57 protein-coding genes, 2 pseudogenes and 1 riboswitch (1 of these 60 only partly in view) are annotated in these 54,888 nt (G+C 66.7%); of the genes and pseudogenes, 32 read left to right on the top strand and 27 right to left on the bottom strand.

The window, feature by feature from the left end:
• A protein-coding gene (locus MKK58_RS01410) for an efflux RND transporter periplasmic adaptor subunit (RefSeq protein ID WP_243910419.1) crosses the window boundary here: on the bottom strand, positions 1-307 show its beginning. Its footprint begins 752 nt before the window's first position; only the first 307 of its 1,059 coding nucleotides appear in the window; the start codon lies at positions 305-307; the stop codon falls past the left edge of the window.
• Positions 308-537: 230 nt separating this feature from the next.
• On the opposite strand from MKK58_RS01410, the gene MKK58_RS01405 reads away from it, so the two are divergent.
• Together MKK58_RS01405 and MKK58_RS01400 are read left to right on the top strand one after the other, a co-directional pair.
• Positions 538-1,182, top strand: coding sequence for a TetR/AcrR family transcriptional regulator (locus MKK58_RS01405; protein ID WP_147764909.1), 645 nt, complete (start codon positions 538-540; stop codon positions 1,180-1,182).
• A gap of 20 nt (positions 1,183-1,202) precedes the next feature.
• Positions 1,203-1,646, top strand: coding sequence for a hypothetical protein (locus MKK58_RS01400; RefSeq protein ID WP_238183366.1), 444 nt, complete (start codon positions 1,203-1,205; stop codon positions 1,644-1,646).
• Positions 1,647-1,826: 180 nt separating this feature from the next.
• Here the strand turns inward: MKK58_RS01400 and MKK58_RS01395 are convergent.
• The 3 genes and pseudogenes from MKK58_RS01395 to MKK58_RS01385 all read right to left on the bottom strand — a co-directional run.
• Positions 1,827-2,465, bottom strand: a pseudogene (locus tag MKK58_RS01395) (Na+/H+ antiporter NhaA); the annotation flags it as partial.
• Between the two features lie 136 nt (positions 2,466-2,601).
• Positions 2,602-3,003, bottom strand: coding sequence for a DUF190 domain-containing protein (locus MKK58_RS01390; protein WP_018042929.1), 402 nt, complete (start codon positions 3,001-3,003; stop codon positions 2,602-2,604).
• Positions 3,004-3,013: 10 nt separating this feature from the next.
• On the bottom strand, positions 3,014-4,408 hold the full coding sequence (locus tag MKK58_RS01385) for a voltage-gated chloride channel family protein (protein ID WP_243910418.1): 1,395 nt from the start codon (positions 4,406-4,408) through the stop codon (positions 3,014-3,016).
• Between the two features lie 23 nt (positions 4,409-4,431).
• A riboswitch (Fluoride riboswitch) is annotated at positions 4,432-4,510 on the bottom strand.
• 123 nt (positions 4,511-4,633) lie between these two features.
• On the opposite strand from MKK58_RS01385, the gene MKK58_RS01380 reads away from it, so the two are divergent.
• From MKK58_RS01380 to MKK58_RS01370, 3 genes are all read left to right on the top strand, one after another.
• Positions 4,634-5,239, top strand: coding sequence for a hypothetical protein (locus tag MKK58_RS01380; protein WP_056145489.1), 606 nt, complete (start codon positions 4,634-4,636; stop codon positions 5,237-5,239).
• A gap of 16 nt (positions 5,240-5,255) precedes the next feature.
• Positions 5,256-5,909: a 2,3-bisphosphoglycerate-dependent phosphoglycerate mutase gene (locus MKK58_RS01375; protein WP_243910417.1), complete on the top strand. Its 654-nt coding sequence runs from the start codon at positions 5,256-5,258 to the stop codon at positions 5,907-5,909.
• 270 nt (positions 5,910-6,179) lie between these two features.
• Positions 6,180-7,106: an MBL fold metallo-hydrolase gene (locus tag MKK58_RS01370; protein WP_243910416.1), complete on the top strand. Its 927-nt coding sequence runs from the start codon at positions 6,180-6,182 to the stop codon at positions 7,104-7,106.
• A 234-nt stretch (positions 7,107-7,340) separates the two neighbouring features.
• On the opposite strand, the pseudogene MKK58_RS01365 reads toward MKK58_RS01370, so the two are convergent.
• A pseudogene (locus tag MKK58_RS01365) lies at positions 7,341-8,637 on the bottom strand (ATP-binding protein); the annotation flags it as partial.
• A 1,343-nt stretch (positions 8,638-9,980) separates the two neighbouring features.
• Between MKK58_RS01365 and MKK58_RS01360 the strand changes: the two are divergent.
• Together MKK58_RS01360 and MKK58_RS01355 are read left to right on the top strand one after the other, a co-directional pair.
• Positions 9,981-10,739 carry an SDR family oxidoreductase gene (locus tag MKK58_RS01360; RefSeq protein WP_243910415.1) on the top strand — a complete coding sequence of 253 codons (759 nt, stop codon included), beginning with the start codon at positions 9,981-9,983 and terminating at the stop codon, positions 10,737-10,739.
• Between the two features lie 12 nt (positions 10,740-10,751).
• Positions 10,752-11,192 carry a hypothetical protein gene (locus MKK58_RS01355; RefSeq protein ID WP_056487760.1) on the top strand — a complete coding sequence of 147 codons (441 nt, stop codon included), beginning with the start codon at positions 10,752-10,754 and terminating at the stop codon, positions 11,190-11,192.
• Positions 11,193-11,195: 3 nt separating this feature from the next.
• On the opposite strand, the gene MKK58_RS01350 is transcribed toward MKK58_RS01355, so the two are convergent.
• The 7 genes from MKK58_RS01350 to MKK58_RS01320 all read right to left on the bottom strand — a co-directional run bounded on the left by MKK58_RS01350 (position 11,196) and on the right by MKK58_RS01320 (position 18,502).
• Positions 11,196-12,095, bottom strand: a complete 900-nt coding sequence (locus tag MKK58_RS01350; RefSeq protein WP_243910414.1) for a sigma-70 family RNA polymerase sigma factor — start codon at positions 12,093-12,095, stop codon at positions 11,196-11,198.
• The gene (locus MKK58_RS01345; RefSeq protein ID WP_243910413.1) at positions 12,079-12,477 is read right to left on the bottom strand and encodes a hypothetical protein; all 399 of its coding nucleotides are present in this window, start codon (positions 12,475-12,477) and stop codon (positions 12,079-12,081) included. The genes MKK58_RS01350 and MKK58_RS01345 overlap by 17 nt, the downstream gene beginning before the upstream one ends.
• Before the next feature lie 392 nt (positions 12,478-12,869).
• The gene (locus tag MKK58_RS01340; protein ID WP_243910412.1) at positions 12,870-13,913 is read right to left on the bottom strand and encodes an SLAC1 anion channel family protein; all 1,044 of its coding nucleotides are present in this window, start codon (positions 13,911-13,913) and stop codon (positions 12,870-12,872) included.
• Positions 13,914-13,954: 41 nt separating this feature from the next.
• On the bottom strand, positions 13,955-14,749 hold the full coding sequence (locus tag MKK58_RS01335; RefSeq protein ID WP_243910411.1) for an SDR family NAD(P)-dependent oxidoreductase: 795 nt from the start codon (positions 14,747-14,749) through the stop codon (positions 13,955-13,957).
• A gap of 13 nt (positions 14,750-14,762) precedes the next feature.
• Positions 14,763-16,985 (bottom strand): xanthine dehydrogenase family protein molybdopterin-binding subunit, encoded by a 2,223-nt coding sequence (locus tag MKK58_RS01330; RefSeq protein WP_243910410.1) that lies wholly within the window; start codon positions 16,983-16,985, stop codon positions 14,763-14,765.
• Positions 16,986-16,995: 10 nt separating this feature from the next.
• Positions 16,996-17,442 (bottom strand): (2Fe-2S)-binding protein, encoded by a 447-nt coding sequence (locus MKK58_RS01325; RefSeq protein ID WP_243910409.1) that lies wholly within the window; start codon positions 17,440-17,442, stop codon positions 16,996-16,998.
• A gap of 103 nt (positions 17,443-17,545) precedes the next feature.
• Positions 17,546-18,502: a GlxA family transcriptional regulator gene (locus tag MKK58_RS01320; protein ID WP_243910432.1), complete on the bottom strand. Its 957-nt coding sequence runs from the start codon at positions 18,500-18,502 to the stop codon at positions 17,546-17,548.
• Positions 18,503-18,828: 326 nt separating this feature from the next.
• Here MKK58_RS01320 and MKK58_RS01315 point away from each other — a divergent pair, with 326 nt between their 5' ends.
• Entirely contained in the window at positions 18,829-19,320 is a 492-nt protein-coding gene (locus MKK58_RS01315) for a hypothetical protein (protein WP_243910408.1), read from the top strand.
• Here MKK58_RS01315 and MKK58_RS01310 read toward each other — a convergent pair.
• The 3 genes from MKK58_RS01310 to MKK58_RS01300 form a co-directional block, all read right to left on the bottom strand.
• The gene (locus MKK58_RS01310) at positions 19,292-20,824 is read right to left on the bottom strand and encodes a sensor domain-containing diguanylate cyclase (protein ID WP_243910407.1); all 1,533 of its coding nucleotides are present in this window, start codon (positions 20,822-20,824) and stop codon (positions 19,292-19,294) included. The genes MKK58_RS01315 and MKK58_RS01310 overlap by 29 nt on opposite strands.
• Positions 20,825-20,993: 169 nt before the next feature.
• Positions 20,994-23,582, bottom strand: coding sequence for an EAL domain-containing protein (locus MKK58_RS01305; protein WP_243910406.1), 2,589 nt, complete (start codon positions 23,580-23,582; stop codon positions 20,994-20,996).
• Positions 23,583-23,818: 236 nt separating this feature from the next.
• The gene (locus tag MKK58_RS01300; protein WP_243910405.1) at positions 23,819-24,550 is read right to left on the bottom strand and encodes a PRC-barrel domain-containing protein; all 732 of its coding nucleotides are present in this window, start codon (positions 24,548-24,550) and stop codon (positions 23,819-23,821) included.
• A 544-nt stretch (positions 24,551-25,094) separates the two neighbouring features.
• Here MKK58_RS01300 and MKK58_RS01295 point away from each other — a divergent pair.
• Entirely contained in the window at positions 25,095-25,436 is a 342-nt protein-coding gene (locus MKK58_RS01295; protein ID WP_243910404.1) for a hypothetical protein, read from the top strand.
• Positions 25,433-26,662: a sensor histidine kinase gene (locus MKK58_RS01290; protein ID WP_243910403.1), complete on the top strand. Its 1,230-nt coding sequence runs from the start codon at positions 25,433-25,435 to the stop codon at positions 26,660-26,662. Before MKK58_RS01295 ends, MKK58_RS01290 begins: the two co-directional genes overlap by 4 nt.
• 225 nt (positions 26,663-26,887) lie before the next feature.
• On the opposite strand, the gene MKK58_RS01285 is transcribed toward MKK58_RS01290, so the two are convergent.
• The 3 genes from MKK58_RS01285 to MKK58_RS01275 are packed head-to-tail and all read right to left on the bottom strand — an operon-like array spanning position 26,888 to position 30,373.
• Entirely contained in the window at positions 26,888-28,048 is a 1,161-nt protein-coding gene (locus MKK58_RS01285; RefSeq protein ID WP_243910402.1) for a hybrid sensor histidine kinase/response regulator, read from the bottom strand.
• A gap of 23 nt (positions 28,049-28,071) precedes the next feature.
• The gene (locus MKK58_RS01280; protein WP_243910401.1) at positions 28,072-28,500 is read right to left on the bottom strand and encodes a response regulator; all 429 of its coding nucleotides are present in this window, start codon (positions 28,498-28,500) and stop codon (positions 28,072-28,074) included.
• Positions 28,463-30,373 (bottom strand): CHASE3 domain-containing protein, encoded by a 1,911-nt coding sequence (locus MKK58_RS01275; protein ID WP_243910400.1) that lies wholly within the window; start codon positions 30,371-30,373, stop codon positions 28,463-28,465. The genes MKK58_RS01280 and MKK58_RS01275 overlap by 38 nt, the downstream gene beginning before the upstream one ends.
• 383 nt (positions 30,374-30,756) lie before the next feature.
• Between MKK58_RS01275 and MKK58_RS26950 the strand changes: the two genes are divergently transcribed.
• The 3 genes from MKK58_RS26950 (at position 30,757) to MKK58_RS01260 (ending at position 35,047) form a co-directional block, all read left to right on the top strand.
• Positions 30,757-30,900 (top strand): hypothetical protein, encoded by a 144-nt coding sequence (locus MKK58_RS26950; protein ID WP_313899260.1) that lies wholly within the window; start codon positions 30,757-30,759, stop codon positions 30,898-30,900.
• Between the two features lie 296 nt (positions 30,901-31,196).
• On the top strand, positions 31,197-34,553 hold the full coding sequence (locus tag MKK58_RS01265; protein ID WP_243910399.1) for a PAS domain S-box protein: 3,357 nt from the start codon (positions 31,197-31,199) through the stop codon (positions 34,551-34,553).
• Between the two features lie 260 nt (positions 34,554-34,813).
• A complete protein-coding gene (locus MKK58_RS01260) occupies positions 34,814-35,047 on the top strand; it encodes a hypothetical protein (RefSeq protein ID WP_243910398.1) in 234 nt (77 codons plus the stop codon).
• A 359-nt stretch (positions 35,048-35,406) separates the two neighbouring features.
• On the opposite strand, the gene MKK58_RS01255 is transcribed toward MKK58_RS01260, so the two are convergent.
• Positions 35,407-35,646, bottom strand: a complete 240-nt coding sequence (locus MKK58_RS01255) for a hypothetical protein (protein ID WP_243910397.1) — start codon at positions 35,644-35,646, stop codon at positions 35,407-35,409.
• Here MKK58_RS01255 and MKK58_RS01250 point away from each other — a divergent pair.
• Positions 35,530-38,676, top strand: a complete 3,147-nt coding sequence (locus MKK58_RS01250) for a PAS domain S-box protein (protein WP_409565159.1) — start codon at positions 35,530-35,532, stop codon at positions 38,674-38,676. The genes MKK58_RS01255 and MKK58_RS01250 overlap by 117 nt on opposite strands.
• Before the next feature lie 512 nt (positions 38,677-39,188).
• Here the strand turns inward: MKK58_RS01250 and MKK58_RS27050 are convergent.
• A complete protein-coding gene (locus tag MKK58_RS27050) occupies positions 39,189-39,395 on the bottom strand; it encodes a GCG_CRPN prefix-to-repeats domain-containing protein (RefSeq protein WP_409565160.1) in 207 nt (68 codons plus the stop codon).
• On the opposite strand from MKK58_RS27050, the gene MKK58_RS01245 reads away from it, so the two are divergent.
• Complete coding sequence (locus MKK58_RS01245) at positions 39,318-39,485, top strand: hypothetical protein (protein ID WP_243910396.1); 168 nt, start codon at positions 39,318-39,320, stop codon at positions 39,483-39,485. The two genes, MKK58_RS27050 and MKK58_RS01245, sit on opposite strands and share 78 nt — an antisense overlap.
• A gap of 59 nt (positions 39,486-39,544) precedes the next feature.
• Here MKK58_RS01245 and MKK58_RS01240 read toward each other — a convergent pair whose 3' ends face one another.
• Together MKK58_RS01240 and MKK58_RS01235 are read right to left on the bottom strand one after the other, a co-directional pair.
• A complete protein-coding gene (locus MKK58_RS01240) occupies positions 39,545-39,949 on the bottom strand; it encodes an EF-hand domain-containing protein (RefSeq protein WP_243910395.1) in 405 nt (134 codons plus the stop codon).
• Between the two features lie 80 nt (positions 39,950-40,029).
• On the bottom strand, positions 40,030-40,374 hold the full coding sequence (locus tag MKK58_RS01235; protein ID WP_243910394.1) for a GCG_CRPN prefix-to-repeats domain-containing protein: 345 nt from the start codon (positions 40,372-40,374) through the stop codon (positions 40,030-40,032).
• A 188-nt stretch (positions 40,375-40,562) separates the two neighbouring features.
• Between MKK58_RS01235 and MKK58_RS01230 the strand changes: the two genes are divergently transcribed.
• The 5 genes from MKK58_RS01230 to MKK58_RS01205 all read left to right on the top strand — a co-directional run bounded on the left by MKK58_RS01230 (position 40,563) and on the right by MKK58_RS01205 (position 45,295).
• Positions 40,563-41,282: a response regulator gene (locus MKK58_RS01230; RefSeq protein WP_243910393.1), complete on the top strand. Its 720-nt coding sequence runs from the start codon at positions 40,563-40,565 to the stop codon at positions 41,280-41,282.
• Entirely contained in the window at positions 41,279-42,676 is a 1,398-nt protein-coding gene (locus tag MKK58_RS01225) for an ATP-binding protein (protein ID WP_243910392.1), read from the top strand. The genes MKK58_RS01230 and MKK58_RS01225 overlap by 4 nt, the downstream gene beginning before the upstream one ends.
• A gap of 204 nt (positions 42,677-42,880) precedes the next feature.
• Positions 42,881-43,363 carry an Hsp20 family protein gene (locus MKK58_RS01220; protein ID WP_243910391.1) on the top strand — a complete coding sequence of 161 codons (483 nt, stop codon included), beginning with the start codon at positions 42,881-42,883 and terminating at the stop codon, positions 43,361-43,363.
• Positions 43,364-44,123: 760 nt separating this feature from the next.
• Positions 44,124-44,729, top strand: coding sequence for an SOUL family heme-binding protein (locus tag MKK58_RS01210; RefSeq protein ID WP_243910389.1), 606 nt, complete (start codon positions 44,124-44,126; stop codon positions 44,727-44,729).
• Between the two features lie 191 nt (positions 44,730-44,920).
• Positions 44,921-45,295 carry a response regulator gene (locus MKK58_RS01205; protein WP_243910388.1) on the top strand — a complete coding sequence of 125 codons (375 nt, stop codon included), beginning with the start codon at positions 44,921-44,923 and terminating at the stop codon, positions 45,293-45,295.
• 47 nt (positions 45,296-45,342) lie between these two features.
• Here the strand turns inward: MKK58_RS01205 and MKK58_RS01200 are convergent, their stop codons facing one another.
• Complete coding sequence (locus tag MKK58_RS01200; protein ID WP_147709627.1) at positions 45,343-45,546, bottom strand: CsbD family protein; 204 nt, start codon at positions 45,544-45,546, stop codon at positions 45,343-45,345.
• Positions 45,547-46,054: 508 nt separating this feature from the next.
• On the opposite strand from MKK58_RS01200, the gene MKK58_RS01195 reads away from it, so the two are divergent.
• A complete protein-coding gene (locus MKK58_RS01195; RefSeq protein WP_243910387.1) occupies positions 46,055-46,453 on the top strand; it encodes a hypothetical protein in 399 nt (132 codons plus the stop codon).
• A gap of 203 nt (positions 46,454-46,656) precedes the next feature.
• Positions 46,657-46,965 (top strand): hypothetical protein, encoded by a 309-nt coding sequence (locus MKK58_RS01190; protein ID WP_243910386.1) that lies wholly within the window; start codon positions 46,657-46,659, stop codon positions 46,963-46,965.
• A gap of 199 nt (positions 46,966-47,164) precedes the next feature.
• On the opposite strand, the gene MKK58_RS01185 is transcribed toward MKK58_RS01190, so the two are convergent.
• From MKK58_RS01185 to MKK58_RS01175, 3 genes are all read right to left on the bottom strand, one after another.
• Positions 47,165-47,758, bottom strand: coding sequence for a hypothetical protein (locus tag MKK58_RS01185; RefSeq protein ID WP_243910385.1), 594 nt, complete (start codon positions 47,756-47,758; stop codon positions 47,165-47,167).
• Positions 47,759-47,828: 70 nt separating this feature from the next.
• A protein-coding gene (locus MKK58_RS01180; RefSeq protein ID WP_238508326.1) for an IS5 family transposase occupies positions 47,829-48,598 on the bottom strand; the annotation gives its coding sequence in 2 pieces (ribosomal slippage) (positions 47,829-48,283 and positions 48,283-48,598; 771 coding nt in all).
• A 65-nt stretch (positions 48,599-48,663) separates the two neighbouring features.
• Positions 48,664-49,593: a hypothetical protein gene (locus MKK58_RS01175; protein ID WP_243910384.1), complete on the bottom strand. Its 930-nt coding sequence runs from the start codon at positions 49,591-49,593 to the stop codon at positions 48,664-48,666.
• 266 nt (positions 49,594-49,859) lie between these two features.
• Here MKK58_RS01175 and MKK58_RS01170 point away from each other — a divergent pair, with 266 nt between their 5' ends.
• The 10 genes from MKK58_RS01170 (at position 49,860) to MKK58_RS01125 (ending at position 54,350) form a co-directional block, all read left to right on the top strand.
• Complete coding sequence (locus tag MKK58_RS01170; RefSeq protein ID WP_243910383.1) at positions 49,860-50,096, top strand: hypothetical protein; 237 nt, start codon at positions 49,860-49,862, stop codon at positions 50,094-50,096.
• Positions 50,093-50,494 carry a hypothetical protein gene (locus MKK58_RS01165; protein ID WP_243910382.1) on the top strand — a complete coding sequence of 134 codons (402 nt, stop codon included), beginning with the start codon at positions 50,093-50,095 and terminating at the stop codon, positions 50,492-50,494. Before MKK58_RS01170 ends, MKK58_RS01165 begins: the two co-directional genes overlap by 4 nt.
• The gene (locus MKK58_RS01160) at positions 50,491-50,772 is read left to right on the top strand and encodes a hypothetical protein (RefSeq protein ID WP_243910381.1); all 282 of its coding nucleotides are present in this window, start codon (positions 50,491-50,493) and stop codon (positions 50,770-50,772) included. Before MKK58_RS01165 ends, MKK58_RS01160 begins: the two co-directional genes overlap by 4 nt.
• Before the next feature lie 2 nt (positions 50,773-50,774).
• Positions 50,775-50,999: a hypothetical protein gene (locus tag MKK58_RS01155; RefSeq protein WP_243910380.1), complete on the top strand. Its 225-nt coding sequence runs from the start codon at positions 50,775-50,777 to the stop codon at positions 50,997-50,999.
• 73 nt (positions 51,000-51,072) lie between these two features.
• Positions 51,073-51,834, top strand: a complete 762-nt coding sequence (locus MKK58_RS01150) for a hypothetical protein (protein WP_243910379.1) — start codon at positions 51,073-51,075, stop codon at positions 51,832-51,834.
• 67 nt (positions 51,835-51,901) lie between these two features.
• Complete coding sequence (locus MKK58_RS01145) at positions 51,902-52,336, top strand: hypothetical protein (protein ID WP_243910378.1); 435 nt, start codon at positions 51,902-51,904, stop codon at positions 52,334-52,336.
• Entirely contained in the window at positions 52,336-52,530 is a 195-nt protein-coding gene (locus MKK58_RS01140) for a hypothetical protein (RefSeq protein ID WP_243910377.1), read from the top strand. Before MKK58_RS01145 ends, MKK58_RS01140 begins: the two co-directional genes overlap by 1 nt.
• Positions 52,531-52,774: 244 nt before the next feature.
• Positions 52,775-53,320 carry a hypothetical protein gene (locus MKK58_RS01135; protein ID WP_243910376.1) on the top strand — a complete coding sequence of 182 codons (546 nt, stop codon included), beginning with the start codon at positions 52,775-52,777 and terminating at the stop codon, positions 53,318-53,320.
• A 53-nt stretch (positions 53,321-53,373) separates the two neighbouring features.
• Entirely contained in the window at positions 53,374-53,934 is a 561-nt protein-coding gene (locus MKK58_RS01130; RefSeq protein WP_243910375.1) for a hypothetical protein, read from the top strand.
• Positions 53,935-53,936: 2 nt separating this feature from the next.
• Complete coding sequence (locus MKK58_RS01125) at positions 53,937-54,350, top strand: hypothetical protein (protein ID WP_243910374.1); 414 nt, start codon at positions 53,937-53,939, stop codon at positions 54,348-54,350.
• On the opposite strand, the gene MKK58_RS01120 is transcribed toward MKK58_RS01125, so the two are convergent.
• A partial coding sequence (locus MKK58_RS01120; protein WP_243910373.1) for a metallophosphoesterase family protein occupies positions 54,347-54,888 on the bottom strand: 542 nt, incomplete at its 5' end. The genes MKK58_RS01125 and MKK58_RS01120 overlap by 4 nt on opposite strands.

Below are 54,888 nucleotides of genomic sequence, written 5' to 3'. Positions count from 1 at the left end.
CCTCGGCGGAGTTGAGAGCGGCCTGGGCGGTGTCGACGTTGACCTGTTGCTCCTGCGTCTCCAGCCTCGCGATGACCTGGTCGGCCCGGACATGGTCCCCGACCTCGGCCAGGCGCTCCGAGATCTTGCCGGTCACGCGGAAGGAGACGTTGGACAGATACTTCGCCTGGATGTCCCCGCTCAGCACCACGTCCTCCGAGACCGGGGCGCGGACCGCGGTGACCGTGTTCACAGAGACCGCCTCGGTCGCAACCGCATCACTTGCGACGAGCAGCGCCACCGAAAGAAGGGTCAGGCGGGTCATCATGGGATCGGGCTCCGTATCACCCGCGTGGACGGGGGGGCGAAGGAGCGGCTGCGAGGGGGCGAAGCAGCCGCTCCTTCTCGGCCGTCGCTCCCGGGGGGCGACGGCCATTCCGGTGCCCCTGGATGGGGCGAAGGGGTTGTCCCGTACGGCCACGCGGCCATGAAGGCGACGCGCTTGCCGGGATGCCCATGATCTACTAATAACTAACCAGTCAGTCAACAGGGAATGAGATGAGCAAGGCGGCGGTGGGACCGAGGCAGAGGCGCAAGGAAGCGCGACCGGGCGAGATCCTGGAGGCGGCGTTCGAGGAGTTCGCCCTCAAGGGCTTCGCTGGGACGCGGGTCGACGACGTGGCCCTTCGCGCCGGGATCACGAAGGGCACGGTCTACCTCTACTTCCCGAGCAAGGAGGATCTTTTCGTCGCCACCTTCAAGGAAATGGTGCAGCCCACCCTCGACCTACTCGCCAGCTTGGCGACCAATCCGAAGGGCCCGGCGATGGAGATCCTCCGGGCCTACTTCCGGTTCGTCTACGACGCCCTGGTCCATGACCGACGCGGCCGGGAGTTGCTCCGGCTGCTGCTAGCCGACGGGACGCGCTTTCCGGAACTGGCTGTGCGGTGGCACGACGAGGTCATCGGGCCGGTGAACGCCCGGTTGGCCGCCGTCCTCGCCTACGGTGTGGAACGCGGCGAATTCCGGCCTGTCGCCGCTAGCGAGTTCCCGAACCTGATGATGGCAGCGGCCGTGTCCGCCTCGATCTGGCGCACGCAGTTCGGGGATGCCTACCCCATGGATATGGCCGCCTACTTCGACGCCCACCTCGACATGCTTGAACGGACCCTCGTCGTGGGTCGCGCAGGCGAAGGTCGCTGAGATTCGATCAGGAGGACGTCATGGAAATCGCGGTCCTTACGGCCGCCACCGGCCTGGCCGGCTCCCTCGTGGGCGCGGCCTCGTCGTTGGTGACGACGTGGCTGACCCAGAACGGCGCGCGCAAGGCGCAATGGCAGGCGCAGGAGGCGGGGAAGCGCGAGGCGCTCTACGACGAGTTCATCGCCGAGGCGTCGAAGTGTCTGGCCGACGCGATCACCCACGACCCAGAGGGCCCGGAGGTGGTCGTCGGCATGTTCGCCCTCATCGGCCGCATGCGCCTGAGGTCGACGCGCCCGGTGATCGAGGCGGCCGAGCGGCTGCTTTCACAGGTGGTCGACATCTATGCCTCGCCGAACCTGACCTTCGCCGAGATCCAGGACAGGATCAGACAGGGGAAGGACGCGGACCCCCTCGCCGACTTCGGCGAGACCTGCAGACGGGAACTCGAAGTTCTCCGTATCTAGAACGCCCCCGAAACGCAGTGGCACGCACCACAATAGATCCGATAGGGAACGGTCACAAAAATACACATCCGAGTTTTATAATCGATAGGGCACTTATTTTCCGGTAAATTCGGTATTCAATAATTTATTGGCAGCCATGCTTGATGGTCCGGATGCAGCAGGGGCGGATGCACGATAAGACAGCACGGCGCCGAGGACGAGGTAGGGCGTCAGCCGGCTCACCCCCGCCTTGTTCATGCCGAACAGGCCCGCGAACACGGCCGCCGCCCCGGCGAGCATCGGAAGCGACAGGTCCGCGGTGTAGAAGGCGGCGATGATGAGGATCGCCCCGAGGTCGTCGATGATGGCGAGCGCGGTCAGGAAGATCTTGAGTGACACGGGCACGCGCGACCCGAGCAGGGCCAGCACCCCGAGGGCGAAGGCGATGTCGGTCGCGGTCGGGATCGCCCAACCGCGCAGGGTCTCGGGCGAGTGCCGGTTCACCGCGATCTAGATCAGGGCCGGGGCGACCATGCCGCCAAGCGCCGCGACGCCTGGAAGGACACGGTCGGGCCAGGTCCGCAGGCGTCCGTCGAGGACCTCGCGCTTGATCTCCAGGCCGACGAGCAGGAAGAACGCCGCCATCAGACCATCGTTGACCCAGTGCAGGACGCTGAGGCCGCCGACGTATGTCTTGAGGACTGGGAAGTGGGCGTCCGACCAGCCGGAGTTCGCGATGGCGAGCGCCAGGGCGGCGCTCGCCATCAGGATCAGGCCGTCGGATGCCTCCCCCTGGAGGACGTTACGCAGGGCGGAGATCGGGCGAAGCGGCATGGGCATAGGTCTCCCGCGCTGGCGGCCCGACCAGCGCTGAAGCCTGCCGGTCCGAAGGTCGGACCGCGCACCCATGGCCGGCTATCGCATCCGTTGGCCTATCCGGCGCTCCGATGCCTGGAACGGCCCGGGACGGTCCAGGTCAGGCAGCCCGCCCCGCCGCGCCGACGCCGACATGGCTGACGCTCCAGTGCTCAAGGTGCTTGTAGACGATGACCTTGTTCGCGAGTTGGGCACCGTGCCGGCCGCAGAAGCCTTCGAGCTGCTCGCGGGTACCGATCAGCTCGACGCACATGGTCAGCTCGGGGTTGAGCGACTCGGCCCCATCGTCCTGGATCGGCCCATGGTTGCTGTAGCCGTGGTGGGACTGGTGGGCGACGGCGTTCATGAGGCCCTCCGCCTTGGCCTGGGCGACGAGCTCCCGATAGAGCGGCCTGCCGCCGGAAAACCATCCGGTCCGACCGGTGCCCGCCCGGTCCCGGGGCCTCATGTAGATCCGGATCATGCCGGTCTCGGTCGCGACGACGCGATGCGAAGCGTTCATGTCGGCTCCTTCAGTGGATGGTGGACGAGGGGGCGGGCCGGGGCCCGACGGCCGGCGCGCGCCCCGACCGCGCCTCGCGCAAGGTCGCGCCGCCGGCGAGGCCTGTCGCCGCCTTCGGGACGGCGATGCGCTGCGACAGGTAGATGCCGTTGTGGCCCGAGCAGAGGTACGCGAGGAAGCAGGCCACCGCGAGGTAGACCCCGTGCGTCGCGCCGAAGAGCTCGATGCCCATCAGCGTGCAGGCGAGCGGCGTGTTGGCGGCGCCCGCGAAGACCGCGACGAACCCCAGCGCCGCAAACAGGTCCACCGGCGCGCCGAGCAATCCGGCCAGGGCGTTGCCGAGCGCGGCCCCGATGAAGAACAGGGGGGTGACCTCGCCGCCCTTGAACCCGGCGCTGAGGGTCACGACCGTGAAGAGGACCTTTAGGGCCCAGCTCCAGGGATGGATGTCCGGTCCGAAGAAGGTGTTGATGGTCATCCCGCCGGGGTCGGCCGCCGAGACGCCGAGCCCGAGGTAGTCGCGCGTCCCGAGGGCGTAGACGAGGCCGATCACGGCCAGGCCGCCGATCACCGGGCGAAGCGGTCCGTACGGGACCAAGCGCTTGAGCCACCCGCCGAGGAGGTGGTTGGCCTCCGCGAACAGCAAACCGACGAGGCCGAACGCGACGCCGGCGACGGCGACCTTGGCGAGTAGCAGTGGATCGACGGTCAGGGCCTTCGCGCCGCCGGCGAGGAAGTCGACGTGGTAGAATCCGTGGTGGATGCCCCAGGCTTGGCAGGTCCAGTCGCCGACCACCGCGGCGAGGAGGCAGGGTACCAGGGCGGCATACTCGACGCGACCGACCGCGAGCACCTCCAGCGCGAACACCGCACCGGCGATGGGGGTGCCGAAGACCGCACCGAAGCCGGCGGCGATGCCCGCCATCAGGAGGACCCGGACCCCGGCCGCATCCACCCCGAAGAGCTTGCCAAAGCCGCTGGCGAGGCTTCCGCCCATCTGCACCGCAGTGCCCTCGCGCCCGGCCGACCCACCGAACAGGTGCGTGACGATGGTGCCGAGAAAGATCAGCGGCGCCATCCGGAGCGGCACGCCGCCGTCCGGATCGTGAATCTCCTCGACGATGAGGTTGTTGCCGGCCTCCACGCTCTTCCCGAACAGAAGATAGAGAAGGCCCACGGCGAAACCGCCGACGGGAAGCAGGAACAGCAGCCAGGGATGGTCGAAGCGCGCCTCGGTGGCCGCGTCGAGGCTCCACAGGAAGGCGGCGCAGAGGGTGCCCACGGCAACGGCCATCGGCAGCAGGATGACCGACCAGCGCGCCACCGAGATGGCGTGCGACCGGCGTGTCCGCAGGAAGCCGGCTAGATCGAGGTCGTGGAAAAGGTTCCGGAACGACGCGCGCATAACTCCTCCAGTTCGCAAAAGCGCGAAAAGTAGGAGTCATCAGCCGCATCAGGGATCGGCGGTTCGGCTCAAAGCCCGGCAGACACCATTACCGTGCTGGGCTTATTCGCGATTGCCTCAAGGCGGTCAATCCCGGGGGATCGATGGAGGTCGGGCGCCACGAAATCCGCGAACGGGTCGGCCGGCGGTGATAGGAGCGGGCGAGCCAACCCCGGGGACCCATTCATGACCATCTCGTGGCTCGGTGCCCTGATCACCTTCCAGGTGACCTTCACCGAACTCTTCATCGCCGCCTCGGTGATGCTGACCGGCGCCTACCGGTTCGGATGGCGGAGCATCCTTGCCGGCTCCGTCGTCGGCGCGCTCGCCGTTGCCGCGCTCGCGGTCGCCCTTCGCTCGGCGGCCTACCTTCTGGCGCTGAACGTGATCGATTGGATCTCGGCGGTCCTGCTTCTCGGCTTCGGCCTCTACCTCGCCTACGAGTTCGTCGACGGGTATTCGAAACGGCGCGCGGGAGATGCGGCCGCGTCGGTGGATGGGCACTGGAACCGCCCCCTGAACGCGGCGGGCCTCGGCGTCGCGGCATGGGCCCTCGTCGCCGAGGGGTTGGAGATCCTCGTGGTCTGGCTCGGCGTGGCGCTACGCGAAGGCGCGGGGACCGCAACGCTCGGCGTCGGTCTCGGCCTGGCCGTCGTCGTCGGAGCGGGGCTCGTCCTTGGCGGGACCGGGGTCTACCGGAAGGTGACGCCCTACGTCCTCGACGGTGTCGCCGCCGTCATGGTGCTGGGTTACGGCGCCTACTTCACGTCGCTTGCCATCATGCAATCCTAAGCGGTCGAGCGAGACATTGACGCAAGCCTCCGTGGTCGCCTCGGTCGAACATCCACCGATCCGACAGCTGGTTCTGGTCAGGCACGGCGAGAGCCGGGCGAACGCCGAAGGCCTGTTCACGGGGATGATCGACGCGCCCCTGACCGAGAGGGGGCGACGGGAAGCCGAGGCGGCCGGATCGCGCCTCGGACGGGAGGGCTTCCGGTTCGACGCGGCATTCACCTCGACCCTGTCGAGGGCCATCGACACCGCGCGCCTGGCGCTCGATGCCCTCGGTCAGCCCGCGCTGGTCCCCGACCGCACCGCAGCCCTGGACGAGCGCGATTACGGCGACATGAGCGGGCTCGACAAGGCGACCGCCGCCCTGCGTTTCGGGCTGGAACGGATCGAGGGCTGGAGGCGCTCCTATGCGGGTACTCCGCCCGGGGGCGAGAGCCTCCGCGACACCGTTGCCCGGGTGGTGCCCTTTTACCTGAGGCTCATCCAGCCGGCGGCGATGCGGGGTCCGACGCTGGTCGTCGCCCACGGCAACTCGTTGCGGACCCTGGTGATGGCCCTCGAAGGATTAGGGCCGAACGCGATCGAATCTCTCAAATTCGCGACCGGATCAATTCGGATCTACGGGTTCGGGCTCGACACGGCCATCGTTTCGCGCTGGCTGATCGGCTAGCGGACGACTTCTTCCGGGTCCAGCGCGCGTTACCTTGAGCGGCGAAATTGGGTTGGGACCCGCCCGTCTGCGCCACGGCCAAGAGGTGTGGAAGGAAGACCGTATCCTTGAGGGCGTTTCGACCGAAGCGGTCATCCACCGGCCTCGATCCCTGACAACACATGTCACATTCGCGGACCCGGTCTCGTCCTGTGTGAAGGCGCGCGTTTCCGGATCCTAGTGAGCCGGATGTCCGCGCGTCCCGATCAAGGGGCGACCATGGACACTTCAATGACCGGCCAAACCGATACGAGAGATCCTCACCGAGCGCGTCCAAGTTCGGAGGAATTGGTGCCGTCACGATACGCGGTGCGCATCGGCGAGATCGACGTGCTGGTCGTCAGCGATGGGGTCTTGCCCCTTCCGACGGCAATGCTCGCTCACAATGCGGACCCAGCGCTTCGGGCGGAATGGCTGGACGACATGTTCCTAGCGCCGGACGCATTCGACTGGCCGCTGAATGCCGTTCTGGTGCGGAGCGGCGAGCAGACCATCCTCATCGATGCCGGGCTCGGGTTGGATCCGAACCTGGATCTGCCGCGAGCCGGCCAGCTGGTCAAACGTCTGGAAGCGGGCGGAATCGATCTGGCGTCCGTGACCGACCTGGTGCTGACGCACATGCACATGGACCATATCGGCGGGCTCCTCATCGACGGGGTGAAGGAACAGTTGCGGCCCGACCTGCGGATCCACGTGGCGGCCGCCGAGGTCGCGTTCTGGGAAGCACCCGATTTCTCCCGCACCTCGATGCCGACAGGTTTCCCGGACGCCCTGCGATCCACCGCCAGACGGTTCTCGGAGGCATACAGCAGCTATCTGCGAACCTTCGAGGATGCGCATGAGGTCGCGCCGGGGGTGGTCGTCCATCGCACCGGAGGCCACACCCCCGGGCACAGCGTGGTCCGCCTGACATCCGGCGGAGAGCGGCTTACGTTCGCCGGCGACGCCATCTTTCCGGTAGGCTTCGACCAGCCCAACTGGCACAACGGTTTCGAGCACGACCCCGAGGAGGCAGCCCGCGTTCGGATCCGTCTTCTCCGGGAATTAGCCGGGACCAGGGAACAGTTAGTGGCCACGCACCTGCCGTTCCTGTCCGTCGGCCGGGTCGCCGCCGATGGCGACGCCTTCCGTTGGGTGCCGGTGTTCTGGGATTACTGACCACGCCTCCAGCAGGGACCAAATCAGCGGCAGCGTCGGGGCAGAACCTACGGCGTTGCCGACCGAACCGCCGTCATCCCTGAGCTTGGCTCGGAAAGCGGCGGTTCCACGAACCGCCCCGCAAGGACTTCTCAAACGTGATGCGGGGGGCGCCGCAGCGAACCCCTCGATAATGACCGCCGAACCTGCAGTGGCGGGACCACAACGATGCCGGTCGGTACGTGCCGGCATCGATCACGCGTCTACCTGTCTCGGTCCATGATCAAGTACGCCGCGCACCTTGCTCGCCAGCTGCTGCAGGGTGAAGGGCTTCGGCAGAAAATGCGTGCCGGGATCGAGCACGCCATTATGCACCACGGCATTGCGCGTGAACCCCGTCGTGTAGAGCACCTTGAGTTCCGGACGCCGCCGGATCGCCTCCTCGGCCAGTCGACGCCCGTTCATGTCGGCCATGACGATGTCGGTGAACATCAACGCGATGTCGGGCTGGGAATCTAGGATACGCAATGCGGCGACACCGCTCTCGGCGTGGCGCACGCTGTAGCCGAGTTCGCGCAAGGCCTCGACACTGAGCAGGCGCAGGGCCTCCTCATCCTCGACCACGAGGACGATCTCGCGTCGGCATCCGACGGGCAGGACAGCCGTGAGCCGAACATCCTGAGGGGATCCGGCAGCTTCGCCCTCGCCATAGAAGCGCGGTAGGTAGAGCTTCACGCTCGTGCCTTGCCCAGGCTCCGAATAGATCCGTGCGTGTCCCTTCGATTGCCGCACGAAACCGTAGACCTGTGACAAGCCCAACCCTGTTCCTTTGCCCACGGGCTTCGTGGTGAAGAACGGGTCGAACACCTTTGCCAGGACCTCCGGCGACATGCCGGTTCCCGAGTCGGTCACGGCCACCAGGACGTACTGACCGGGTGAGATCTCCACGGTCCTGGCATACGCCTCGTCGAGGTGGGCGTTGGCCGTCTCGATGGTCAGGCGGCCACTTCCGGTGTCGGTATCCGGCATGGCGTCCCGCGCGTTGACCGCCAGGTTAAGGATGGCATTCTCTAATTGGCTCACATCGGCATGGGTGCGCCATAAGCCGCCGGCAAGCACGGTCTCCAACGCGATGCCCCCGCCGAGCGTGCGGCGCAGGATCTCCGACCCCGGATACAAGCTTGTTGGCATCGATGGGCTCCGGCGCGAGCGGCTGTTGGCGCGAGAAAGCCAGCAGGCGTTGCGTGAGCGAGGCTGCGCGGTTCGCACCATCCGTCGCGACATCAATGAAGCGCTCGATGTCGCTCTCGCCACGTGCCATGCGTTTGCGGATCAGGTTGAGGCTGCCGATCACGATGGCGAGCATGTTGTTGAAGTCGTGCGCGATGCCGCCGGTGAGCTGGCCGACGGCCTCCATCTTCTGCAACTGCCGTAGTTGGGCCTCGGCCGTCTCTCGGCTCTGCATCTCGCCAATAAGCGCGCGGTTCGCGTCGTCGAGTTCCTGCGTGCGCGCGGCGACTCGGTCTTCCAGCGCCAGGTTGAGGTCGCGCAAGGCGAGCTCGGCGACCTCGCGCTCGCGTGTCCGTGCCTGCAATTGAAGCGCCGCCGTCGCAAGCGCCGTCCCGATCCGGTTCACCTCCAGGATGGGGGTCACGATGGCCTCGACTTGGCTCCCCTGGCCTATCGCCTCTGCGCCGTCCCCGAGGCGACGCATCGCACGGTCCACCCGTTGACCGACCCCGAAAGCGATGCCCACGACAGGCAAGCCGAGCACGAGCCCCATCCCGAGGAGGATCATTATCGAACGTTGCAGCGGCGCCTCGGCAAGCTCCCTGTCGACCACGACCGCCGCGGTCCAACCCGTCAGCTTCGACTTGCCGTAGCCAACCAGGACATCCTGTCCGACCCGGTTGCGGCCGTAATACCGTCCAGCGTCGTCGACCGTGTGAGTGCGGAAATCGGACGAGGTCAGCTTGCCGACGAAGTCCTCCTGCCGCTCGGTGCGGACTGCGACGATTCCGTTGCGATCCACCAACGACCCGATCCAACCGGACGGGAGATCCTCTCGGCGCGTCGTTGCCACGAGGTGGTCGAGGTCGAGACTCGCCGCGAGGAGATAGGTCGGCGTTTCGCCGATGCGGATAGGGGCGCCGACGATCTGGAAGACGGGCTGCTTCGAGACCGAGGTCAGGAAGACGTTGCTGACCACCGCGACGCCCGTTCGCAAAACCTCTCCGTCGATCTCCGCAAGGGCCAGGGGCGCAGGTGCGGCGGTTCCGAGCGGCGCTCGGGTCGTCAATGCGGCGGTCCCGTCGATACGCCGGAGGTTGATGTTGATCCCCTGCAGGCGGGTGATCTCCTGCATCTGGGCGTAGAAGGCCGGCAGGTCGTGAGCTGCGAGGCTCGGTGAGGTCGCGAGCGCCTGAAGTGTCGAGAGCACACCATGGATCTCGCGGTCGAACGCCACGGATAAGCCGTGGGCTCGGATCTGCACGTCCTGTTCGACCCGCGTGCGTTCGGACGCGGCGAAGCGCCAGAGCAGGATACCGACGAACAGTAAGGTTGGGACCAGCAGGCCGACGAAGAGGGTCAGGAACTGCCATCGGAGCGGACGGGGAGGCTTCAACCCTTCGTCTTTCGCCTGGCTAGCTGGCGGGTTCGGTCTCGCCTCGGCCTCTCGATGGAGGGCGTCATGATCGTCGTTCCTCGCGATGCTCCCTGCATGACGAGGGTCGGAGAGCGGACGTGACATGGCGGAACGGATTTTCCTGACCGTAGAGGCGTCTGGCCTGCACTCGGACCAATTTCATCGGAGCCGATGTCACACCGGATGGGACCACTCTCGTCTTGTTTTCGAACGTCCCCACCGGGACCGGACACAGGACGGAGCGTCACATGAAAATCGTCGTCATCGGCGGCACGGGGCTGATCGGCTCGCAGGTCGTCGCCACTCTGAAGGCCGCCGGCCATGACGCCCTCGCGGCCTCGCCGAACACCGGCGTCAACGCCGTCACGGGCGAGGGCCTCACGGTAGCGTTGAAGGGGGCCGCCGTGGTGGTCGACGTCGCCAACTCGCCATCGTTCGCCGACGAGGCGGCCATGGACTTCTTCGTCCGCGCCGGACGGAACCTCGCCGCCGCCGAGAAGGATGCCGGCGTCTCCCACCACGTCGCGCTTTCGGTGGTCGGGACTGAACTCCTGCTCGACAGCGGCTACTTCCGCGCCAAGCTCGCCCAGGAGGAACTGATCGCCTCGGCAGGCGTGCCCTGGACCCTTGTCCGCGCCACGCAGTTCTTCGAGTTCGTCGCCGCCATTGCGGGGGCCGCAATCGTCGACGGCGTCGCGCGCGTGACCTCCGCACTGATCCAGCCGATCGCGTCGGCCGATGTCGCGACGAAGGTCGCCGAGGCCGCGTTGGCGCCCCCCCGAAACGGCATTGTCGAGATCGCCGGTACCGAGCGACTGCCGATGGTCGAGCTGGTGACGCGTCATTTTCAGGGCCTCGGTGAGACGCACGAGGTCCGCACGGACGACACCGCACCGTACTTCGGGGTGGTCCTCGGCGGCCCCTGGCTGACGCCCGCCGGTGACGCGTGGCTTTCGGAACGGCGTTACGACGACTGGCTGGCGGCACAGCCGAAGCGCGGGGCCTGAGGCCTCCCGCCGATGGATGCAGCCTATTTTCCGGCGCTGTCTGCGCTGGCCGGGTCGGCCATCGGTGCGATGGCCTCCTTCGCGACCACTTGGCTGACGCAACACAGCCAGGAGCGCGCGACGCTCCTGGTGCAGGACCGTGCGCGACGGGAAGCGCTCTACGGCGAGTTCATCCGGGAGGCGTCGACCTTGTTCGGCGACGCCTTCCGACACGACCTCGACGACCCGGCCAAGCTGGTGAACCTCTATGCCATCGTGAACAAGATCCGGCTCTTCGGAGAGCCGGAAACGCTCCAGGAAGCCGAGCGCGTCATGCAGCGCATCGGCGAGACCTACTTCGCCCCGAACAAGGATCTCGCCGCCTTCGCCGACATCCGCCACGCCAGCGACCTCGACCCGCTCTGCGCGTTCTCGACGGTTTGCCGCAGGGAGCTGGCGATCGCCCGCCGGTGAGGCTCATTGAGGCATCGGCGCTTCCGGTAATCCACCAAACGAAACCGCCATTTTCTGGAGCTTGTCCGGGTTGCGGGTGAAGTAGATGCCGACGATCAGCCCGCCCTGGATATCCAGGGCGACGGTCTGGAGCATCCCGCCCGGCTCCAGGCTGAGGTAGCCCGGCAGGCCATCGATCCAGAGGTCCTGCAGCTTACGGGCATGCTGGATCCACGACTTGCGCACGACCCCCTCGAACATGCGCGTGACCTTGTCGATTCCGATGATGGCCCGCGGGAAGGCGAGTACCTTTCCGCCTCCGTCGGAGTGCACAACGACGGCATCGGCGAGCATGCTGCGAAGCGCTGCGACGTCGCCCGTCGTCGATGCTTCGAAGAAGGCCTTGGCGATACGCGCCCCCTCTTCTCGCTCCACGGGGAAGCGTGGGCGTGCGGATTGCACGTGTTTCCTGGCCCTTGCGGCGAGTTGACGAACAGCCTGAGGCTCTCGCCGGAGCGTGAGAGCGATTTCCGCCAGCGGGACCGCGAAGACGTCGTGCAATAGGAACGCGGCCCGCTCAAGCGGCGAGAGCCTCTCCAAAGCGAGCATCAGCGTGAGCGTCAGGTCGTCGCCAGGGGCTTCGTCCGGCACCAGGGCAACGGGCTCGGGCAACCAGGTTCCGAAATAGGTCTCACGCCGGACCCGGGCGGACTTCATGACGTCCAGGCAGAGCCTCGTGACCGTCCGCGAAAGGAAGGCGCCGGCCGAGGCGACCTCAGCATGGTCGACGTGCCGCCAGCGCAGCCAAGCGTCCTGTACGACATCCTCGGCCTCGCCGAGGGACCCAAGCATGCGGTAGGCGAGCCGGATGAGCCGCGTACGCTCCTGCTCGAAGACGCGGGTCGGATCATCGATGGTCGGCATGACGGAACGACCAGACGCTGAGGGCGACCGCGATAAGCGCAGGAAGTGTCACCGCAGGGAAGTCGCGGGGTAGAACCTCCGGTCCGCAGATGCCCACCGCAACCTCCCAGAAGTGGAACAGCGCGTGGCCCGAGAGCCAGACGGCACCGAGAGTCCAGAGCAGCGAGCGCGGTCCGGGTTGGAACGCGCCGTACGCGAACCCCGACCCGATCAGCACGAAGATCAGGCCGATATCGCGCAGGAAGTGCTGATTGAACGGCCCTGTCGTCGTCACGCCCGGTACCACGAAATACCATGCCTCGGGTGCGGTGAGCATGAAAACGCCGTTCCCGCCCAGTCCTGCGCCAAGGATGCCGGCGAGTACCGGAATGGCTTTGATCATCGAGCTCTCCCCACGTGATTGGTTCACGTGAGTGACGATGCACAGCCGCCTAATGTGACATCGGATGGGAGTTTCCGCAGGTACCTTTCAGAACCTCGGCTTCGCACAGTTCATATCACCGAACACCGGCTGCCTGACCCGATGGTCGAGCGTCGCTACGAAACACTCGATCAAGCCAGGACACAGAACCCACGGACACCCCGACCGTAACGATATTAATCGACGAACGACTGCTTTTGAGATGTCTAGATGTAGGCATCTAAGGCAACGTTGGGTCGGGACCCTCCGGTCCGCTTTACGACTGCGTTGGGTGGATTTCTGCCGGTCCGCTTATGGATAAGAAGTGGTGAGAGCTGACATCGGATGAGCAACGGGAGTTCGGCAATTGGCCGTCACAGCGTCAGTGTCCGTAGCTCTCCACGAGCTAAGCCGATCAGGGTTCGGACGAGCAGCCAGCCGATGACTAGCGTGGCCAGCCCGAGCAGGACCAGGGCGAGGACATCGGTCGCCGGAGCGGGCTCCGCCGCCGCGACGCGCAGAGCCGCGACCGCTGCTGCGGCGAGCGGGAAGCTCACGCCCCACCAGGAGACGCGGAAAGGGCAGGCGCGTCCGAACCGAGCGAGCTTCGGCAGCAGCACGGCGAGCAGGAACAGTGCGATCGCGAAAAGCGACTTAGCGAAGAGATCGATGGCGCCCGTCGCGGCGACATAGGCTGAGAAGCCGACCGCGAAGGGTGCCACGAGGATCAGGAGCGACGGCTGCAAGGCTGCGGGCAGCGGCGCCTCGAACAGAAGGCGGGACAGGATCAGCGTGAACAGAGGCACGGCGAAGAACAGCCCCACCGCCAGCCCGAAGATCATCACTCCCTGCATCGGCGGCAGGCCGAGCCCCGGAAGGGCCAGGGGTACATCGAGCAGGCCGACCACCGGTACGATCCAGGCCGGCGTCGCATGCGCCGCCTGCTGCCGATCGCTCAGCCAGCGCGTCACGATCAGCCACGCGAACAGCGTCATGCCGATGGCGCCGGCGATCCACAGCGCACGCGCCAGCGTGAGGCTGAAGGGCGCCAAGTGGATCGGCAGCAGGAGCAGGCTGATGAGCGGCGTGCCGAACAGGTTGCCGGCGATGGGGTGGCGGAACTCCGCCCGCACGGCCTCACGGGCGATGACGGCCTTGGCCGCATAGCCCGCCGCAATAGCGAGGAAGGCCGTTGAGGCGATCAGCGCGATGGCCTCCCCGACCCAGGACGGCAAGCCATATCGCGCATGGGCGAGCCGCCACGCGACGCTCAGTCCCGTCAGGCCCATCACCGCCGCGAACAGGCCGATCGGCAATGCCTCGATCTGCCGCCAGCCTCCCGGCAGAGGGGGCTGGCCCGGGTCACGATGGGCGGTCAGCGCGGCTTCGCTCGGCTCGCCTTCGACGACCTGCAGCATGGACGAACTCCTACTCAACGAGGCATCGAATCCTTCGCGCGTTAGCCGAGACCATAGCGGGAGGCCGGCATGCTGCGGGAGAGGTTGGGACCAAGTCGGAACCGGGCGGCTTCGAGAGCTTGCCAATCACCGAGATCGGGGAGCGAGGGGATCGTAACGGTCTCGCCCGCATCGAGGCCGGCTAGGGCTGCCGCCACGAGGTCACTCGCCTCCATGATCATCTCGGAAGGAATCTGCCCGATATCCGCGCCCGTCCGGTCAAAGAAGTTGGTTCGGGTGACGCCGGGCAGCACCGCCTGGAACCGCACGCCCTTGCTGGCGAGTTCAGCTCCGAGCCCCTGCGTCAGTGCCAGGACGAAGGCCTTGCTCGCCGCATAGGGGGCGTTGAAGCGCTCAGGGACGATGGCAACCGCGGAGGAGACATTGATCACTGTGCCCGCTCCCCGCTCGCCGAAAGCCTTCGCCGCTGCGAGGGACAGGGTCTGCAGCGCCCTGACGTTGAGGTCGAGCAGCCCGTCATAGAGGCTGGGGGGGCTGTCTAGGGCGGGGCCGAGCGGCCCGAGACCGGCGCAGTTCACCAGGACGCTGAGGGTGGCATCCGTGGCGACGCGGTCCTGGACCGAGGCAAGATCCTCCGGTTGGGTCAGGTCGGCCGACATGACCTCCACAGTCACGCCGGCCTCTCGTCCGAGACGCTCCGCCGCCGCTCGCAGGCGGGCCTTGTCGCGAGCAACGAGGATAAGGTCATGGCCTCGGGCAGCCAACTGGTCGGCGTAAGCCGCGCCGATTCCCGAGGACGCGCCCGTCACGAGCGCCGTCCCAATGTGTTGGGTCATCAAGGTATCCTTATCAGACGCTGGAGAGCTTGGTGTTGGCGACCGGTAGCGCGCGGACCCGCTGGCCGGTAAGCGCCGCGATGGCGTTGAGGACGGCAGGCGGTACGCCCGGCAGACCCGGCTCGCCGACCCCGCCCATCGGCGCGCCGCTCTCGACGATACTGACGTGGACCTTCGGCATGTGCTCGCGGCGCAGGACTGGATAGGTGTCGTAGTTCTGCGATTGCCGCACGCCGTCCCGGTAGACGATCTGCTCGAACAGAACCGAAGACAGGCCGAGCGCCGCCGCGGATTCTACCTGCGCCTTGACGATGGCCGGGTTGACGATGCTGCCGGGATCGAACGCGATCCAGAGGTTGTGGACGCGGGCTTCCCCGCCCTCCACCGAGACTTCCGCGATGGTCGCCGTCTCAGATCCGAAGGGCGAGGCCATGGCGAGGCCGCGAGCGCGCATCCCACCCTCGCCACGATAGGGGCCGCGCTGCCAGCCGCCTGACATCTCGGCCACCGTCGAAAGCAGCGTCCGATGCCGGGCATTACCCTGAAGGAGCGCCATGCGCAGCGCGAACGGATCCTGCCCGCCCGCCTGGGCGACCTCGTCGAGGAAGCTCTCGTAGAACGCGTCGTTCATCGAGTGCCCGACCGAACGCCAGAAGGCGATGTTCACCGGATGCGCGACCTTCGTGAAGGTCATGCGCCGGTTGGGCACGGCGTAGGGCTTCTCGACGATGCCCTCGACCGCTGAAGGATCGACGGGCGTCTGCATCATCATGCTGAAGTAGCGGCCGATCGGACCTTCCCCCACCGTCCGCACTTCAAGCGCCGTCGGCTGCCCCGCCGGATCGAGGGCCGCGCGGAAGCGGCTGAAGCTCAGGGGCCGCACGGCGTCGCGGGCGAACTCCTCCTCCCGCGACCACAGCACCTTCACCGGGCGCCCAGTGGCCTTGGCGAGCAGGATCGCTTGCGGGAACGGATTGCTGGCTTCGTAGAAGAAATGCCGGCCGAAGAAGCCGCCGAGCATCGGCGAGTGGATGCGGACCTGTGCAGGCTGCAGTCCGGCAACCTTCGCTGACACGGTCTGGAATACCTCTGGCATCTGGTTCGGGAGCCAGACGTCGAGGGTCCCGTTGCCGTCAAAGCGTGCAATGGCCGAGGGCGGCTCCAACTGGGCATGTGCGAGATAGGGCGCCTCGTAATCGGCCTCCACCACCTTGGTGGCCTTGGCGAAGGCGGCGGCAACGTCGCCCTTCTCTTCGGCCACTTGGCCCGGATCGGTGGACGCCTTGAGAGCCGCGAGCATGATCTCGGACGAGAAGTCGGCCGCGACGGTATCGAGGCCGCTCGCCTTCGGCGCCGTCCACTCGACCTTCAGCGCCTCGACAGCCTTGCGCGCCCGCCACCAACTGTCGGCGGCAACCGCCACCGCGCCCGGCAGGCGGTGGACTGAGTGCACGCCTGGCATGGCCCTAACCTCCGCCTCGTTGGCGAGGCCCTTTGGTTCCGTGCCAAGGCGCGGCGCGTGCTGCACGGCGGCGTAGAGCATGCCCTCAACCTTCTGATCGATGGCGTAGACGGCGCGGCCCGTGGACTTGTCCCGCACGTCGAGGCGGGGGACCGGCTGGCGGATGTAGCGGAACGTCGCCGGGTCGCGCAGGGGCACGGACTCGTTCGGCTTGAGCTTCAGGGCGTCGGCTGCGAGATCACCGTAGGACAGCGAGCGGTTCGAGTCCGCGTGCATCACCACCCCGTCGCGGGTGGTAAGTTCGCCGTCCTGCACCTTGAGTTTGGCCGCCGCCGCCCGGATCATGAGGTCACGAGCGGTGGCGCCGAGGCGGCGCATAGTCTCGTAGCTTGACCGGGTCGAGAAGCTGCCGCCGGTCATGCGGATGCCGTTCACAACGGCGTAGTCCGGGCCGGGCGGCGCGCATTCCACAACGAAGCGGGAGGGCGGCACGTCGAGTTCCTCGCCAACGATCTGCGCCATGCCCGTCGCGATGCCTTGGCCGCCCTCTACGAAGGGGCTGAGCAGCCTGATGGTACCGTCCGGGTGGATCTCCAGGAAGGCGGCGACCCGCGTCCCTGGCTTAGGCGCCAGGGCACCGGCACCCTCGGCAGGGCCTTGGGCCTCGGCCCGAGCTGAGCGCGCAGGCAGGAGGGCGCTAAGGACGAGGGCACCGCCGGCACCCGCGAGAAAGCGGCGGCGAGACGGGGCTGCAGGGCGAAGAAGCGGTATCATGGCTTGCTCCTCAGGCAGCAGCCTGCCGCACGGCGGCAGCGATGGCGTTGTAGGTTCCGCACCGGCAGAGGTTCGTCATCGCGTCAACGATGTCGCCTTCGGTCGGGTGCGGCGTCTGCTTCAGCAGGGCAGTGGCGGCCATGACCTGACCGGACTGGCAATAGCCGCATTGCGGCACCTGCAATGCGACCCAAGCCTCGACAACCTTCCGGCCGACCTCGTCCTGCTCGATCGCCTCGATAGTGGTAACGGTCTGGTTGCCGACGCTCTCAAGCGGCACTTGGCATGATCGCGTCGCCTGACCGTCGAGATGCACCGTGCAGGCCCCGCACTGAGCAATCCCGCAGCCGTATTTCGTGCCAGTCAGTCCGAGCGTGTCGCGCAGGACGAAGAGCAACGGAGTGTCGGGCTCGGCATCGACTGAATAATGGCGACCGTTGATCGTCAGGTTCACCATGTCCGCGAACTCCCGCCAGTAAGCAGCCCCCAAGGCCATGCTTAAGCAGAGATCTTGGAATGACCTACGTCATAATTGCCACGTTTCCGGCCATGCCTGCGGCTTAGACGATGGCAAGAGGCCCGGCCGCCCGGCGGATCGTCCGCGGGACCTCTCCCTGGACGCGGAGGAATGCCCGACGCATCCGTTCGCGGTTGGCGAAACCGGCGGCAGCGGCGATCTCCTCAATGGGCAGGCGGCTCTGCTCCAGCATGTGCTTGGCGGCCTCGACGCGCATCGCCTCGACCGCCTTGGCGGGCGAGACGCCGGTCTCGGCCCGAAAGGCCCGGGTAAACTGGCGCGGGCTGAGGCAGGCAATCGCCGCTAGATCCTCGGTGGTCAGTGGAAGCCGAAGGTGTTGCCGAGCATAGGCAAGGACGCTCTGGATCCGGTCTGTCGACGCGTCAAAATCGAGCAGGGCCGAGTGCTGGGCTTGGCCCCCGGCGCGGCGGCGTTCCATCACCAACCCGCGCGCCACGGTTTGGGCCAACTCCCGGCCGTGATCGCGCTCAACCATGCCAACGGCGAGATCGATGCCTGCCGACATTCCGGCGGAGGTCCATATGTTGCCATCCGCAACGTAGATCTTGTTGATGTCGAGGTTGCAGTCGGGATAACGCGCGCGGAACTGGGGAGCATAGTGCCAGTGGGTCGTGGCGCGCCGTCCGCTCAGCAGGCCGGCATCCGCCAGGATGAAGGCCCCGAGGCACAGGCCCGCCAGACGGCGCGCGGAACGGGACGCCTCCTGCAGGTGGGCGAGAAGGTCCTGACTTGGCTCCGGTACGCCGATCCCGGCCGCGACCAGGATCGTGTCGAAGGAAGACAGGTCGCCGAGCCGTTCGGTGCCGACAGCGGGTCCTAGGCCAGAGCGAACGAGGCCACCGGTTTCGGACAGGAGGTGCACGTCGTAGGCCGAGCCGCCGGCGTATTTGTTGGCGACGGCGAAGGGTGATGTCACCGCCAACCCCATGAAATCGAAATCCGGGCAGATCACGAGGCCAATGCGACGGACGCCAGCCATCACCGATCACTCCACTTCAACCTGCGCGAGTCCGTGTCCTACATCAAACTTCGGGCGAGCTGGGGCAAGCGGAGCGGCGGAAAACGAGGCATATTCGTCCGTGCGTGACTTCGACGAACATGAACCAACCGTAGGCTGAACGACTGCTTTCGAGCGCGCGGTACGGTGCTAAAAGTGGCTGGTTTGGGTGGATTTCTGCCAGTCCGGTTTCGGGCTTTGGTATTGGAACAGCGGACGTTGGCTCCGGGAGGGGCGCTTGGCATCCCTGCGCCTTCAACGGACTGGACCTGTGGAGGCGCGCCAAGCGCGAGGCCACCCAGAAGCTCGTGCGCGAACTCGACGAGGCTACGGCCCTGCGCAGGGAGGAAGCTCAGGACCGCGAGCACCTGCTCGGCATCATCGAGACGCTTCAGGCCGCGAACGCCGCTCTCAAGGCTAAGGGCGTCACCGCCGACCAAAACGGTGAACACCTCCAGAACCGGCTGGTGAAGGTCGAGAACCAACTCGAACGTTTCCGGGCCGAGGAGTTCTGGGACCGTGTCATGCAGGAGGTCCGCGATATAATCCGGAACGGGAGCGCAATGACCTCGGCAGAGATCCTTCCCGAAATCCGGACCTGGACCGTACGTGGCGCCGCCTTGCACAAGGAGCCGCTGACCCTTGGCGTGCTCAAGAAGAAGATGGACGTGCGCGTCACTCGCTGCAAATACTTCGCGCCACCAGCTTGGCGCCACGTGGTACGTGATGCTTTGGACGGGGCCCTGACGGCTAGCGCCACGGGTAACCGGATCAGGCACGGACCGAACGTAGCTGGATGACCGAACCCGAATTTTCAGGATGACCGGATGCGCATCGGGTCTGGTTGCGCCCCCCTTCTTTGGCTGCGTAGAGGGCTTCGTCCGCCCTTCGGTAGAGGTCGTTCGGCGACGCGGCATCGGCCGGCCCGACGGCAAGGCCGACGCTCACGGTCACGGCTCCCGCTCCGATGCCGGCCGAGGGAACCGACAGTGACGCGACTGCCTCGTGCAGCTTGCCGGCGATGCGCAGGGCACCCTCCGTATCCGTCTCGGGCAAGAGGATCACGAACTCCTCGCCTCCGACGCGGGCGACGAGGTCGTCCGGCCGATTCACGCTGGCGCCTAGGCAGCTTGCGAGGCCCTTGAGAACCTCGTCGCCGACGGCATGCCCGTAGCGGTCGTTGTACCGCTTGAAATGATCGGCATCGACCACGAGGAGGGAGAGGGGCCGGCGGGTCCGGCAGGCGGCCAGCCAGACACGCTCGAACGTCTCCTCGAAATGCCGCCGGTTTGGAAGCCCTGTCAGGGCATCGGTGCGTGACAGCTCGGCGAGTTCGGCCTGCAGTGCCGCGCGGCGCTGCAGGTCCCGGCCATACAGCAGCGATAGGAACACCGTCAGGCCGCACAGCACCAGGACGATGGCGCTGATGACCAGGGCCTTGGCTCCCCAGGCGGCCTCGATCTCGCGGGTGGACAGCGCGACGTTGAGAGAAAGCGGCCACTCACCGACATTCGTGAAGGCGTAGTGGCGCTCGACGCCATCCCGTACGGACGTCCCGACGAAGACACCGCTGCGTTCGCGCAGGAAGCGGTCGAAGTTGGGGGTGCCGGCGAGGTTCACACCGATGTCTTCCTCGACGTACGGGTGGCGCATGAGGCGGGTGCCGTCGGCCAGGTACAGGTTGATCGCCCCGTCCTTGCCGAGGCCGATCTGGTCGAAAAGGCCGGCGAAGTACGAAAGCTTCAGGCTACCGAGGACGATGCCGCCGAACGAGCCGTCCGGCTTGTCGATGCGGCGGCTCAGGACGACGATGCGCGATCCCGTCAGGCGTGAGACCAGCGGCCTGCTGATGTGGAGGCCGAGCTTCGGATTGGCCTTGTGGGCCTGGAAGTAGTCACGGTCGGCGTTGTTGAGCTTACGCGGAGGCACCGCCGACGCATCGATGATGCTGTCGCCATTCTCGTCGAGGACAAGCATCACGCCGAGGTCACGGGCCGTCGAGGCGCGGTCGAACAGGATGAGTTGCCGGAGTTCGGGCGTGGCCTCGGCGACGCCGGGCGCCTTCAGGTTGTCGACGACGGCCTTGAGGGTGAGGTCGATGATCTCGACGTTGCGGGCGATGTCCCTCTCGATGACCTGCAGCAGGTTCTTCGAGGTCTGCTCCGCCATGGACCAAGCGTCCCGACGCAGGTCGAGCAGCATCAGGCCCGACACCACAACCATGCCGATGGGGGCGAGGATGCCAAGTGCGATCCAGGTGCGGGCGGAACGTAGCCGTCGCGCAAGGCGAGATGGCAGGACCATCGACAGCTACTCCCGATCACGTTTCTCGTTGCTTGGTATATGGCAGGCCAAGGCCTAACGGGCCTTTGCGCAAATCGACGGGAAGGTTTCCCAAACAGTTTGTGGCTAACGCTTTCTGTAGGCTTACCTGGCATCCTGCACCTTCAGGCGAACCTGCACAGGTACGGCCTCACGCCGCCTTCCGAGGCGTTTGCTCCCTCATGAAAGCCAGGGCCTGCTCGGGCGTCATCGGTCGACCGAAGAGGTAGCCCTGGACCTCCGTGCAGCCCGTCTGGGTCACGAGGGCGAGCTGATCCTCCGTCTCGACCCCCTCGGCGGTGATCGCGGTCCCCAGACGCTCGCCGATGCTGACCACGGCGCGGACGATGGCCTGTGCGTCGAGGTCGTCGATCTCGCGTACGAACGACCGGTCGATCTTGATCTTGTCGAAGGGGAATCGCCGCAGGTAACTCAGGCTGGAGTACCCCGTCCCGAAATCGTCCAGTGCGATCCGCACGCCGACGGACCTCAGCCTGTGCAGGCAGGCGATGACCGCGTCGCCGTCCTGGATCATCAGGCTTTCCGTGATCTCCAGTTCGAGCCTGTCGGCCGCCAGACCGGAGACAGCGAGGGCGTTCGCGACGGCCGCTTCGAGGCCGGGCTGCTGGAACTGGACCGCCGATACGTTGACGGCGATGCGCGCCTGGATCGGCCACGACGCGGCGAAGCGGCAAGCCTCCTCCAGGGCCCACGCTCCGAGGGGAACCACCAGGCCGGTCTCCTCGGCGATTGGGATGAACTCGGCCGGCGAGACCATCCCGCGGGTCGGATGCGGCCAGCGCATCAGGGCCTCGAAGGCACGGACCTGCCCGTCCGCCAGCGCGACGACGGGCTGGTAATGCAGCCGGAACTCACCCTTCCGATGGGCCAGATGCATGTCGAACTCAAGCTTGTTCCGGTCCTCCAGCGCTTCGTCCATTCCCTGGGTGTAGACTTGGAAGCTGTTCCGTCCGGCGGCCTTGGCCCGATAGAGGGCAAGGTCGGCGTGGCGATGCAGGAGGTCCACCTCCAGTCCATGCTCCGGTGCGTGCGCGATCCCGACGCTCGCGCCGATGGTCACGACCTGGCTGCCGAGATGGATGGGCTGGCCTATGGCGTCGATGACGGTCCGTGCGAGCGCTTGCGCGTCCTCAAGCACGGTCCCCGGCAGGATGATCGCAAACTCGTCCCCACCAAGGCGAGCGATGACGCCGTCATTCCCGACCGAGTCCCTCAAGCGGTCGGCGACGACCCGCAGCAGTCCGTCCCCGGCATGGTGTCCGAGTGTGTCGTTGACTGTCTTGAAGCGGTCGAGATCCAGGCAGAGCAACGCGGCTGGACCGTTTCCGATATCCGCGAGGCATCTTTCGAGGGTGGCGTGGAAGACCATGCGATTGGGCAGGTCGGTGAGGCTGTCGTGGCTCGCGACGTGGGCGATGCGCGCCTCGGAGACCTTTCGATCCGTGATGTCGATCTGAAGGCCGACGCAGCGGGCGGGCTCGCCGGTCTCGTCGTCGAGCATGCGTCCGAAGGACTGCATCCATCGTGGCTCGGCCGGAACGGTAGGGTTGGCGACGCGGAACTCGCAGCTGTACGTGGACCGGTCCGCGATGGCTCGCTTGACCTCGTCCCAGACCCCGGGAAGGTCGTCGGGATGGACCTGCGCCTTCCAATCGGCCAGCGGGATCTCCATCGCGTCCTGGCCGACCGGGATCGGAAGGTTGTGCATGCGGGCGCTCATCGGCGAGAGCCGGACGACGTCGTCGCGCATGTCCCACTCCCAGATGCCCGCCTCGGCCGCCTCCTGGGCGAGACGCAGGAGATCTCCGGTCGCCTTCAGCGCGTTCTGTGCCGCGATGATGTGGTCTATATCGAGCGCCGTACCGAGCCACTCGATCACCTCTCCGTTGCGCTGGAGGGGGATCATGACGATTCGGTGCCAGCGGTAGTCCCCGTCATGCCGCCTGAGGCGACCTTCGAGCTCGAAGGCTTGCTTGCCCGAAACCGCGGACTCCCAGGCGCTAGACATGCGCTCGACGTCGCCCGGATGGTTGCGGCTGTGAGCTCGCTCGCCCGACCTTTCAGTCTCGCCGTAGTAGGTGCGGAAGCTTGCGTTCCTGTAGGCGGTGACGCGTTTTTCGGGCGAGACGGTCCAGACCATCTGCGGCAGGGCATCGGCAAGCGAGGCGTAGCGGGTTTTTGCGTCGCGCAGGGCATCGTCGGTATCCGCGAGCGTCGCCGCCACGCGACGATGCTCGGTCCGATCCTGGTAGACGCGCAGGTTCGCGGTTACGACCTCGGCCAGGTCGCGAAGTTGGTTGGCCTGCTCGGTCGAGAAGCGTCGCGGCTTTGTATCGATGATGCAGAGCGATCCGACCCGGATGCCGGACCTCAGGATCAGCGGCGCGCCGGCATAGAAACGGATTCGTGGCTCCCCCGTGACCAGGGGGTTCGTCCTGAACCGCGCATCCTCCCGCGCATCCTCGACGACGAGGACCTCATCAGCCTGGATGGTATGGTCGCAGAACGCGACGTCCCGAGAGGTCCCATGGTCGCTCAGGCCGCAACGCGCCTTGAACCACTGCCGGTCCTCATCGAGGAGCGAGACCAGCGCGATTGGCGTTCCGAACAGGACCCTGGCCGTTCGGCAGATCGCGTCGAACTGAGCCTCCGGTGCGGTATCGAGGATGTTCAGGTCGCGCAGGGCGGCAAGGCGCTCGGTTTCGTTGGCGGGGCGCAACAAGGCGATGTCCCTCGGCGTAAACTCCAGGATCGGGCGATCCACCATCTTCGAAAAACTAAACGTGATGTCTCGCCGATGGCGAGTTAACCGATCCTTGATACTGCCGGGGTCGCTCTGGAAGATCGTAGGCCTGGAACGGACGTCCCGACCCAGGTCAGACCGATTTGCACCGGCGTCGCGAACGGACGATTCCACGGCGGCGCACGACTTCCCGCTTCCGGCCATTCACGGTGTCATCGTCTTACGAACAGGGCGTCGTTTCGATTGCGCCAGGCCTCGTCGGAGAGCCACTGGTAATCCTTGTCCGGCATGCGGGGGATGCTTTTGATCTCGGAATCCGGAAGGGGGAGAAAGAAGCTATCTCGCTCCTCCGTCACCTTGAGGGAACGGATCGGCACGACGATGCTGTCCTTGCCGGGGGTGAAGAAGCCACCCGAGGCGACGATGGCGTAATCCCGGCGGTCCTTGCTCCCGAAGATGACGTTCCTGACCTCTCCGACGATCCGGTCGTCGGAGCTGCGAACCTCCGCACCGACGATCTGGTCCGCCCTCAACCCAAGGACGAGACCGTCGACATCGACGAGCGGCAAGGCGCCCTTTTGGTCGCGCCGGCCTTCCGTCGCCCCCCGACGGACCTTCGGGTCCCGCGCCGCCATCTGCTCCTCGGCCGCATCCTCGTCATTGTCGCCCAGGCTGGTCATCGCAGGCCCCGCGATCAGTTCTCGGATGTTGGCCATCAGACGCTCGCAATCCGTATGGCGCCCGTAGGACCATAGCGTGAACGCCGCATCCCGCAGGCTCCGAAGATCCTTTACGGTCTGCCGATTGGCGGGCCCGTGAAGGTCGGGCCGTTGCAGGATGGCCTCCTCAAGCTTGGCATCCGCAATCTGACACTCGGCAAGGGCGGCACCGCCCCCAAGCGTGCAAAGGAATGAGGCGGCGACAACGAATTGAAGGGGGTTCATCAAGAGCCTGGTCTATAATATCGCCGGAGCAAATTAGTACTAAATAGTTTTTTATTAGAGAAACTTATTAAATGTAAAAAGGATTTGCGTTGAAGGTCCCGCTTCGACGGCGGGATTGTAGCTGCCTAAGCAGAGCGTTCGATTATCCCTGGCCTCGCCCTTGGGCCTGATTGCCGGCTGTTCCTCGACGCGATGCCTGGGCGCAGCCTGTCGTCCGTTGCGCGGATGCGCCGGCGTCATGCTCTCGACCGAGACGCGTTTTCCGGTAATGGGATCCAATATGGCCACGATTTGCCTCGCTACCGTAAATCGAGCGGAGCTCTGCTACGGTCAAGGTTAAGATCTTAAGCTCCAAGAAGTTCCGATCATAATTCAGAAATACGAACTTTTATTTTAGGAATGGATGTCCATCGGGCTTTAATCCAAGATCGGTTATTGTTCTGCGCAGATTAGGACGTATATCGATTCAATCGCTGGCCACTGTTTCTGGGCGTCGGCGCCTGAGAGTTCGATGTGCTCCCGCCTGATCCACGCGGGGAGCGACATGGCACGCACGACCTTCGATACGCACGACGAGCGGCTCACCATCGTCCAGGGTTCGGTCGAGGGCACCGGCCTCTCCGCCGAGCGTGGGGATGTCCGACGCTCTCACCTGCCGACATGCGGAGAGCCATCCATCGTTGACATCGCGACCGAACCGACCATCGTCGTGCGGGATGCTTCCAAACCCTCAATAAGGGCGACGAGGGGGCTTTCCTTCGTGGGAGGGGGGCCCGAGTTCACGAACGTTGACGCCAACCCATCGTCGCACTTCGATTCGGCTTCGCCGGTATGCATTGTGCAGGATCCATCCCTCCTTCTCGCGTCGACGGGAGCCCCGGCTTGAAGAGGGCCGAGGGTTCGGAGCCTTCACTCCAAGTCTGGAACGCCGCGCTCGAAGCGGAGATCGCTCGTCTGAGGCGTGCCCTCGACGAATCTGTCCGGCGTGGGGTCGCAGAGTCGCCTTCGACCGTCACGGAGCAGGAACGTGAGATTTCCGAGGGCCGGGCTGCCCTGGCGCTTGCGGAGACACGCCTGGCCGAATGCAAGCGATCCCTCGTCGACATGACGGCACGCCTCGTATCGCTCGGACTGAGCGAGGCCCGCTATCGCCTCGCCGTCGAGAGCGCCAGGGACTACGCCATCTTCACCTTGGATCTTTCCGGGCGCATCACCAGATGGAACACCGGAGCGGAGAACCTGCTCGGGTGGGACGAGGGGGAGGCCATCGGCCAGCCGGTGAACGTCATCTTCACGCCCGAGGACAATGACGACGCCATCGCCGAGGAGGAGATGCGGCTGGCCGTCACCGAGGGGCGGGCCGACGACGACCGCTGGCACCTGCGCAAGGACGGCGGACGGTTCTGGGCCAACGGCCTCATGATGCCGATGCGTGACGAGGCAGGCGGTCTGACGGGCTTCCTGAAAATCCTACGGGACCTCACCGAAGCGCAGCTTGCCAGCGAGCACCAGCAGATCCTCATCCATGAGCTCAATCATCGGGTGAAGAACACGCTCGCCACGGTTCAGGCCTTCACGACGCAGACGCTGCGGTCGGCGGTCTCCCTGCAGGAGGCACGGGATGCCATTACGGCGCGCCTCATCGCTCTGGCCAAGGCGCACGACGTGCTCACTGCCGAGAAGTGGGAAAGCGCCGACCTCGGCCGGCTGGTGCAGGACGCGCTGAGCCTCCACAATGCCCTTGCGCAACGCTGCCGCTGGGACGGCGAGCCCGTACGCGTGGTGCCGCGGTGCGCGCTGGCGCTGTCGATGATGCTGCATGAGCTCACGACGAACGCGTCCAAGTACGGGGCCTTGTCGAACGAGACCGGCACCGTGACGATATCTTGGGCAGCGTTCGACGCCGTCGGAGCTTCACCCGAAGCTATGCAACGCCTCAGGCTGCGCTGGCAGGAGGCGGGTGGCCCACCGGTGCTGCCCCCGACCCGGCGAGGCTTCGGCAGCCGGATGATCGAGAGGGGCGTGGCCAACGAGCTTGGGGGAGAGGTGCGCATGCTGTTCGAGTCGGACGGCCTCGTTTGCACCTTGGAGATTCCGCTCGAACCTGCCTGAGGCGCATGCATGGGCGAAGGATGTCTCACGAACTTGGCGAGAGCGGCCCGGGGTGCGCCGCCGGGCACCTCGCCGCACGAGTCCCCCGGCTAGGTTCGGGGAAGCGGACGATGAAGAAGCGGGGGGTTTGGACCGCGGCATGTGCTCCGGTCTCCGCTCGATCAGGGAACCTTGGGCGCCGGACATCCCATTCCCGGAGGGAACCCGACCCAATCGGGTGAGGGGTCAGGCTGCGGTAAGCGGAAGGGACCGGTCCTCGGTCGCGGTTACCGGGAGCCGGAAGCTGAAGGTTGTGCCCTGGTCGGGCACGCTCATGACCGTCAGCGTGCCGCCTTGGCGTTCGACGAGGTCACGACAGAGCAGGAGGCCGAGGCCGCTTCCCCGCTCGCCGGCGGTGCCATTGGTGGTGCTGCGTCGGTCGAGCCGGAACAGGTCGGCGACCTTGTCGGGAGCCATACCGACCCCGGTGTCGGAAACCGATATCTCGACGTCTTCCCCAAGGGCCCGGGCCGTCACCGCGATGGTGCCCTCCGGAAGCGTGAACTTGACCGCGTTGCTTACGAGGTTGCGCAGGACGGCCGCGAGCATGTCTCGGTGAGCCGTCACGCATAGCCCGGCGCAATCCGCCTTGAGGCTGAGCCCCTTGTCGTCCGCATTCTCGGATGCCCCCTTGAGGACCTCCTCGGTCACATCTTCCAAGTCGACGTCGCCGAGCGTCACCGCGATGGTGTCCATCTGCAGGCTCGCCCAGGCGAACAGGCCCTCCATCAGGCCGTAGGCTTGGGCCGCCGCTTCCTGGATGCCCCGGGCACGGCGCTCGATGGTCGGGTGATCGCGTTCCGTCACCGCCTTTCCGAGGACGTCCGATAGACCGAGGAGCGCCTGAAACGGATTGCGCAGGTCATGGGCGATGATCGAGAACAGCAGCGATTTCTGCTGGTTCAGGATGTCGAGCTCCTGCGACTTGGCCTCGGCCTCGCGCCGCGCCGTGCTCAGCTCGGCCAGGAACTCGCGGCGTGCCTTGGCGTAGCGGATCGCCCGCGCCAGGCTCGAAGGCGTCGCCTCGCCCTTGGACAGGTAATCGAGCGCCCCGGCCCGCATCAACCGGAAGGCGATGTCCGGGTCGTCCTCGCCCGTCAGCATCAGCACCGCCTGGTTGCCTCCGGCCGGGGACAGCAGCGTGGCGAGCAGTTCGAAGGTGTCGACGTCGGGCAGGCGGTAATCCAGCAGCACGCAGTCGAAGGCACGCCCCTCGGCAATCCTGAGCCCGGAGGTGCCGTCCGGCGCCTCGGTCAGCTCGTGCGCCAGGCCAGACTTCGCCAGCGCTCGACGCACCGCCGTGCGGTCGACCTGGTCGTCGTCGATGAGAAGGATGCGCGTCGGCATCGTCGTGTCGGCTCCGGGCTGGGCTATTCGGGAAACTCGACGATCTTCCAATAATGCTCCAGCAGCGAGACCGCCTGCATGAAGGTGTTGGCCGGGTCCTGCTTGACGATGTAGCCGGCCACGTGGTGCCCGTAGGCGCGCGCCTTGTCCTCCTCGGCCTTCGAGGTCGTCACCATGAACACGAGCGCGCTCTTCAGGTCCTCGTCGGCCCGCAGAGCCTCCAGGAACTCGATGCCGTTCATGCGCGGCATGTTGAGGTCGAGCAGGATCAGGTGCGGCTTGGGGAGCTTGGTCTTGCCGTTCTCGCCGCGCAGGATCTCCAGCGCCTCGATGCCGTCGCGCGCCACAGTGATAGGGTTGGCGATCTTGCTCTTGTTGAAGGCGCGCTTCAGTCCCTGGACGTCGACCTCGTCGTCATCGACGAGCAGCAGGTTCACGGTCGGTGCCATCATCGGTTTCCTTCGTGGAATTGGGCCAGGTGAAGTGGACCGAGAGGCCGCGCCCGTTCCGGCCCTCGCCGAGCCAGACCTTGCCGCCCTGGCGCTCGACCAGCTTCTTGACGATGGCCAGACCCATGCCGCTGCCCTCGACCTCGTCGCGGGGCTTCAAGGTCTGGAACATGCCGAACACCCGTTCACGGAACTGCTCGGGAATACCAGCGCCATCGTCCGTCACGGTGAACTCTACCATACCGTCTGCAGAGGTCGCATCGACCCAGACTTGTCCGTCCGCCGGATGGTCATGGTGCTTGATCGCGTTGCCGATGAGGTTCTGGAACGCTTGTGTCAGTGGCGCGCGAGCGGCATCCAACGTCGGCATGCCGTCCCCCGCCACGATGCTGAACCCCTCGGGCGGGCTGATCAGGCCGACGAGTTCCTCGACCAACGCCTTCGTGTCCACCTGCTCGGTGGCTACGTCGCCGCGACCGGCCCGGGAGTAAGCCAGCAGGTCGTCGAGCAGGCTTTCCAAACGCCGGACCCGACTCTTCAGAAGGTCCATGTTGGTCCGAGTGTCAGCCGTAAGGACCTCTTCCAGGTCCTCCTCGATCCAGGTCACGAGGTTCTCGATGCCGCGCAGGGGTGCCTTGAGGTCGTGCGAGGCCACGTAGGCGAACTGCTCCAGTTCCTCGTTGGTGCGGCGCAGGTCCCGCGCGTGCAGGGCGAGGCGGCGTTCCAGGGCCTTGCGCTCGGTGATGTCGGTCAAGAGCGTGACCACCCCCAGCACCGCCCCGTCGGGTCCGAGGTGTGGACGGTAGAACGCCTCCAGGTCTCGACGCCCTAGGCCGCGTCGGGCAAGCCGGTGTTCGAAGCGGGTCTCGGTGCCGGCGAAGGCGGTCTCCAGCTCGCGGCCAGTGCCAGGGAACGGTTGGCTCGCGAAGACCTGTGCCAGGGGCCTGCCATCGACCTGGGAGACGTCCTCGACCTGCAGGTCGAACCAGCGCTCGAACTCGCCGTTCAGGAAGCCGACACGCCGTTGGGCATCGACGTAGCCGACCATGGCCGGGAGCGTATCGGCGGTCGCCCGCAGGAGCGAGGTCCGGTTGAGCTCGATCAGCCCCTCCTTGAAGACCTGAACGGCCCGCGCCATCGCCCCGACCTCGTCGCGCTGTCCAGTGCCCGGCACTTCCGTTTCGAGGTCACGTCGGGCGAGGCGGCGCATCGCCTCCGCCAGTCGATGCAGGGGAGCGACGATCCTGCGGCGTACGATGACGCCGATGCCGGCGCAGATCAGGAGCGTGAGCAGGGTGCCGCCCCAGGATACGATGGCGGCGATGCTGCGGGCTTGGGCGAGGCGCTTCCCATTGACCTCGCGCAGGCGCTCCTCCTCGTCCTGGATGGCCTGAAGCTTCGTCCGGAAAGCATCGAAGTAGGCCTTGCCCGTGCCGTCGCCCTCGATCCGGACCGCTTCGGCGCGGGTGGCCGGATCTGACATGCGGCGCATGGCCGGCTCGCCGACCTCCGCCTGCCAGGCCCGGGCCGCCTTCTCGGCCTCGGCGAGCCAGCCCTGGCGCATGTGGTCCTCGCCGATCAGGGCGTGCAGCCGTTCCGTGGCTTCCTCGAAGGCAGGCTTGCCCATGCGGTAGGGTTCGAGGCTGTCCTCCCTGCCGGTGAGGAGATACCCGCGCAGGCCGGTCTCCTGGTTCAGCATGGAGACGCGAAAGGCGTCGAGGGCGCGTATGATGAGGTTCGAGCGGCCGCGGGCGTCGATGGCCGACTGGAGCTGGCCCAGCGTCGCGAGGACCGCGCCGCTGCCGAGCACCGCGACGAGCGCGATGATGGCGATGGCACCGCCGAGCGAGCGGTTCAGGCCTGTGATTTTCATCATGCCGGCGACGGCTCCGCAATCGTCGGATAGGTGCTGGCGGTGCCGATACCACGAAATCACGCTTCCGTGACCTTAAGAGCGAACGGAATCGGGCTCACTCGTCCGCCTGGATATCCTGCTCTCTTCGCCTATCGGCGGATTCCAAGCATGAATTCCGACACGACATCCTTGCAATCGTTCGTCAGGCCAAAAACAGAACCTGGCCCGGCCTGTAGACCAACCCTATCGGAGAAACGTTTCCTCGACGCCTAGGTCATTCTCGTGGGCGAGGCTGACGGCCTCGTACGCTCGTTGGCGGACGAGATGCTGAAGGACGCCGGCTTCTTCGTGGTCGAGGCATGCCACGCCGACGGGGCCTGGTTCATCCTTCACGAACGCTTGGCATGGACGTCCGCTTCAGCGACATCGACATGCCGGGCTCGATCTGCGCTGTGACCCTCGCTGGGCGCGTCCACGATGTTTGGCCGGACATACGGTTGGTTCTGATGCCCGGACGCCAGCGGCTCGCCGACCGGGAGGTGCCCTGACCACGGGTTGTTCGTGCAGAAGCCCTACAGCACCTCCCATGTCGTGGAGGCCATGCACCACGCGGCCTGATCGGAGGCTTCGCACCCGAACGTTGGGTCTCATCGCCTCCCATGTGGTGACCTTGAGCCGCGAGGACCCAGCCAACGCAAAGTCGCTGCCCCACCCCGATGCAAAGCTGTCGCAGATGGGTTTCGAGATCCCTTGGATGGTGGACGACCACCGAATCCGTCCATAAGCCCTTATCGATTGGGGCATGGGTGCCCTCATGGCTGCAGGCGTGAGAAGCATCTCGGCAATGGACAAGGCGATCTCGGCAAGGGCGGAGACGGTCCGCAGCGACACCTACCGCATCCTGTCCGAAATCGCGGGCGGGAACGGGCTCACCGACCCGTTCGCGGCGGCCGTGCGTGCCACGCGCATGCCGATGGTCATCACGGACCCCCGGCAGCACGACAATCCGATCATCTTCGCCAATCCGGCCTTCGCCCGGCTGACGGGTTATGAGCCGGAGGAGATCATCGGGCACAACTGCCGTTTCATGCAGGGGCCCGGCACCGATCCGCGCGATGTGGCGCGCATCCGGGCCGCCATCGCCGAACGGCGTGGCGTCGATCTGGCTATCCTGAACTACCGAAAGGACGGATCGACCTTCTGGAACCAGCTGCTTCTGGCCCCGGTCGAGGATGCCGGTGGCGAGGTCGCCTACTACTTCGCCAGCCAGTACGACGTCACCGCCGACACCCGGCAGTTGATCGCCCTGAGGGGCGAGAAAGACGACCTGGCAGCGGAACAGGCCACCAGCGCCCATCGACTCCGATTCAGCGAGACGGTTCTTCGCCTTGCCACCGAGGCGGCGGAGATCGGGACGTGGGACCTCGATGTCCTTGCCGACGGCTTGGTCTGGTCACAACGAACCAAGGCGATGTTCGGTCTCTCGCCGGATGCCGCCTACGGCCTCGCGACCTTCGAAGAGGCACTGCATGTCGACGACCGGGAGGCGACGATGGTGGCGTTCGCCGCCATGCTGGATCCCAGCCTGCGCGCAAACCTGGACGTCGAGTTTCGCGTCGTAGGCCGGGAGGACGGCATCGTGCGTTGGCTCGCGTCAAAGGGACGGGGGCTCTTCGACGAACAAGGACGCTGCGTCCGCGCCGTCGGCATCGTGCGCGAGGTCACCGAGAGGGCCGAAGCCGACCGTGCCCGCCGGGAGGAGGAGAGACGGCGCGCGACGCTCTTCGAACTCAACGACCGGATACGCGACATCCAAGACCCGGACGAGCTCGCCTACACGGCCTGCGAGGTGGTCGGGACCATGCTTGGCCTGAGCCGGGTCGGTTACGGCGTGATCGATAAGGTCGCGGAGACCATCACCATCGAGCGCGACTGGAATGCCCCGGGCATCCTGAGCTTGGCGGGCGTATTGCGGTTTCGCGATTACGGGTCATACATCGAGGACCTGAAGCGGGGCGAGACCGCCGTCGTGTCGGATGCATCCGTCGACCCGCGCACACGGGACAATGCGGCTGCCCTGGAGGGCCTGAGCGCACGCGCGTTCGTCAACATGCCCCTGGTCGAGCAGGGGGCGTCCGTGGCCCTGTTCTTCGTGAACCACGCCGAAGCGCGCCCATGGGCGGAGGCCGAGATCGCGCTGATGCGCGATGTCGCAGGGCGGGTACGGGTGGCGACCGAGCGCCTTCGTTCCGAGCGGGCCCTCCGGGCCAGCGAGGAGCAGTTCCGCGTCTTCACTCAGGCCATCCCGAACCAGGTATGGGCCGCCCGGCCCGACGGCTATCTCTTCTGGTTCAACGAGCAGGCCTACGCCTACGCCGGTACCCAACCGGGCACGTTGGACGGCATCACGGAATGGGGCCGCATCGTCCATCCCGACGACCTTCCCCCGGCCGGCGAAGCTTGGGTCCGGTCGCTCGCGACCGGTGAGGTCTACGAGACCGAGTTCCGCATCCGGCGGGCCGATGGTGCCTTCCGCTGGTTCCTGGTCCGTGCCGAACCCGTCAGGTCGCCGGACGGCGCCATCGTCCAGTGGGTCGGCACCAACACCGACATCGACGAGCGTAAGGCGCAGGCCGCCGAACTCGTGGAACTGAACGCGAGCCTGGAACGGCGCGTCGAGGAGCGGACCCGGGAACGCGACCGTACCTGGAAGGTCTCCCAGGACATGATGATCGTCGTCGATGCCGGTGGCGCCTTCCGGGCCGTGAGCCCGGCTGCGACCCGCATCCTCGGATGGAAGCCGGGCGAGATGATCGGCCGGTCGGTCTTCGACTTCATCCATCCCGACGACATCGAACTATCCGTCTCGGCTCTCAACGAGGCCATAGGCGTCGAACTCGCCCGGGTCGAGAACCGGTACCGCCACAAGGACGGGAGCTATCGCTGGCTGGCCTGGACGGCGGCACCGGAAGGCGATCTCATCTACGCCACCGGGCGGAACATCACCGCCGAAAAGGAGCAGGCCGAGGCGCTGCTCCGGGCTGAGGAGCAACTCCGGCAATCGCAGAAGATGGAAGCTGTCGGTCAGTTGACCGGCGGCCTGGCACACGACTTCAACAACCTGCTCGCTGGCATCTCGGGGAGCCTGGAGCTTCTCCAGACCCGGATGGCACAGGGGCGCCTGACCGATCTCGACCGCTACATCAATGCCGCCCAGGGCGCCTCGAAGCGGGCGGCCGCGCTGACGCATCGGCTCCTTGCGTTCTCGCGCCGCCAGACCCTCGATCCGAAGCCGACCGACGTGAACAGGCTCGTCGGCGGGATGGAGGATCTCGTCCGGCGCACGGTGGGACCCGCGATACATGTGGAGGTGGTCGGCGCGTCTGGGCTATGGCCCGCGTTGATCGACCCGCCGCAGCTTGAGAACGCCCTTCTCAACCTGTGCATCAATGCCCGGGATGCGATGCCGGACGGCGGACGCATCACCATCGAGACCGCCAACAAGTGGCTCGACGACCGGGGAGCCAAGGAGCGCGACCTGGCCCCCGGCCAGTACCTGTCCCTCTGCGTCTCGGACACTGGTACCGGCATGACGCCGGAGGTGACCGAGCGTGCCTTCGACCCCTTCTTCACGACGAAGCCCATCGGGCAGGGCACTGGCCTAGGCCTCTCGATGATCTACGGATTCGTTCGGCAATCCGGCGGGCACGTTCGAATCTACTCGGAGATCGGCGAGGGTACGACGATGTGCCTGTACCTGCCGCGCCACTACGGCGAGGCCGAGGGGGCGGACGCCCTTGGCTCCCTCGGCGACGCGCCACGTGCCGAGCAGGGGCAGACCGTGCTGGTCATCGACGACGAACCTACCGTCCGGATGCTCGTGACCGAGGTGCTGGAAGATCTCGGCTACACCGCCATCGAGGCGGCCGACGGTCCGGCGGGCCTCAAGGTCCTACGCTCGAACGTGCGCATCGACCTGCTGGTGACCGACGTCGGTCTTCCGGGCGGCATGAACGGCCGCCAGGTCGCCGATGCGGCCAGGGTCGCTCGACCGAGCCTGAAGGTCCTCTTCATCACCGGCTACGCCGAGAATGCGGTGGTCGGGAATGGGCATCTCGATCCGGGAATGGCCGTTCTGACGAAACCGTTCGTGATGGAGGCCCTGGCTTCGCGTATTCGGGAGCTGATCACATCGACCTGACGGTCGACCGGTGGCCATGGCGTTCCGGGCACGACGTCGGACAGGCTGGCCCGCGGCCTTGAAACTTATCGACGGCAAGTCCCGTACCGATACGTGACGAAAAAATGTCCTCGCGCTGCAAGTTGTGGCTTCAGCGTTCGATGAGTATTGATCAAATCATCTCACGAAGAATAATTAATCTAATATTACCTGGAACAACGATTGAATTATTCTGTTGCTGAGTGGGTTGGATAAGACCTTAACCGAACAGGATATCTCCTATGAATAAGCTCACCCTTGCCCTGACCGCTTTGACCGCCCTCGGCGGCATCGCCCTTGCGGCCGGTTCGGCAACCGCCGCCCCGATGTCTGTCAACGGCCTTCAGTCCGAGAGCGGCGTCACCCAGGTCCGCATGGACCGCGGTGAGCGAATGATGATGAAGAAGCGCATGATGCGGAAGAACATGATGAAGCGCCGCATGATGAAGAAGCGGATGATGAACCGCGGCATGTGATCCGAGGCGCATAACGCTTCCGGAGGTCCCGATTCAGGGACCTCCGCCCCGGCGGCCGCGATCTTGGTCTGTCTCGCCCTCTCCACCACGGCGGCCATACCGAAGAACCCGTGTGCCACGCCGGGATAGTCCCGTCGGCCATACGGATCATCGTACCGGGGAGACCATGGCGTGATCCGGCGGCTCTTCGTTAATGGGACACAACCTGCTCTTAGGGGGGGCACCCGGTCGACGCCGGAAGGCGTAAGGACCGCAACCTTCGCCTTGCTCGCTCGTTCGCACGAGGCGTTTGGCAAGGGTCGCGTATCGCCCCTGGTCGAGGCGCCGACATACGGCCGGGACGAGGGTGCGGGACCATTTCACAGGACGGGAATCACGACGCCGGCGACGAAAAAGCTCGCCTCGCTGCGCTTGAAAGATACGGGATCCTCGACACACCGGCGGAAGAGGGGTTCGACGACGTCGTCCATCTCGCCAGCCTGTTGTGCGATACCTCGGTCGCCCTCGTCAGCTTCGTCGCCGGCGATCGTCAGTGGTTCAAAGCCAGGGTCGGCTTCGATCCCTGCGAGACGCCGCTCGATCAATCCGTATGCGCCCATGCCCTCCGTCGGCCCGGGCTCCTCGTCATCCCGGATCTTCGAGAGGACGAGCGCACCCGGGGGAACGCCCTCGTCAACGGTTCACCGTACATCCGCTTCTACGCCGGCGCCCGGTTGGAGACGCCTGACGGTCAGGCTCTCGGAACCCTGTGCGTCATCGACGGGACCCCTCGGCCCGAGGGCCTGAGCCCCGCCCAGGCCGAGGGTCTCGAACGTCTCGCCCGTCAGGTCATGGCGCAGATGGAGTTGCGGCGGATCTCGACCGCGCGCGAGCGAATGGCATCGGAGGCGGAAGAGGCCGCTCGCCGGCATCGCCAGATCCTCGACGGCGCCACGGACTACGCGATCATCACCACGGATCTCTGCGGCCTCGTCACCGAGTGGAATGCCGGTGCCGTCAATATCCTCGGCTGGTCCACCGCCGAGATGCATGGCCGATCCGCTGAGGTCATCTTCACAGAAGAGGACCGTGCGGAGGGGATTCCCGAGCGCGAGATGGCGGTCGCGCGCGTGAAGGGTGCGGGCAACGACGAGCGCTGGCATATGCGCAAGGACGGGTCCCGCTTCTACGCCCGCGGCGAGATGATGCCGCTGTTCGAGGCCAACGAGCGCCACGTCGGATACCTCAAGATCCTGCGCGACCGCACCGAACAGCGAACGGCGGAGGAAGCCGCCGCGGAGATCAAGCGGGCCCTGGCGGTCTCGGAGGAGCGCCTCAGGCTCGCAGTGCGAGCAGCCGGGGTCGGCATCTTCGACTACGACCCGGTGGCCGATACCCTGACCTGGGACGACCGGGTGCGCGAGCTGTTCGGGGCGGGGGCCGACGAGGAGGTCAGCTACGCCGACACCTTCCTGCCGGCTCTCCATCCCGACGACAGGGAGCCGACTGATCGCGCGGTCCGAGCCGCGTTCGATGGGGACGCCCCCGAGCCCGTCATCATCGAGTATCGCATCCACGACCTGCACACCGGGGAAGAGAAATGGCTAGCCGCGCGCGGTCAGGCCGTGTTCCGCGACGGCAAGCCCGCTCGCTTCGTCGGAACGGTCCGTGACGTCACCACTCGGAAGCGGGCCGGGCTCGCGGTCAGAGCCGCCGAGGAACGCTATCGCCTCGTCACCCAGGCGACGAACGACGCGATCTGGGACTGGGACCTCGTCTCGAACCACGTGCTCTGGAACGAAGCTCTTCACACCACCTACGGCTACGACCTTTCGACGGTCGAGCCGACCGGCGAGTGGTGGCTGGACCATGTCCATCCGGACGACAGGGTTCGGGTCGAGGGCGACATCCGGGCGACCATCGCCGGCACCGACTCCGAATGGTCGCATGACTATCGCTTCCGTCGTGCGGACGGCACGTATGCCGACGTTTTCGACCGCGGTTTCATGGTCCGAGGACCGCGGGGTGAGCCGCTGCGGATGATCGGAGCGATGCTCGACCTGACGGAGCGCAAGCGCGACGAGCGTCGCCTTCGGGCCCTCAACGCCATGCTGGAGGAACGCGTCGAGGAAAGCACCCGTGAGCGCGACCGGATCTGGGGCGCCTCGCAGGACTTGATGTGCGTGATCGACACCAGGGGCGTGTTCCGCGCGGTGAGCCCGGCGGCGATGCGGATCCTCGGCTGGCAACCCGAGGAGATGGTCGGCGCCACCGTCTTCGACTTCATCCACCCGGACGACCTACGGCCGACGGATGGTGCGCTCCACCTTGCGGCCGAACAGGACCTGCCGGTGTTCGAGAATCGCTACCGGCACAAGAACGGGGATTATCGCTGGCTGTCCTGGGTCGCCACTCCCGTCGGAGACGTCATCTACGCGACCGGCCGGCACATCACCGCCGAGAAGGCCCAGGCCGAGGCGCTGAGCCAAGCCGAGGAAGCCCTGCGACAGTCCCAGAAGATGGAGGCGGTCGGTCAGCTCACCGGCGGCATCGCGCACGATTTCAACAATCTTCTCACCGGGATCTCGGGCAGCCTGGAACTCCTTCAGACCCGGATCAGCCAGGGCCGGATCTCGGAGGTCGACAAGTACGTCAACGCCGCCCAGGGGGCTTCCCGGCGGGCCGCCGCGCTCACCCATCGGCTATTGGCGTTCTCACGCCGCCAGACCCTGGATCCGAAGCCGACGGACGTGAACCGTCTGATCGCCGGTATGGAGGAACTCATCAGGCGGACCATCGGGCCCGAGATCGCCTTGGAGGTCGTCGGGACGCCCGCGTTGTGGTCGGCCCTGGTAGACCCGAGCCAGCTTGAGAATGTGCTTCTCAACCTTTGCATCAATGCCAGGGACGCGATGCCGGATGGCGGGCGGATCACCATCGAGACCGCCAACAAGTGGATCGACCGGCATGTCGGCGGCGCACGCGACCTCGAACCGGGGCAGTACCTTTCGCTCTGCGTGACCGACACCGGCACCGGCATGACGCCCGAAATCGCCGCGAAGGTGTTCGAGCCGTTCTTCACGACCAAGCCCATTGGCCAGGGCACCGGGCTCGGCCTGTCGATGATCCACGGCTTCGTGCGCCAATCGGGCGGTCAGGTGCGGATCTATTCCGAGGTCGGCGTCGGGACGACGATGTGCGTCTACCTCCCACGCCATTACGGGCCGACCGACGTCACCGACCCGATGCCGGACGTGACGTCGGCGCCCCGTGCCATCCAGGGCCAGACCGTGCTGGTGGTCGACGACGAGCCGACCGTGCGGATGCTGGTGACAGAGGTCCTGGAGGGCCTCGGCTACACAGCCATCGAGGCCGGCGACGGCGCCGCCGGCCTCACGATCCTCCGTTCGGATGCCCGCATCGACCTCGTGGTCACCGACGTCGGGCTGCCGGGCGGGATGAACGGGCGCCAGATGGCCGATGCAGGACGCATCCTCCGTCCTGGCCTGAAGGTGATGTTCATCACCGGCTACGCCGAGAACTCCGTCGTCGGGAACGGCCATCTCGAACCTGGCATGGCTGTCCTCACGAAACCCTTCGCGATGGACGAACTTGCCTCCCGGGTTCGGGAACTCATCATCGTGGCGTAGCCGCCTCGATGATAGGGTGCGGATCGTGATCGGAAGACCGCACGGCCTGGTCGACCACCGCTGATCGAGCTCGACCCAGGCCACGGAACGAGTTCGAGGCTGGGCAACACCGGCGAGAGCGAAGCCGACTCAAGCGCGAACCAACTGGGGGAGCGATTTCAGCGCAGCCGAGCCTCGATGGGCCCGGGGGGCTGGGGAGCCGGGGGCTCGACGGGTGGATCGATCTCAGGCGTGGTGGGCTCGGGAGCCGGGTCGCCGATAGGCGGAAGAGGATCGTCACCTGGGCGCGGAGTGTCCGACTGCATTCGTCTCATTCCCCTTCATGCTGGACCGTCAAGGCGGCACCTTCGTTTAACGTCTAACGCTCGCGATGGTCCCGCCATCATCGGAATGGCTGAGGTCGGGACCATCGGGCCTTGGATCATACCTGTCAGGCAGCGCGGACGTCGGACACATTACGTCGCCCCCCCGGCCGACTTGGCGAATGCGATTGGCGAGTCGTGACGCCTGGGTCAGCGACGGCAGCGACCGCCAGGTCCACGGTAGAGACCCGGAGGGCATCCGCGGGGCGCGCCGGTCAAGGCGCGCCTGATATCGCCCCGGGGGCCACGGTTGAGCCGGCATCCGCCGAACGGGCCGCGATGGGCGCCGAACCCGCATCCGCCGCGCGCCAGTACGATGGGCGCATCGAGACCGGCCGGGCCGGGCGCAATCGGCAGGGCCTGCGCTTGACCGACGGCGAACAGCGCCGCGGAGGCGGCGACGACGAGACCGGTGAGCTTCATGGGGATTCCTTTGTGATGAGGTGACCGGACACGCTTTCCGGTCGCCGTGTCATGGTGGTGGGATGAGCCAGCATCGCCACCGTTCACTTGCACCGGCAGGGCCGTTCCGCCCGCGTGACGCGGCCATCGTGATCCGCATCGAGACGTGCGAAGCGCTTGGCGGTGATCGCGTCGATCTCCTCGGCTGTGACGTACCCGTCGCCGTTCGCGTCGAGGCGCCGGAAGCGTTTCGCCGGATCGGCAGGCCCCTTCCCGGGATGGGCGGCCCACCAGGCCGTCCACTCCGCCTCGCTGATACGCCCGTCATGATCCGCGTCAGCCTTCATCAGGCGCGTCCGATGCCGGGCCTGGAAGGTCGTCAGGTCGACGCCATCGGCCTTGGCATCGACTGTCGCCGGCGCCGGTGCCGACGGTTGCGGCGTCTGGGCGAGGGCGGCGGACGCCGAGAGGCAGGCCGTGAGGGTGAGGCAGAGGGTTCGCCGTGCCATGGAACGACATCCGTGATGGGGGGATGGGCGGGATCGCGCCGGAGAGCGCGATCCCGAGGCCTCAAGCCGGCTGGGTCCGGTCACCAGCGATGGTGCCAGCCACCGCGCCAGCCCACGTGACGGTAGCCTCCCCAACGGTGCCAGCGCGGACCACCCCAACCGATGCGACGGGGGCCGTAGAAGCGAGGACCGTAGACGCGGGGGCCGTAGAAGGCTGGCCGCACGACGTAGGGGGCGTAAACGACCCTCGGACCGAGGTTGGGTCGGCAGAAGCCGTAGAGCCCGCGGTGGAAGCCGAGGCCGCAGCCGTCGCGGGCTTCCGCCGTTCCGGCCGTAGCCAGCGGTGCCGCCAGCCCCGCGGCCAGGAGCGCCGCCGGAAGCAGCCGCTTCAGTCCGTTAGAGGCGATGTCCCTCAGACCCGTCATTGCAGGTTCTCCCTGGTGGGTGATTGCGATGGGGGGAGATTGCCAGCGCCCTGTCGCAGGGATTTGTCGACACATCACGATTGTGTCGCGGACGGTCGCGGAGCCGGGCGGCCCGACACACATTGCGACAACTTCATCGAGAGACGGAGATCGCGCCGGGGTACGACCGGCGGATGGGACACGCAGCCATGGACCACGCCCACGTGCTGGTGGTCGACGACCACCGCGACATCCGCGACCCGCTCGCGGCCTACCTCAAGCGGCATGACCTGAGGGTCAGCGTCGCCGCCGAGGCGGCCGCTGCCCGTGCCGTGCTATCAGGCTCGGCCATCGACCTCGTCATCCTCGACGTGATGATGCCCGGCGAGGACGGGCTCTCGCTCTGCCGGCACATCCGCGAGGTCCTCGACACGCCGGTCATCCTGCTGACCGCCCTGGCGGAACAGACCGACCGCATCGTCGGCCTGGAGATCGGGGCGGACGACTACGTCGTGAAGCCGTTCGACCCGCGCGAGCTCCTGGCCCGGGTCAAGAACCTCCTGCGCCGGGCCCGGGCGCTCCCCCGCCCCCGCGATATCACCGACGGTAGCCGCCTCGCCTTCGACCGCTGGGTGTTCGACACGGACCGGCGCGAGCTCGTCGATGCGGGGGGCGGCGCGGTGGCCCTCAGCACCGCCGAGTTCCGCCTGCTCTGCGCACTCACCAACCACCCCCGCATCGTCCTCTCGCGCGACCAGCTCCTCGACCTCACCAAAGGCCGGTCCGCCGACGGGTTCGACCGGAGCATCGACAACCAGGTCAGCCGGCTTCGGCGCAAGCTGGAACGCGATCCGGCGCAGCCACAACTGATCAAGACCGTCTGGGGCGGCGGCTACGTCCTCGCCTCCGATGTGAGGACGGTGGCGTGAGGCTGGGACCCGGTTCGCTTGGCGGCCGGCTGGCGCTACTCCTCGTGCTCGCGGTGGTCGGCGCACAGGCCGTCGCCTTCGCGGTGGTCACGCGGGAATCCTCGCTCATCGGTCGTGCGGTCGCCCGGACCCAGGTCGTCGACCGCGTCGCCACGCTGGTGCGCCTGCTCGATACGGTGCCCCCGGAGGCCGTTCCGCGCGTGGTCGAGGCCTACGGCTCCCCGCGCCACCGGTTCACCATCGATACGGCCAGCCTGGTGCCGGACAACGCCATGGACGACGACGAGACCCGGCTTGCCCGTCGGCTCGACCGGCGCATGCGGGACGGTGCGAGCCAGGCCCGTCTACTTCTCGTCGAACGGGAGCAGGGGGAGGAACCGTCATCGGACCGGCTTGCCGGCAAGCCGCAGGTCCTGCGCGTGTCCGTGCATCTCGACGACGGCCGCTGGCTCAACGGCGAGGCGCCGCTGGCGCTCCCGACGCCGCCCTGGGTCCGCATCGGCCTGATCCAGATCGCCGCCAGCGTCGTCGCCGTGCTGGTCGTCATCGGCATCGCCATGAAGGGCATCGTGGGGCCGGTGAAGGCACTGGCCTCGACCGCCGAACGCGCCGGTCGGGGCGTCGCCGTCGAGCCCTTGCCCGAGAGGGGACCAAGCGAGCTTCGCACTATGACGGCGGCTTTCAACGAGATGCAGGCTCGTTCGCGGGCCTTCGTCATGGACCGCACCCGCATGCTCGCCGCCATCAGCCACGACCTGCGCACCCCCATCGCCTCGCTCTGGCTGCGGGCGGAGATGGTGGAGGATGCGGAGCTGCGCGACGCCATGGTGCGCACGATCTCGGAGATGCGCGAGATGGTCGAGGCGACGCTCGCCTTCGCGCGCGACGATGCCCTCGCCCAGGACGACGGCCCCCTCGACCTTGCCGCTCTGGTTCGGACAATCGCCGACGACCACCGGGTCCTCGGACATGACGTTGCCGCGACCGCTCCGTCATCCCTTCCGTTCCACGGCCGCTCGATGGCCCTGCGCCGCGCGTTCGACAACCTCGTGGCGAATGCGGTCCGCTATGGCGGGTGTGCCCGGATCGGCCTGGATCGCCGTGACGGCGACATCGTTCTCACCGTCGACGACGACGGTCCCGGCATACCGCCGGACCGGATCGAGGAGATGTTCGCTCCATTCGCGCGCCTGGAGGATTCGCGCAGCATTGAGACCGGGGGCGTCGGCCTCGGCCTCGCCATCGCGCGTTCGGCCATCCGTGCGCACGGAGGCGACATCAGGCTGTTCAATCGGGCGGAAGGAGGTTTCAGGGCCGAGTTGACCTTGCCGGCCCCGAGGGAAGGCGGCAGTGCCCGGGCGGTCCCTGGCAGAGGGATATTGAGAGGCGCGTGAGAGGATTTCTGGCCCGTTGCACGCCTTCAGGGATCCGCCCTTACCCCGGCTAAGATGCCAATCTCAAAACTGCGGATTTCTTTGGAACCAGGATGCAATGTCCGCGTTTCGAGCGCGCGAGGCCGTTTTGCGGCTCGCTGAGCGGGCGCCGGGTCAGGCATCCGGCGACCCTTGTCATCACGTTGCTCCAAGGAGGATGTGGTCATGAGGACCCTTGATTTCGCCCCTCTCTACCGTTCCACCGTCGGCTTCGACCGCCTGTTTTCCTTGCTGGATCAGGCCACCCAGGCCGAGACATCCGCGACGTGGCCACCCTACGACATCGAGCGGGTGGAGGACGACGCGTACAGGATCACGATGGCCGTCGCCGGCTTCGCGCCCGACGAGATCGACCTGACCCAGCATGACAACACCCTGCTGGTCACCGGCCAGAGGAAGTCGTCCGAGGGTGAGCGCCAACTCCTGCATCGCGGCATCGCCGCCCGGACGTTCCGTCAGACCTTCAACTTGGCCGACCATGTGAAGGTCGTCGGCGCGAACCTTGAGAACGGATTGCTGACCGTGGACCTCAAGCGCGAGGTGCCGGAGGCCCTGAAGCCGAGGCGCATCCCCATCGGCGGGACGCAGGCTGCCGTCGGCCAGGACAACGCACAGCCTCGGATCGAGACCGAGCGCAAGGCGGCTTGAGTTCCGCCACCCGTCGAACGCCCTCCCTTGCGTACCGGCGAGGGAGGGTACCGCCCATCCAACCCATCTTCAGGAGGGATGATCGATGTCGATGATGGAGAGCTTCAGTTCCCGTACCAGCGCCGTGAACCCAGCCGGCGCGCACCCGGCCTCGTTCGAGGCTTGGCAGGCGCTCGTCGCCCCGGGCGACGTGTTCCGTCACCCCAGGGAGGTGTTGACCCACCCTGGGCTCTCAATGGGGGAGAGACGCGCAATCCTTGCCTCCTGGGCGTCGGATGCGAGCGCCCTTGAGAACGCGCCGAGCATGCGCTGCCTCACAGGCAGCAGGGCCGAGCCTGTCTCCGTCGATGTCGTCCTTGCTGCGCTTGGCGAACTCGACCGCAAGTCGGCTCCCAAGTTCGGTTCGGTGACGTCCGCAGGCCCGCCGAGGCAGCCCAGGCAAAGACGCCTACGACGTCTCGCGGACCTGCACTGGTACGTTCGCCCGGGACGACGCGACGATGACGACGATCCGCCGCCGTGTCCGGCGATGGCGATGCCACGTCCGAAGACGCCCCCGGATGCCTCGCTTGCCGCTGCCATTCCAGCCTAGCGGTCGGCATCGTTTCCTGACGCCGTTGGCGTCCTAGATTGATCTGGACGGCCCGACGTTCCGCTTGGCGGCGGCGTCGGGCCGTCGTGCGTTCTACGAACTCGGGTCAAGGCGGCGATTGCCCCTAATCGGTCGCTCCACGATCTGCCCGTCACCGAGTGTTACCCGATGGATAAGTTCCTCTACTATCTCGTCACCCTTATCGAGTCCGTCCTCGGGGTCTTCGGCGTTCGGACCTTCTACGACCAGCCCCGGTACGCCGTCGTCGAGCGTCTCGACCGTGGCGTCGAGGTTCGAGCCTACGAGCCCCGCCTCGCCGTCGAGACCGACGGGCGCGGACAGGGTGATGGCGAGGCGTTCGGACGGCTCTTCCGTTACATCACCGGCGCGAACCAGCGGGGCGACCGCATCGCGATGACCGCCCCCGTGGAAACCGGAGGTCAACGCATCGCGATGACGGTTCCGGTCGAGCAGGGCTCGGGGGGAACGATGCGGTTCTTCCTTCCGCGCGAGGTAGCCGAGGCCGGGGCCCCGGAGCCCACCGAGCCAGGCGTCCGTCTTGTCCGCGTCCCGGCCGAGAAGATCGCCGCCCTTCGCTTTTCAGGCTCCATCACGCCTGAGGCTCGAACCGAACAGGAGCGTATCCTGACCGAGGTGCTTTCCATCGCCGGCCGGAAGGCCAGCGCTCCCGCCGTCTTCATGGGCTATGACCCGCCGTTCGCGATCCCTTTCCTGCGCAGGAACGAGGTCGCCGTGAGACTCGCGATACCTTGAGACCGTGGACTGGCATGACCCGGGAACAGGATTGGCCACCGGCTACCTTCCTGGAAGGGCCTGCATCAGGCTCAGGGGTTTCCTGCCCTGAAGCCTGATGGCCGGACGCCCGGGTACGAGCTACGCACGCGACAGTTCGACAATCGAAAAGGAAGCCGGCAACCGACACCGCCTTGCTTGGTTGGGTAGCAATGTCGGCGAAGCGTGCCCCGGAATCATCGGCCATTCTCGTAGTTGAAGACGATGACCTCGTGCGCACCGTCGCCGTCGAAATGTTGGAGGATGCCGGCTACGCGGTGATCGAAGCGCGCCATGCCGACGAGGCCTGGTTCATCCTGCATGAGCGTTCGGACATCGGCGTGCTCTTCACCGACGTCGACATGCCCGGATCGATGTGCGGTGCGACCTTTGCCGGGAAGGTTCACCAATCCTGGCCGGACATCCGATTGATTCTGACGTCCGGTCGTCGGCGTTTCGCCGATCACGAGATCCCAGAACACGGTCTGTTCGTTCCGAAACCCTACAGCGCCTCGCAGGTCCTCGACGCCATCGACGACGCCGATTGAGCCCGGCTTGATGATGCGGGGCGGCCGGACCGCCCCGCGCGGATAACTTACGCCTTGCCGGTGACCTTATCGGCGACGTGCTTGGCGCCGTCCTTCACGTCCCCGGTCGTCTTCTGGGCGTCGCCCTTCAGTTCCTGCGCCTTGCCCTCGGCCTTCAGCTTATCGTTGTCAGTGACGTTGCCGATGCCCTGCTTCACGTTGCCGACGGCCTCGTTGGCGAGACCCTTGATCTTGTCGGTGGTGCTGCTCATGGCGGTTCTCCATCCGCGACCGGGGCGGTCACGGGTCCTGGAAACGGCCCCGGTTCGTTTACCGTTCCGACCCGCCGGTCACGGTCCCGAGATGGGAGGTCCAGGCTCCGGGTATCCGTCTCCGCGGGGCTTGCAACCTATGCTCCGGGTTCGGATGCCCAGTCGGACTTACGAGACTGCAGCCGGCATGGACCAGGGCTTGGGGCGGCGGCACGGATGTGATGACGATGCCTCCGGGCCAAATCGGCGTTTCCCGTCCCTTTGGAACGCCGATTTCCGGGACGTTTCTCGTGCCCTAGCGAAAAAAAGCTGAGTCCTGCCCAGAGGATCGATGGTTTGGACGGACCGTTATGAGCGGTCGGCTCTATCCGCAAATCACCTCAAAAATCACTTCCACGCCGAGTGTGATTTTATGTCTAGGGCCTACCGCCGCCGTCCGGCCGGACACCGTCCAGCATTGTCGTAAGCTTGGCCGCCCGGGATCATCCCTGTATCAGGGAGACCGGTCATGACCTTCTGCAACGCCGCCGTCCAGCACATCCTCGACGACCTTGATCTCGACGACGATTTCGCGCCGCCCCCCACGCCGGAATCCGCGTCGGCCGCCGCAGCCAAGGCCCGCCGCGACGAGGCCGAGCGCAAGCGGACGGAGCGGGCCGAGCGTAGGGCCGAGGGCCGTCCCGATCCGCGCCTCGTGGACAGCATCATCGCCCGGGCCCTCGCCGACGCCTTGAAGGCCGCCGACGCCCGGGGCCACGTGGTCAGGCACCGGAAGCTGGACGGCCTGACCCTCGACGCGAAGGCCATCCTCGGGCTCGCCATGAACGAACTGAAGGCGCGCGGCTTCCCGAAGGACGTTGCGAAAGTCGCCCTGCAGGGCCGCCTGCTGCCGTGCGAGCACGACTAGCCGCCCGGCGTACCTTCAACAATCCGATTCATTCGACCAGTGTAACGGGGCGCTTCCTGATCCAGGGACGTCCCTTCTGTTGTGGCGTCCGAGGCCAGGGACTGGTTAACCGCGATCCCACGCAGACTGCGGGGGACTCTTTCGGAGGGGCGCCAGAGCTGCGATCTCTAAGGGGCAGCAGGCGACGATCGAGGGAGGCCAAGATGACCCAAAGCTACAATAGCTTCCCCGACGCCTCCCGCTTCGCCCACAGGGCTGAGAGCCTAGCCCTGGGCTTCGCCGGCGTCGCAGCCCGGGCATGGGCCGACACGAACGCGGCTTTCCAGGCCGACGCCGCGCAGGCTGCCGTCTACCAGGCCGCCTCGGCCCGCCTTCAAGCCGCCCGCCTCAAGCTCGCTCGGGCCGAGGCTGACCGCGATGCCGTCCGTCGCGAGGCCGCCCTCCGGGAGCGGGACGCTCAGCGCCGGGATCTCCTCAACCGGGCGCGGTTGCTGGCACGCCTCGCCGCCTGAGTGCTGACGTGCGCACATGGCGTGCTTTCGTCATGCTTTCGTGTGCGCACAGGGAAAGTATCTACCCGAAATCGACATGGTGAGGCGCCATGTCGCAGGTGGTGCGCAGACCAGAAAAAGGCCCGCCCGGGACACCCTGGGCGGGCCTTTCTGGTCTCAGGGGTGGACGGCGTCCGGGCGGGGCGGACGGTGTCCGGGGTCAGCGCATCCCGTACCGGACGCCGTCCTCGGGCGTCTCGTCGACGTCGGCCTTGCGGATCGATTGGACGATGCGCGGATCGGGGCGCAGGCCCTCTGCCTCCATCCGGTCGTAGAGGGCCTGACGGTACTCCTTGAAAGTCGGGACCCTCGGCATGTTGATGAGAGCCGCTTCCCGCGTCAGGTGACGCCCGATCTGGGCGGGTCGGTAGTTGACGAGCAGGGACTGCCGGTCGCGCGGGAGGTTGATGAGGTACTCCTTGGCCTCCTCGTCCAGCATCGCGGCCAGGCTCGGGTCCTCGTGTTCCGCATCGGCCAGGAACTGGATCGCAGCCCTGCCGAGGTCGGCGTGGAAATCGGCCGGTACGTCGGCCCTGTGGACGCCGGCGGCGGTGAGGGCCGCCTTCGTCTCGGTCTCGGCGACGAGGTCCTCGACCTCGGCCATGAGAGCGGACTCGGCCTGGGCGGCCTGCGCCGGCGGGGCAAAGGAGCGGGCGATCCACTTGCCCCCCTCCCAAACCAGTTTCGGGGCGGCGGCCATGGCGGCCAGGGTGAGCCGCATGACGGCGGCGAAGAGGGCGATGGTACGGCGCATGGTGTGCTCCTGTGTGGGGTGGTGGTTGGATTGTGCCGGTGGCGACGAAAACCAGAAGGACTAGGGTCTGTCATCGCTTGAGCCAATCGAGGGCCGCGGCAAGACAGAGGACGCCCATGAAGCTGACGGTCGTCTTCTCGTAGCGTGTGGCGATGGCGCGCCACTCCTTGAGCCTGGCCCAGAGGCGCTCGACCTGGTTGCGGTTGTTGTAGATCCAGTCCGGGCAGGCGACGGGTGCTTCGTGGCGCTGAGGCGGGATCGCGGGCCGCGCGCCCATGTCCCAGATGTGCTCACGAAAGGCGTGGCTGGTGTAGCCCCGGTCCCCGACGACCCACTTGGGCACACCCGGAAGCTGGTCGAGCAGCGGAACCGCATGGGGCAGTTCATGGGCCTGACCGGGCGCCAGCCGGAAGGCGATGGCGCGACCCCGTCCATCCGCGATCACGCAAGCCTTGGTGCCATAGCCGCCACGTGAGCGGCCAAGAGCTTCACGAGCATCTCGCTCGGGCCCAGATCCCCCCTTTTGGCAGCTCCCGCCGCCTTTTGGTGCGCTCGCATGTTCGTGCCGTCCAGGAACACCATCCCGAGTTGGACGCCCCGCTCCTGCACGAGGCCAAGCAGTCGCTCCCAGACGCCGGCACGGGACCAGCGGATGAAGATCTGCGCAGCGCGCCACCAGGGACCCAGATCCTCCGGAATAGCCCGCCACTTGGCCCCGTTCTGATGCCGCCAGAGGATGGCTGAGAGCGTGCGCCGAAGATCCTGTGGGGGCGTCTTGGCCTTGGGCCGGCAGGCCTCCACCAGGGGCTCCAGTTCAGACCACTGCGCGTCGCTCAGCATCGTCCCTCCTGCATCAGAGAGACGAAAACGAAAGCCAAACCAATCCGTTCAGGCGACGACAGACCCTAGAAGTGCGCGGCTCCGAAGATCCGCAGCCGCAGGTCGTCTGGAAGCTGCCGCCTGTGCCGGTGCACGGCGGCGAGGGCCTGGCTCGCCTGGATGACGCTGAGGCTCTCCTCGGCCGCGAGGACGTGACCGGCTGACGAGTGGGATTTCCCCCAGCCCGAATCGTTGCGCACCGATGCCATGTCGTCGTCGCGGCCGGAGAGGATGCGCGTCCCTTCGTGGACGGCATCCCGCACGTCGGGGTCTTGGGCGAGCGTGAGCCAGTCCTGGGAGGGGTTCTTGGATATCCTCTCCAGGACGCGGGCGATGGCGGCGTCAACTTCTCGTACCAGTCGGCGGGCGGTCTCGCCGGCACGGATGGTTGGCACGTCGTCGTACTGCATCGGCTCGGCGAGGACGGCGGCGGCGAGCTCGCGCTTCTTCTTCGACCAGGCCCAGTCCAGCTTGGCGAGGTGCGTCCGCAGGGCCTCGATGGCGGTGCGGCTGTCGGTGGCATAGAAGCCGGCGAGCCGGTCGGCATCCCTCTTCGCCGCCGCCGCCTCGTCGGCTAGCCGGATATCCTCGGCCGCCAACGCCTCCTCCGCGTCGGCCAGCGCCGTCGTCAGGACGATGCCCGGCAGGGTCGGGTCCTCCCAGCACACGGGCTGTAGCTGGCCGTTGTTCGGCTGGGCGGTGCCCCAGGAGAACCCAGCGGTCCGGAGTTCCTCGCGGGCGACGCGGTACGCGCGAGAGAAAGCGGTGGGATCGCCGTCGCCCAGCCAGAACACCCTCGGCCCGTTCCGCGTCGAGACCTCTCTGGCCCGGCGCCACGTCAGGCCGAGGGCGGCGCCGGGCAGGGCCGCCTCGGCGTGGATCGGCTGGTGGGCCGCGGCATAGGCCGAGAGGACGACGCCCCCGACCGCGATGAAGAAGAGCAACAGGGTGAGCATGGGTGCCTCCGAGCGGCAAATCCGCCGACCAGCCGATTGTCCGCCTGGGCCAAGGTTTCAGAAAGTAGTCAAATGCATGGTGCGCTGCAAAAGGATGTGTACCTAACTGCCCTTCGGTATCTTTTGCCAAGAACCGTGCCAACGCCCTCGTGTCAACTTTGGTTTATTTCACGCCAATAGCCTCGAAACCCGTTGCGGAACCCTGGATAGGTGTACCATGTCCGCAGATCGGCGGACGTGACGGTCTCGATGGACGAGGACACCTGATGATGGCGCACTACACTGAGAAGGAGGCGCGGGAGTTGTTGAGCGCCGCGGTGGCGAAAGCACCGACCGCCAAGGCATGGGCGGAGCAGCACGGCCTGAAGCCGCGGCACCTCAGCGACGTCCTTCTCGGGAAGCGCTCGGTCAGTGCGCCGTTCGCCGCGGCGCTCGGGCTCTATCAGGAACGCGTCTACCTGCGCCGTCAGAGCCAGGAGGATGTGCCGGAGGTGCTGTCGTGAGCGTCGACCTCGCCGTCTATATCCGCCCCCGCCCGACGGTCGTCGCCGACGTCTGGGACTACTGCTCACCCGAGGCGGCTCAAGAGCGCTGGCATTGGCTCAAGCCGCACCAGCTTGTGCGGCTCGCCTGCGAGGGTCGCCGCCTCCGCCGCGTCGCCGTCGGTGCCCCCGCCCGACACTCCCAGGCCCGCTCGACGACCCCGGTCGAGGACGCCGCGGTCGTCGAGGCTTTCCGCCGGACTGGGACCGTGGCCGACACCGGCGTTGAGACCGGCCAGACGTACTGGGTGGTGATGCGAATCCTGCGCGAGGCCGGGGTCACCGTGCCGCCGGTCGACCGGTACGCGACCGCGGCCAAGGCGGCCGAGACCAAGCGTCAACGGAGGATCGCCGCATGAGCGTCCGCTCCGAATTCGTCACCGGCCTCGCCCGGCTCGACGGCGCCTCGTCCAAGGCGAGACTGATCGCGGTCCGGAAAGCGGTCTACGCCCGGATCGACGAGCTCCGAGATCCGGATCTGCGGCACGCCCTTCAGCTTACCGCCGACGGCGTCGACAGGATGCTGGCACAGACCAGCCGCCTCGCCGTCGAGCACCTCGCCGAGGGCCTCGCGGTCAGCCACGGCGAGCCGCCGACGCGCAGGCCGACGCTCCCCTCCGCCAACCCGAGGCGCTGACCATGGCCATCCACCGCGAAGGGCAGTCCTTCACCCTCGACGCGCTCGTCGAAGTCGAGCCCGGCGCCCGCATCACGATCTTCGGGCAGGGCACCGCACCCAGCGTGGGGGACCTCATGACCCTGCGAGACACCCCGGTGCGATGGAAGGCGGCACTGGTCCACGAAGACGACACCGGTTGGCACGCCAAGCTGGTGCCCGCTCCGGCCCTGCGCGTCGTCGCCTGAGCCCCCCCCGCCGACGCGCCAGGCGACAGTGGCCACGAGACCCCGAGCAACCCCACACATGAAGGAGCGTCCCATGCAGCGCGAGGCTAACGACATCATCCATGACGCCCTCTGGATAGCCTACGAGCGCGGAAAGGCCGGGAAGGGCCTTGCGGCCCTGGCATCTCGCAACCTGATGGCAGACATCGAGGAAGCCGGATTCGACATCGTCCGGAAGCCCCAGGCAGGCCGAGTGGTCGTCCTCGACGAGGCCGGTGAGCGCAAGCTCAAGGACCTCCTCGCCGGCAAGATCGTCCCCACCGGTCGCCTCGTTGAGGTAACCTACCGCATGCCGGACGGCAGCACCCGGACCCAGCGGCACGCAGAGTTCGGGTCCCTCGACAAGGTCTCCTACGACCCGCCGCCGGTGGTAGGCTCCGAGATCGCCGGGGCGACGGTGCTTAAGGCGACCGAGACCGTCGGGCAGATCGCGGAGATCCCGGTCGGCACGGACGGCCTGCAGAGCCCGCCTGCTGCCCCATCCATAGCGAGCGAGCTCATCTCGTCCTGGGTGCGCAACCTCGGGGACGCCGCCGAGACCTGCCTGGCCTACCTCCGACACCGCCGACTGACGATCAGCGCCGAGTTGTCTCGCTGGCCTACCCGGGAACAGCAGGAGGACCTCTACGTCCGGATCGACGCGATCCGATCCCTACGAGGTGTCGTGAGAGCCGACTTCCGCATCAGCGGCTCGGGCTCGACGGCGGTCGTGGTCGACGTGGTGTTCAGCCATCTCATCACCAGCGTCGTCGTCGACTACGCGCCGCTCAACCTTCCGATGCGAAAGGCCGCCTGACGCCCTCCGTCGACGCGCCCGGCGGCAGGGGCGCTCCATCGATTCCCCCCATCCCGAGGAGACCACCATGGACACGCAGGACCTCACCTTCGGCGCCGGCAAGACCCACATCTCGGAGATAATCCGCAGCGCCCTGTGGCGCGCCCACGGCTGCGGCAAGCTCGGCATGGATCTCGGGCCCGACATGGGCCACGTCATGGCGAAGGACATCGTCGTCCAACTCGCCGACAACGGCTACGCCATCGAGCGCCCCTCGCGCGGCCGGGCCGCCGTCGTCGGCGAGGCGATCAGGACCGGCAACTGGGGTCTGTTCAGCGACCTGGACTTCACGGCCTGGCTCAACGCCTGCCGCATGGCTGACCTCGCCCTGCAGCCCATGACCATCGCGTTCGCGGACCGCATCGTCGAGGTCGGGGAGGCCCACCCTCGCCACAAGGAGGCGATGGACTTCCTCGTCGCCGACTGGACCGCCGGCAACGACCGCGCGCAGGACGCCGCCTGATGGCCAAGCGAACCCTTCCCGCCAAGGCGGCCGCGCTGGAGGCAAGCCTGCGCGTCGCGGTGACCGAGGGCGCCCGGGACAGCGTCACCGGCCGGGCCGCATTCCGCATGGTGATGATCGAGGCGAGGGGCGCGGCCGCCGTCGACGCGGCGCTGGACCTCGCCCGGGCCGCGCTGACGGGGCCGAGGCGGTGAGGCAGCCGTCCGGGACCACCAACCACCTGTTAACCAAGTATTGGCGTGGCGAAGGCTGAAACACGCGAAAAGCTGGATCTGATGACGGTGGCGGGGTATAACGTGAGTGGGTAGTATTCCTGTCACTTATCCACAGAGGGTAGTGGCGCGTTAATCATCGAGCCTCGATCTCGGTGACTCAATAGCCTTGTCATGTTTTCGTCTCCGCATCGGGCCACGGGCCTTCGTTGCGTAGAGACACCCCATGACCACTCCTGGCGATAAGCTCATCGAGCTCGACCCCGAAGACTTCGAGCAGTGGGCGCTCCTGAACGGCGTCGTTCATGCCAAGTCCATGACCGTGCCCTGGCCCGACCAGCCAGAGAAGCAGGCCCTTCGCCTCGTCGAGATCGTCTCGGAGGTGGGCTGCCTACTCAACTTGGTTGGGAAGCCCGGCACCATCGAGACCACGCCGATGGTGGTCAAGGGCAGCATGACTGACCCGCGCCGCAACCTCATCCCCGGGATCGGGGCACTCATCGTCGGAGACGATTGGACCCACACCGGGTTCCGGCTCGCGTTCGGTGACCAAGAAAGCGACGTGAAGTTCCGGGAGTACCTGAAGATGGTGCAGACCGACGGCACCGACGGCGTCCAGCGCCTTGCCCGGTGGCTCACCCCAAGCGGCATGATCGAGGCGGCCCGCATCCGCCGCCGCCCCAAGGCCGAGTGGTATCAGAAGCACCCCGAACTCAAGGTGCTCGACCACTACTACGGCCGGTTCGAGGCATCGCGCGACAGCGCGGTCTAGACCTTCCCACCCCCACGAATTCATCCACCGTCAGTAGAGTAGAGAGTAGCGTCATGAGCGAGAGCAAGTGGAAGAAGCAGAACCCCGGCAAGGCCCCCAACAAGGCCGCTGCCGGCAAGACCGACTGGGCTCGGTACATCGGCGTGGCGGACCACCTCGTGGCCGGGAAGACCGGTTTCAAGCCACGCGGCAAGGGCGAGTTCATCAACGCGATGCTCGGGCACGCCGGCAGGAACTCGCTGAAGCTCGACATCCTGGACGCTGCCGGGCAGGCAGATTACCTCCGGGACCTCTTCGATGCTTCCCACATCATCATCGGGATCTGGCCCGACGCCCGCAAGCCTGAGGGCTTTGACTTCAGGCCGATCAAGGGCGACGACAGTGCCAAGCTGGCTGCGGCCTTTCCGAACGGCGGAGCCGTGATGGTCAGCGCCGTCGGCGTCGAGACCAGAACCGAGGCGGATGACCTCGCCGACGGATACGCCGGACTCTACAAGAAGGACGCCGACGGGCAGGCACAGTCGCGGTGGGAGTTCGCGATGCCGGCGAACCGCGAGTTGTTCAATAGTACCGCAGCCATGGCGGCCATCCTCGACTGGTACGAGCGGACCTGACGATGGCCACCGGTTCCGAAGCCGACGGCTACGACGCCGACGAGATCCCCGAGGTCGCGATCCTGTCGGTGACGGCCTGGATCGCGGAGGTCGCAGCCGGGAACCCCGAGGAGGCGCGATACGCCGAGATCTACGGCATCGACGAGGATTACCTCGCGCGTCCGGAGTGGGTGATCCACCGCGTGTTCTCGGCCAGGCTCAACGACGAGGTGCGGCATGAGATCTACGAGGGCGCTTCGATGCTGCTGCACCTCTGCGGTCCCCACGCCTTACCCCACGTCGAGGAGCTTTACTGGGCCTACGAGGCCGACGACGGCGATTCCCCGACGACGCGCGCAGAACGCCGCGCCGCCCGCATCGAGGCCGGATGCTACAGCAAGGCCGACCTCGCCTGGCTGCAGCGTGATGGCGCCTAGTCCTCGGCCTCGGCGTCCATCTCCGCCCCGAGGGCGAGCTCCTCGGGGACGGTGGGCGTCGCGTCCTGCCGCTCCAGGACCTCGTCGAGGCTCGCCGGCCTGTAGGACCACCGATCCACGCCGACGTCGCACGAGCGGCTGGTGTCCGGCAACAGGCCGTGGGTGTGCCCGAAGCAATGCCGCGAGCCCCGGAACGCGCCGGGCCAGGCCCTCATCGGGTAGTGCGAGAACACCCACCGGCGGCCGTTGAGCTTCGGCGTCGCGAAGTCATGCCGGGAGTGCCACGGCAGGTCGGTGACCCGCTTCTTGTCGTGGTTGCCCCTGACGAGGATCTTGCGGCCGCGCAGCCGGCGGAAGATCGAGGCGCACCGCTCTGGGCTCGCCCCCATGGCGAAGTCGCCGAGGTGCCAGACCTCGTCGCGGGGGCCGACGGTGGAGTTCCAGGCGTCGACGAGGAACTCGTCGTGCTCCTCGATGGAGGCGAACGGGCGGGACATCATCTTGAGCACCCCGCCGTGCCCGAAGTGATGGTCGGCGG

Source organism: Methylobacterium sp. J-078 (assembly GCF_022829285.1).
Lineage (GTDB): Bacteria > Pseudomonadota > Alphaproteobacteria > Rhizobiales > Beijerinckiaceae > Methylobacterium.
This window is presented reverse-complemented; position numbering and strand designations above follow the sequence as displayed.

Excerpts from the sequence above, each read along its gene's own strand:
- MKK58_RS01405 (WP_147764909.1), top strand. The coding sequence starts at position 538 with ATGAGCAAGGCGGCGGTGGGACCGAGGCAGAGGCGCAAGGAAGCGCGA.
- MKK58_RS01400 (WP_238183366.1), top strand. The coding sequence starts at position 1,203 with ATGGAAATCGCGGTCCTTACGGCCGCCACCGGCCTGGCCGGCTCCCTC.
- MKK58_RS01390 (WP_018042929.1), bottom strand. The coding sequence starts at position 3,003 with ATGAACGCTTCGCATCGCGTCGTCGCGACCGAGACCGGCATGATCCGG.
- MKK58_RS01385 (WP_243910418.1), bottom strand. The coding sequence starts at position 4,408 with ATGCGCGCGTCGTTCCGGAACCTTTTCCACGACCTCGATCTAGCCGGC.
- MKK58_RS01380 (WP_056145489.1), top strand. The coding sequence starts at position 4,634 with ATGACCATCTCGTGGCTCGGTGCCCTGATCACCTTCCAGGTGACCTTC.
- MKK58_RS01370 (WP_243910416.1), top strand. The coding sequence starts at position 6,180 with ATGACCGGCCAAACCGATACGAGAGATCCTCACCGAGCGCGTCCAAGT.
- MKK58_RS01360 (WP_243910415.1), top strand. The coding sequence starts at position 9,981 with ATGAAAATCGTCGTCATCGGCGGCACGGGGCTGATCGGCTCGCAGGTC.
- MKK58_RS01355 (WP_056487760.1), top strand. The coding sequence starts at position 10,752 with ATGGATGCAGCCTATTTTCCGGCGCTGTCTGCGCTGGCCGGGTCGGCC.
- MKK58_RS01350 (WP_243910414.1), bottom strand. The coding sequence starts at position 12,095 with ATGCCGACCATCGATGATCCGACCCGCGTCTTCGAGCAGGAGCGTACG.
- MKK58_RS01345 (WP_243910413.1), bottom strand. The coding sequence starts at position 12,477 with ATGATCAAAGCCATTCCGGTACTCGCCGGCATCCTTGGCGCAGGACTG.
- MKK58_RS01340 (WP_243910412.1), bottom strand. The coding sequence starts at position 13,913 with ATGCTGCAGGTCGTCGAAGGCGAGCCGAGCGAAGCCGCGCTGACCGCC.
- MKK58_RS01335 (WP_243910411.1), bottom strand. The coding sequence starts at position 14,749 with ATGACCCAACACATTGGGACGGCGCTCGTGACGGGCGCGTCCTCGGGA.
- MKK58_RS01330 (WP_243910410.1), bottom strand. The coding sequence starts at position 16,985 with ATGATACCGCTTCTTCGCCCTGCAGCCCCGTCTCGCCGCCGCTTTCTC.
- MKK58_RS01325 (WP_243910409.1), bottom strand. The coding sequence starts at position 17,442 with ATGGTGAACCTGACGATCAACGGTCGCCATTATTCAGTCGATGCCGAG.
- MKK58_RS01320 (WP_243910432.1), bottom strand. The coding sequence starts at position 18,502 with ATGGCTGGCGTCCGTCGCATTGGCCTCGTGATCTGCCCGGATTTCGAT.
- MKK58_RS01310 (WP_243910407.1), bottom strand. The coding sequence starts at position 20,824 with ATGGTCCTGCCATCTCGCCTTGCGCGACGGCTACGTTCCGCCCGCACC.
- MKK58_RS01300 (WP_243910405.1), bottom strand. The coding sequence starts at position 24,550 with ATGAACCCCCTTCAATTCGTTGTCGCCGCCTCATTCCTTTGCACGCTT.
- MKK58_RS01295 (WP_243910404.1), top strand. The coding sequence starts at position 25,095 with ATGGCACGCACGACCTTCGATACGCACGACGAGCGGCTCACCATCGTC.
- MKK58_RS01285 (WP_243910402.1), bottom strand. The coding sequence starts at position 28,048 with ATGCCGACGCGCATCCTTCTCATCGACGACGACCAGGTCGACCGCACG.
- MKK58_RS01280 (WP_243910401.1), bottom strand. The coding sequence starts at position 28,500 with ATGATGGCACCGACCGTGAACCTGCTGCTCGTCGATGACGACGAGGTC.
- MKK58_RS01275 (WP_243910400.1), bottom strand. The coding sequence starts at position 30,373 with ATGATGAAAATCACAGGCCTGAACCGCTCGCTCGGCGGTGCCATCGCC.
- MKK58_RS26950 (WP_313899260.1), top strand. The coding sequence starts at position 30,757 with ATGGACGTCCGCTTCAGCGACATCGACATGCCGGGCTCGATCTGCGCT.
- MKK58_RS01265 (WP_243910399.1), top strand. The coding sequence starts at position 31,197 with ATGGACAAGGCGATCTCGGCAAGGGCGGAGACGGTCCGCAGCGACACC.
- MKK58_RS01260 (WP_243910398.1), top strand. The coding sequence starts at position 34,814 with ATGAATAAGCTCACCCTTGCCCTGACCGCTTTGACCGCCCTCGGCGGC.
- MKK58_RS01255 (WP_243910397.1), bottom strand. The coding sequence starts at position 35,646 with ATGGGCGCATACGGATTGATCGAGCGGCGTCTCGCAGGGATCGAAGCC.
- MKK58_RS01245 (WP_243910396.1), top strand. The coding sequence starts at position 39,318 with ATGGGCGCCGAACCCGCATCCGCCGCGCGCCAGTACGATGGGCGCATC.
- MKK58_RS01240 (WP_243910395.1), bottom strand. The coding sequence starts at position 39,949 with ATGGCACGGCGAACCCTCTGCCTCACCCTCACGGCCTGCCTCTCGGCG.
- MKK58_RS01235 (WP_243910394.1), bottom strand. The coding sequence starts at position 40,374 with ATGACGGGTCTGAGGGACATCGCCTCTAACGGACTGAAGCGGCTGCTT.
- MKK58_RS01230 (WP_243910393.1), top strand. The coding sequence starts at position 40,563 with ATGGACCACGCCCACGTGCTGGTGGTCGACGACCACCGCGACATCCGC.
- MKK58_RS01220 (WP_243910391.1), top strand. The coding sequence starts at position 42,881 with ATGAGGACCCTTGATTTCGCCCCTCTCTACCGTTCCACCGTCGGCTTC.
- MKK58_RS01210 (WP_243910389.1), top strand. The coding sequence starts at position 44,124 with ATGGATAAGTTCCTCTACTATCTCGTCACCCTTATCGAGTCCGTCCTC.
- MKK58_RS01205 (WP_243910388.1), top strand. The coding sequence starts at position 44,921 with ATGTCGGCGAAGCGTGCCCCGGAATCATCGGCCATTCTCGTAGTTGAA.
- MKK58_RS01200 (WP_147709627.1), bottom strand. The coding sequence starts at position 45,546 with ATGAGCAGCACCACCGACAAGATCAAGGGTCTCGCCAACGAGGCCGTC.
- MKK58_RS01195 (WP_243910387.1), top strand. The coding sequence starts at position 46,055 with ATGACCTTCTGCAACGCCGCCGTCCAGCACATCCTCGACGACCTTGAT.
- MKK58_RS01190 (WP_243910386.1), top strand. The coding sequence starts at position 46,657 with ATGACCCAAAGCTACAATAGCTTCCCCGACGCCTCCCGCTTCGCCCAC.
- MKK58_RS01185 (WP_243910385.1), bottom strand. The coding sequence starts at position 47,758 with ATGCGCCGTACCATCGCCCTCTTCGCCGCCGTCATGCGGCTCACCCTG.
- MKK58_RS01175 (WP_243910384.1), bottom strand. The coding sequence starts at position 49,593 with ATGCTCACCCTGTTGCTCTTCTTCATCGCGGTCGGGGGCGTCGTCCTC.
- MKK58_RS01170 (WP_243910383.1), top strand. The coding sequence starts at position 49,860 with ATGATGGCGCACTACACTGAGAAGGAGGCGCGGGAGTTGTTGAGCGCC.
- MKK58_RS01160 (WP_243910381.1), top strand. The coding sequence starts at position 50,491 with ATGAGCGTCCGCTCCGAATTCGTCACCGGCCTCGCCCGGCTCGACGGC.
- MKK58_RS01155 (WP_243910380.1), top strand. The coding sequence starts at position 50,775 with ATGGCCATCCACCGCGAAGGGCAGTCCTTCACCCTCGACGCGCTCGTC.
- MKK58_RS01150 (WP_243910379.1), top strand. The coding sequence starts at position 51,073 with ATGCAGCGCGAGGCTAACGACATCATCCATGACGCCCTCTGGATAGCC.
- MKK58_RS01145 (WP_243910378.1), top strand. The coding sequence starts at position 51,902 with ATGGACACGCAGGACCTCACCTTCGGCGCCGGCAAGACCCACATCTCG.
- MKK58_RS01140 (WP_243910377.1), top strand. The coding sequence starts at position 52,336 with ATGGCCAAGCGAACCCTTCCCGCCAAGGCGGCCGCGCTGGAGGCAAGC.
- MKK58_RS01135 (WP_243910376.1), top strand. The coding sequence starts at position 52,775 with ATGACCACTCCTGGCGATAAGCTCATCGAGCTCGACCCCGAAGACTTC.
- MKK58_RS01130 (WP_243910375.1), top strand. The coding sequence starts at position 53,374 with ATGAGCGAGAGCAAGTGGAAGAAGCAGAACCCCGGCAAGGCCCCCAAC.
- MKK58_RS01125 (WP_243910374.1), top strand. The coding sequence starts at position 53,937 with ATGGCCACCGGTTCCGAAGCCGACGGCTACGACGCCGACGAGATCCCC.